Raw genomic sequence first — 49,866 nt, forward strand, 5'->3', positions numbered from 1 at the left:
CGTGAGAGTGAGCCAACCCACAATCCATGGTACTGCGGCCGCCGCGGCTCGCGCTCTTGATGGATACGCCGGTGCGGTGGACCCAAGACCCGCTCACACGCGCAGCAGCCGTTGCGTGGTCTCTCCCGTCCCGGTTCCTGCCGGGCCTCGTGGCGGGCGGGGTGCGCGGCGTTCGCGGCGGCAGGGCATCCTCTCCTGGTGGACCACCGGCGCCTGCCACCGCCGCGCCCGCGCATCGCGGAGCCGACGGATCCAGGCGACCAGCAGGACGGCGGCGACCCACCACAGGACCTGCAGGGCGGCGACGGCAGATGTGGCTTCGCCGGGATGCCATGGCGACGGCGACTGCGGGAGCGGCCCCGCTCGTGACGCGGCAGGTTCCCGCGCCGATGCGCGAGGTGCTTCCGCGGAGCGCGAGGTGATCGACGCGGCCGGGGGCTCGGGCCGTACCGCACACGCCGGCTCTCGCCGCGCTCCCTGAACAGCCGGCAAGGGACCACCAGCTCCGGGTGCGAGACCGTTACACGGGGCGTCACCAGCTGCCTCCGGGCAGGGCTACGCTGTTCGAACAGGCCCCGGCCCCCGGCAGTGAAGCTCCGCTCCGGGGAGGCCCACCGTGTTCGCCCTGCTCCTCATCCTCATCGTGGTCCTGTCCGGCTTCGGCTTCCTCAGCCCCGTCTGGTGGGTGGTCGCGGCCTCACTCGTGCTGGTTTTCGGCGCCATCCAGTACGGGCGCCGTGGTGAAGGCGGGGGCTGGGACCGTGGCGGCAGCTCCGATCTCCGGGAGCACCAGGACCACCGGAAGCGCCGGTACCGCCCTCGGCACCGGGAGCGCTGGAGGCGCGAGGGCCGTCGAGACCGCGAGCACCGCGGGTGACCGACACCACGCCCCGTGAAGAGCAGCCGCTGTCGACGGCTCGGGATGCGGCACTGCTGGCCGAGGTCGGCGAACTGCGCGCCGCCAACGAGCAGTTGGAGCGGGCGCTGGCGAGCCGTGCGGTGATCGACCAGGCGTGCGGCATGGTGATGGCCCTGGCGCCCTGCACCAGCGAGAGGGCCTGGGACCTGCTGGTGGACGTGTCGCAGCGCTGCAACATCAAGCTCCGGGCCGTGGCCGCGGCCCTGGTCGCCACGACGAAGGACGAGGCGCTCCCGGCACCGGTGCGACAGGAGCTGCGCCAGGCGCTGCGGCGCCTCCATTCGGCGGACCGGAGATGACGGCGGGTGCCCGGCGGTCGGCCTGTCGGCTCATCGCCCGTGCGGCCCGGTCACGTGCTGTCGGGGGTGGGAGGGGCGCGCTGGTGTGCGCGGTGCCCGAGGCGCCGGAGGGTGTGGTGGCGGGCGTCGTGGAGGTGGCGCTGAGGGCGAGGAGCGCGACGTCGTCCGCGGGTCCTGCGGGGAAGGTGTTCAGCAGCGCGGTGAGGTCGCTGATGATCGCGGTGGCGCCGAGGGCTCGGTTGGTGGCGGCGTGGTGGGTGAGGTGGGAGGACAGGCCGCTCTCGCCGAACCGGGCGCCGCGGGAAGTACGGGCCTCGGTGAGTCCGTTGCTGTAGAGGAAGAGCGCCTCGCCGGGCAGGAGTTGAACGGCCCGGGAGACGAAGTCCGCCTGCGGCAGGGCGCCGACAAGCATCCCTCCCGCCAGGTTCACCTGCTCGGTCCCGGCTGCTGCCCGGGCGGTCCCGTCGCGGCGGGTGGGCCGCAGGTGGTGGGCCGGGAGATGGCCGCCTCCGGCGAGGGTGAGGGCGAAGCCGCCCGCAGGGTCGGGAGCGAGGGTGCCGAAGACGAGCGTGCAGAAGCCTCTGCCGTCGGACGATGCCGACAGCAGGGCGGTGTTGAGCACCCGCGGTACGGCACACGGATCCGGTTCCAACAGGGCGGTGGTACGCAGGGTGTAGCGGATCAGCGAGGTGAGCGCGGCGGCGGGCGCGCCCCGGCCGCTGACGTCGCCGAGGAAGAACGCCCACCGCCAGGCGCCGAGCGGGAAGACGTCGTAGAAGTCGCCGCCGACGGCGTGGACCGAGGCGGTGGTGTAGTGGCAGGCGGCCTCCAGGCCCGGCACTTCCGGCAGTGCCGGGGCAGCAGGGAGCGCTGCAGTGTGAGGCGTACGCGACGATCTCCGACCGGTCCCGCTCGGCGCGCTCACGTGCCGCGTGTTCCACCTCCACCAGCTCCCGTTCCACGCGGAGCATGCGCAGGGCGGCCAGCCGCAGTTCGAGTTCGTCCATCACGAGCGCGGCCAGGTCGGTCAGGGCGGTGGCCTGGTCCGCTGTGATGCGGCGCGGCCTGGTGTCCAGGACGTCCACGGTGCCCAGGCGGTGACCGTCGCCGGTGGTGATCGGGGCGGCGGCGTAGAAGCGCGCCCGAGCGGGACCGGTCACCAGGGAGTGGGCGCGGGCGACCGGGTCGTCGAGAGTGTCGGGGACGACCAGAGGACTGCCCGTGGTGATCACCGAGGTGCGCAGCCCCGGGTACCGGCCGATCTGCCTGACCCCCGCCAGACCGTACGCGGCCTTGAACCAGACCCGGTCGGTGTCCACGATCATCACGGTTGCGGACGGAGCGTCGAACAGGCGGGCGGCCAGCGCCGGCGATCCGGTCGAAGGCACCGTCGGGCGGGGTGTCCAGGATGTCGTAACGACGCACCGCGGCGATCCGCCGCGCCTCCTGCTCCGGGGACAGCTCCACCCGCTCCTCCACGACTTCTCGACGCCTCCGCGTCTTCGCGCGTCCGCGTCGCACGTCTACGGTTTCGCACGCGTCGCGCCCGGCAGGCGCAGACGGCTATCCGGGCCGTTGGGTCCGGTCGTTGTGCGCGAGGCCGTCCGGATGCTCCGTCGTGCGCTCTCCGAGGGCCAGAAGCAGTACGCACAGGACGGTCGGGGCGCGGTGGACCTGGCCCACCTCCTGCCAGCCCCACGCCTCCAAGGCGGCACGGGCCGGGCGGTCGGACTGGTCCAGCAAGGTGACGCCGAGCGAAGCCTGGTGATCGGCGAGCAGGCGCTCCTGGAGCCGGCGAGCGAGCCCGCGGGCGTACTGGTGCGGATGGACGACGGTTTCGAGGATCGCGAAGACGTGTCCGGACGCCGTCAGTTGCTCCAGGTTCTGGGGCAGCGGCCCGTCGAACCCCTGCCACCAGGAGCCGTCACGTGGCACGGGGATTCCGAAGACACAGCCGGTCAGGGACCGGGCCTCGGCGACCAGCATGTCGAATCCCGGCAGTTTCACGCCGTCCGCCAGACGGCGCAGGAACTCCTGCCGGCCGCGGAACTCCTCGCCCGGCGGGGTGGTGGTGGACTCCACGTACAGATCCGCCAGGTCCTCTCGCAGGCCCTCGGCCTGCCAGCGGTTCAGTCGGCGCAGCCGCACCGTGTCCATGGCGGACGGCTCCGGGCCTTCGGGTTCGTGGGGTTGCCGCGGAGTGCGCATGGGGCGCCTCGGTTCAGGAGACCGGCAGATGGGCGGGAGTGCCATCGTGGCCGATGTGTGGTGCGGCGCCGGGGTCCGGGACGTCTGTTCGCCAGCATAGCCCCGGATCGGCGCCGCTCCGGGGCCAGTTGGGGGCGCGGGGCCACTGTGGCCCGGGCGGCGGGTGGGCCGACCGCCAGGTCGTTCAGGTCATGGGGCGATCCCTTCGGCCAGACGTGCGGCGGGTGCCGACCATCGGCTTCTGCCGTACGAGCCTGTGCCGAAGAGTTCCCGCAGCCACGGCCAAGGAACCGGCCTCCCGCCGTGGCTGCCGCTCCCCTGTGGCGGCCGGCATCGGCCCGGTGCACGACGCGACACCGCGCACAACCGGCGTTGACACGGGACGAGCACCCTTACGTCAGGCCCTGTTCCGCCGCTCCGGAATCTGCTCTAGGCTGCACGCGGGGAAGGTGGGACTGCGACCGTCTCAGGTACCAGCAGGTCTCCCCACCCAGGCTCCCAGCCCCCGAGTCGGAAACCAGGCCCGGCCGGAGCCGCATCGCCGGACAGCGCGGCTCCAGCCCACGTCCTCCCGGCATTTTCCAGACGGGGTGTTCCCATCAGTCCCGCCGCCGCGGAGGACAACGCGCGAGGACACGGCGGAGGGGGGCCTCCCGTTCCTCGCGCTCCGGACGGCCGCCGCCGTCGTGCGGTGGCGGCCGTCCGGCCCACGGTTCCGGGCGCAGGAGCGGCGTGCCGATGCGCGTCGGCTGCGGCGCGGAGTGATCAGGACCCCAGCCCGGCAAGGGGCTCCGAGCCGTCGATGAAGGCGCGGACCACGTCGGCCAGGCGGCGGTTGTGGGAGCGGGCGTAACCGCGCAGCGCACTGAACGCCTGCTCCATGTCGACGCCCTGGCGTTCGGCGAGCTTCCCCTTGGCCTGTTCGATCAGCACCCGGCTGTTCAGCGCCGTCTGCAACTGCTCGTTGAGCACCGTGCTGCGCTGCGCGGTGCGTTGTTGCAGCAGGCTGATGGTGGCGACGTCCGCCAGCGCCTGGGCGACGAGGGTGGCGGCCGGGTCGAAGGGGCCGGGCGCGGCACGGAAGAGGTTCAGCGCGCCCACGGTCTCCTCCCGCAGGCGCATGGGCAGGGCCTGGACGGCCCCGAAACCACTGCGGTGGGCCGCCGTGACGAAGCGCGGCCAGCGGTCGACCTCCCGGGTCAGGTCGGGGATGATCACCGGCGCGCCGGTGCGGAAGCACGTGAGGCAGGGGCCTTGGTCGTTCTGGAGCTGGAAGAGCTCCAGCACACGCACCTGTTCGTCGGAGGCGGCCATGACGCGGAGTTTGCCGTCCCGGTCTGCGAGCAGGACCCCGGCGGCGCTCGCGTCGAGCATGCCGACGCAGCGGTCGGTCAGCAGGCGCAGGAAGTCCATGAGGTCGAAGTCGGCGACCAGATTGTCGGCCAACTCGACGAAGGTCTTGGCCAGGAGTTGTTGATCCATCGTGGACACCCTCGAATTAAGATTAGTCCCGCCGGGAAGGGGCGGGAAGTACGGCACGTTCCTCGGCCGGCACCAATGCGTCAGTCGTCCTCCCCGGCCTGGTCCGGCTCCGCGTCCGGTGGGAAACGAAGCCGATGTGCCACCACGTCCGCGGCCACGTCGGCGAGCCGGCGTCCCTGCGCATAGGCGTAGGCGCGGAGCCGGACGAAGGCTTCCTCGATGCCGACTCCGAGCTGGACCGTGAGCATCCCGCTGGCCTGGTCGATCTCCGCCCGGTACGCGCCCAGGTCCTCGACGGGGCCATCGCGCGGCGCGCTCATCTCGTCGATACGCGCGTCGAGCAGCACCAGAGTCGCGAGATCGGCGAACGCCAGCGCGTCCGCCAGTTCCTCCGCGTTCAACCGGACCGGAACGTGGGCGTACAGGTCCAGAACCCCCGGGCTGATCGCGCCCATCTGCAGGGGCAGCGCGAACACCGCGCGTGCCCCGGCTTCCAGTGCCGCCTCGGCGAACACCGTCCACCGGTCCTGCAGGTCACGGGTGAGCAGATCGGGTGTCAGGACGGCCGAGCCGTGCAGGAAGGCGTCCACACAAGGCCCCTCGCCCAGCGTGAGCTGGAGCTCTTCCAGCTGCTCGCTGACGGTGTCGGTGCTGCACAGCGGGTGGCTCGGCGCGGCCCTGGACATCGCCGACAGCCCGGCCCCGCCGACCGGCAGCGCGGCCACGGCCGCGGTGCACACGTCCACCAGACCGACGCGGGCACCGCGCCGAGCCGCCTGCTCGGCCACCAGCATCCGAATGCGGGCCGACCGGCTCTCAGCGCCCACCCGGGCCACCGCCTCCCGGCATCGTGACAAGGCCCACCGACGTCACCGTGGCGCGCTCCGCGAGGGGAAACACCAGTGCGCGGAATGTGGTGACGCCCAGGGGTCTGCGAAGCTCTCCGACATCCAGCCATCCCCAGGAGCGGAGCGCGGAGAGAGTCCGGCGATCGGCCCCGTCCACCAAGGTGGCGCCGAGCGAGGCCTGGTGGTCGGTCAGCAGCCGCTCCTGCACACGACGGGCGAGTTCCTGGTCCCGGGGGTGCGGGCGTATCAGGATGTCACCGAACGCGAAGGCCCTGCCGGACACCGTGAGTTGCCCGACGCCGCGCGGCAGCACTCCGTCGAAGCCGAGCCACCACGAGCCGTCGCCGCGCACCGGGAAGCCGAAGGCGCACCCCATCAGGCCGTCCGACTCGGCGATCACCATGGCGAATCCCGGCCGGCCCAGGTCCGCGGTGAGACGGTTCAGGAATTCCTGGCGGCCGGGAGGGCGGTAAGCATCACCCCTCGCCCGCACGCGGGACTCCACATACAACCCTGCCAGATCCTCGCGCAGGTCCTCCACCAGCCGACGGTTCAGCCGGCGCAGTCGCACCGGAGCCACGGCGCAGACCTCGCCGTTCCCCGGCTTCCGTGACTGTCCCCGCCCTGGTCCGGGCGTCATCGCGCATCGCCCGGGAGAACAGGCGCAGGCGGGACAGACCCGTGCAGCAGGGCTGGAGCCGGCACAGCCGGGGCGTCGCCGGAAGGAGGTGGCGGGTCGTACGGAGGACCGAGCAACAGGAACCCGCAACCGGTGAGGCCGACTACAAGGACGAGCATCGGCGGTGGGTGGTGCAGTCGCAGGGTCCCGCCCGCCACGGTGGTCTGCTGCGCAGCGTGCAGGAAGGCGTTGAGTCCGCTGCAGTCACAGAAACTGACAGGGGTGAGGTCGACGTCGATGGCGCGGATGCCGTCCCGCAAGCACTGATCCACGGATGCGCGCACCAACGGCGCGGATTCGAAGTCGATCTCACCGGCCAGGGTGATCAGCGCCCGTTTCCTCCGGTCATGGCGATACACGGTGAGCTGTGGAAGGGACATGACGCCTCGGTTCGGAAGACCATCCGGCAGCGGGCCCGGCCGTGCCGGAAATCCGGCACCACCTGACGCGCTCCCGGTAGGGGCGGAGGGTCGGCGGAATCGGAGCGAGCGCAGGTCCGACCACCCGTGCGACAGGAAAGAGGTCCACCCGGTTCCCTCCTGGGATGCGCCGGGTGACGGACTACGAGTCCGCTCCCCGCGCTCTATGTGTCGAGCAACGACAAGCCGCCGGGGTCTGGGACGTCCGTACAGCACCATAGTCCCCGGCGCGGTCCAGTGGGGTCCGCTGACCCGCCTGGTGCCGGGGCCTGGACCGTGGCCGCGATGTGGACGGCGTACGCAGGCATGTCCGACGCGTAGCGCGGTACTGGGCAAGCGGCGCGAAACGCGGCGGCCGAGGGCCGCCGGGCACGTCAGTCCGTGCACCACCCGAGGAGGTGGCTTCGCATGACGGAGCCGAACGGTTCCACCCTGCCCGAGCCCGGCCCGGGGGAGCCCCGCACCGACCTGGGCACGACACTGCACGCCGCACGTCCCCGGCTTCAGGAACCGCCGGAGACCCGCGGCCGGACGACCATCGCCGACGGGGTGGTGGAGAAGATCGCCGGCATCGCCGCCCGCGAGGTCCCGGGAATCCACGCGCTGGGCGGTGGATTCACCCGCACCATGGGCGCGATGCGCGACCGGGTCCCGGGCGGACATCCGAGCGCGGGGCGTGGCGTCAAGGTCGAGGTCGGTGAGAAGCAGACCGCCATCGATCTCCAGGTCGTCGTCGCATACGGGGTGAGCATCACCGACCTCGCCGCAGAGGTCCGTGAGAACGTGATCGCGGCGGTGGAACGGATGACGGGCCTGGAGGTCGTCGAGGTGAACATCGCGGTCAACGACGTGCACCTGCCGGACGAGGACACGCAGGAGACCCCCGAGGGCCGGGTGCATTGAGGCCTTGCCCGGGCAGACGCGCTCGCGGCTGCCCGGGGCAGTCTCCGGATGCTGTCGGACGGTCGGTTCCCGGCGCCCCGAGTCGTCGGCCCCGGGACACGTCGTACGGACGCGGCCGGCTCAGCAGGACGGGGCTGGGGGCCCGGGGGTGGCGGTTCAGCGCCGTCCGCATGTCACGGACAGTCAACGCCGCATACCGGTTCCGGTACGTGGGCATCGGAGGGGCGGACCACGGGCGGCCCATCCCGCACCGGTGCCCTGCGCGGTTGCGCGTCGGTGGAAGGGGGCCGGCGCCGGGGTGTCTGCGGGAAGCCGCGGAGCGTCGCGACCACGCCTCTGGTGCCGTCCGGGTCGAAACGGACGGCAGCCGTCGATGATGCCGGGCCCGGCGAACACGGCAGCCCTCCCGTGCGAGGGCGGTCAGCGGCGCGCAAGTTGCCGTTCTCCGGCCGCACCGGGCTGGTAGGGCAGTCCGTAGTGCTTGAAGACCGCTTCCTCCTGCTCGGCGGGAAGCACGTCGTCGGTACCGATCGAAGGAGCCTGCTTCACCAGCGTCTTGACATAGCCGACCTTCAGATAGCCCGGCCCGACGATCGCGTCCTCAAGGGGGACGAAGACCAGACGGTGCCGGGTGGGCAGTCCGGTCCGTACCGTGGCCATGGCCGGCTCGTCGGTGGTGGTGTCCACATAGACCGCCTCCAGGACACCGATCTTGTGCGACTCGGAGTCGATGACATCCTGGGTGCGCCATTCCCGGACGTCGGCTGCGTGGATCATGGTCTCTCCCTATCTGGACGACTCATCGGCCGATGACGAGCCGCACCCTCGGTCCTCCGCGTGAAACCGCCGCAGTGCACGCCGCAGCGCACGCTGCATCCGCTCCGGGAGCGGCTTGCCCTCCCAGGCGGCGACCACGGCCGCGGCCACCTCCGGAAGTTTGGTGTCGCACTGCCGCGAGACGTCGACCAGCAGGTTCCTGGCCGCCCCGCGGCTGCAGGGGGTCAGGACCATCACCATTCCGCGGGCCTGGTCGATGACCGCACGGCCGGCCAGCGCCCGCCGCAGCTGATCGTTCTCGGCGCGCAGTGCGACGAGGTCCTGCCCCGCCGATGCGTTCCCCCACGTGGCCTCGGCCCGCAGTTTCCACCAGTCCTCTTGGAGCACGGTTGTGCGTTGCATGGCATGTACCTCTTCACGAGTTCGACGTCTCCGGCCTGGCCGGAGCCGTCCCGGACCGCAGTTGTCTGTCCTCTGGGTCACCGGTGGTGGTCATGGTCCCGACCGTCCTCACGCCGCCAGCGCGCCCGGTTCTGGCGGCTGTAGCGGCGGTCCCAGCGGTCCTCGCGATCCCGGCGCTCCTGATAGTCCCGGTAGTCCCGGGGCTGCCGATGGTCCCCGAGATCGGAACCGCCACGGCTTCGGCCTCCGCCACGATCGCGGCCGTGGCGAGTCGCGCCGTAGACCAGCACCGCCGCCACCACCCACCAGAGGGGGTGAAGGAAGCCGAAGCCGAAGAGAACGGCGACGAGGATGAGGAGCAGGACGAACACTGTGGGCCTCCCCGGGAGCAGAACACCGCATCGATACCGGGGACTGGGGCCTTACCCCTCAGCTTAGTCCTGCCCGACGGGTGCGGGTACCGTCCGACGTCAGCGCGTCCCGTCCGGCACGGATGGCTGCTTGACGCCTGTCGGGAAACTACGGCGAGGGCTAGCGTGCGACATGCCGCCCCGGCCCCCGGCAGCGTCGCACCGCCAACGCGCTCCCCAGAGGGCGCTCCCTGCGCATCGGTGCCGGAAACCCGCCGCGTCACGAGCCCGGCCGTTCCCGCACACGCCCGTCGTCACGAGAACCCGGCGGAGCCCCGGTGCGCCTCAAGCGGGCAACGATCTGCCGCCCGCCGCGTCGCACGCATCCCTTACCAGGCGGTACACATGTACGCGCTGATCGTTCCCGCTTCGACCCCCTTCGTCCTGCTCATCGCGGTGATGGCCCTTTCGTGGTGGGAGGACCACATCCTGCCGCCGCCGACCGAGCCGGCCGAATCCCCCGCCGAGGCTCCGCTCACCCCGGCGGCCCCGGCGCAGCTCCCAGAACTCGCCCGTGTCGACACCACGTTGACAGGGGAGGTTGCCGGGCGTTGACTGACAGCACGGCGTAGGGCCATGCCACTCCGGAACTTCGGGGCGCGGCATTCCACCTTCCCACTTCGCCCGGACCCCGCGGAATCAAGGAAATTCCCGCGATCTGGAGGCCCGGCAATGATCTGGATTCTTCTCCTTCTGCTGATCCTGGTGGTCTTCGGGTTCGGCTTCACGATGCAGATCCTGTGGTGGGTCGCCGCCGTCCTGCTGGTCGTCTGGATCGCCGGCTTCGCGATGCGCGGGCGCGGCGGTGGCCGCCGCAGGTAGTCCGTTCCGGAGTACGACCCTGCCCGCAGGGACAACGGCCCGCACGGCGATCGCACGGAACCCACTCACCAGACAAGCAGGAGGCCGGCCATGAGTGTCGGACAGACCATCAAACACAAAACACAGGCGTTCAAGGGCCGGGTCACCGAACGCATCGGCCGGACCACCCGCAACAGGCGACTGCAGCGCGAAGGCAGGACCGACCGGGTCTCCGGAAACCTGAAGCAGTCCGGCGACAAGGCCAAGGACGCCTTCAGGCCCTGACCACCAACACCCCGGGTGGTGCCCACGTCGGGCGGACACCACCCGACCGGCCCGAACGCCCGACAAGCCGACAGGAATCGACGGCAATGAAGCAGACCAGCGTCCGCACCGAGAACCGGAGAAGGCAGCCATGATCATCGCCGTGATCATCGCCGTCGTCGTCATCGTCATCGGCCTGGCCATCCTCCTCTACACAGGACGTGGACGAACCCGAGGCAGTGGCGGGCAGGCGCTGAAGCGCCGCTTCGGACCCGAGTACGCCCGCGCAGTCGCCGACCACGACGGCGACACCAAGGCCGCCGAACAGGAACTCGGCAAGCGTGTGAAGGAGCACGGCTCCCTCACGCAGCAGGCGCTGACGCCGGCGGCCCTCGAGCGCTACAGGGCGCGATGGGCCGCCATCCAGGAGCAGTTCGTCGAATCACCGCTGCAGGCCGTCACCGAGGCGGACACACTGCTGGCGCGCCTGGCAAGGGACCGCGGCTTCCCCGACGGCGAGCGGTTCGAGGACCAGATCGCCGCCCTCTCCGTCCACCACGCCCACCATGTCCAGGGCTACCGCAGCATGCACACGGCGGCCCACGGGCCGAGCGGTACCGAGGACATGCGGGAGGCGATGGTCGAATCCCGAAGCCTCTTCGAAGCTCTGGTCACCGGGCAGCCGGCAACCCGCCCCGGCCCTTTGCCCCCGACGGCCAAGGCAAAGCGCCGTGGTCACTGACCCGACACCACGCGAAGGGAAGCAGCACCTGATGTCCCACGACGCCGAACACGCACCGCGGCCCCAGCCTGGGAGCCCGGATCCAGCCCGACTCGCCCCGCAGGCGCCCCGCACCGATTCCGTTCACGCACCGCGTGAGCCCGGCACCGGCGCCGACGGCCCCGATCGCACGCCCGGCCCGGACCTCATCCCGCAGGGCGACCGGGGCAAGCTGGCCCTGCGCCTCCAGCAGGCCCTGGCCACCTTCGTCGACGGGCCGCGCCAAGCGGTGGAAGAGGCCGACGCCGTCCTCGACGAAGTCACCACCCGGTTCGCCGACACCCTCGCGGAACGACGGCGCGTCCTGCGCACGGGCTGGCAGGACCCGGACGCCGACGTGCAGACCGAGGAACTACGGCTCGCCCTGAGGCAGTACCGGGAGATCACCGAACGGCTGCTGCACATGTCGGTGCCTGCCGGTCAGTGACAGCGTCCTCCCCGCAAGAAGGACAGCCGCCGCAGGAGAACGGTGCGTACCTCACACCGGTCGGACTGCGACGGCCGTCTCCTGCGATCAGGGGAATCCGACCGGTCGCCCGCGTCGCGGTCACGGTCGGCAACGGGGCTCGGCACGACGGGCACGACGCCATACCGGTTCCGTCCGCGCAGTTCATCCGGTCGGTACGGCGAAACGCAGGATGCGTCCCCAGGTGGAGCCGTACTGCCGCCACAGCGGGCCGGTGATGTACGGGATGTTGTGCTTCTCGCAGAGTGCACGCACACGCGGGGCGATCTCGGCGTAGCGGTTGCTGGGCAGGTCCGGGAAGGCGTGGTGCTCGATCTGGTGGCCGAGATTGCCGCTGAGGACGTGGAAGAGCGGGCCGCCTTCGATGTTGGCGGAGCCCTGGACCTGACGCAGGTACCACTCACCGCGGGTCTCGTCGTCGATGTGCTCCTCGGTGAACGTCTGGACGTCACCGGGGAAATGCCCGCAGAAGATGATGGTGTGGGTCCACAGGTTGCGCACCGTGTTGGCGGTGAGGTTCCCGAGCAGACAAGGCAGCGCGGAGGGCCCGGCCAGCAGCGGGAAGACCATGTAGTCCTTGGCGATCTGCCGGGTCGCCTTGGCGAGAAACCCGCGCACGTCGCTGAGGAAGGAACGCCACGGCTTGCGGCCGGCGACGACGGCATCCGGTTCCAGGTCGTACAGCGCGATGCCCCACTCGAAGAGCGGCGCGAGCAGGAAGTTGTAGAACGGCTGGGCGAGATGGCGCGGATGCCAGGGCTGGTCGGCGCTCATCCGGAAGGCGACGTACCCGAGGTCGCGGTCGCGGTTCACGACGTTGGTCCAGGTGTGGTGCAGGTGGTTGTGAGTGTGCTTCCAGGCCTCGGCGGGGGTGAGGAAGTCCCACTCCCAGGTCGTCGAGTGGATCGCCGGGTCACCCATCCAGTCCCACTGGCCGTGCAGGATGTTGTGGCCCAGCTCCATGTTCTCCAGGATCTTGGCGAGGGAGAGCAGGGCGGTGCCCGCCACCCAGGCGGGCGGGAACAGCGAGACGGCGAGGGCGCCCCGGCCTCCCGCCTCCAGGCCGCGCTGCACGGCGATCACCGTACGGATGTAGCGCGCGTCGTCGGCGCCGCGCGCGGCGATGATCTCGGCACGTATGCGGTCGAGTTCCTTGCCGAACTCGTCGCCGAGGGTGACCTCGGGAGGCTCGGGAGCGGTTGCGGTCACAGGGGACTCCTTGCGTGGCTGGGCATGAAGTTCGCCGGTACTCGGGTCGCGTACACGACCTGCAGGAGGGAACACGTCCACAAGCCGGGGGCCCGGGTTGTCGTCGGCGGATGCATGGTGGCGTTCACCGCTGGTGCCGAGACCTGCGTGAGCGGCGCGCCTCCCTGGAACAGAGCGATTGAGCTGCTGCCGGGGGCTCGGGCCTCGTCGGCCAGCCTAGTGCCGCTTCCAGGTCGGCCGACAGTGCGCCTACGGCCAACCACGGGCAGGACTCGCCGGCTCAGGTACGGGTGAGGTAGGACAGAAGCGCGGACAGGAGACTTTCCTCCATGGCCGTTCTACCCGACTCCTCCATGACACAGGCCAGTTCGGGGTCCCAGGCGGCCGGCCAGGGGCGGTCCCGCCAGCGGTGTGGACTCGCCCTTCCCGAGTTCGGCCGTGCAGTCGGCGGCAGTCATCCGTCAGGGACGGGCATCTGGGCGGGCCATGGCGTCCGCGGTGATCGCAGGCCGTCCCCAGCCGAAGTCGGTGCGCCAGTGCAACCGGGCTCTCGCGCGTACGGCGTCGCCGAGCAGTCTGTGACAGGGGGCGGACGGGACGCCCCTCGGTGCAGACGGCTGGGCTGTGCGTGAGCGCCGCCGTTGATCAACAGTGCCCGGCCCGTTTGCTGAACTCCACTTTGCCGACCGGAGTTGACGCTTTGCCCGTCGTTTCCATATCCGGAACGGATCGCCCGTGCAAATCTGGGGATGAATCAACCGCCGTCCCCCCACCAGCACTTCAGGGAGTCCTCCATGCTGCGCGGTATCGACGTGAGCGCCTACCAGTCCTCCTCGTACAGCACGGACGGCCTCTCCTTCGCCTTCATCAAGGCGACGGAGGGCCGCTCGTACATCAACCCGAGAGTCAGCGCCCAGGCGCGACACGGTCGCGAGGCCGGCCTCGTCGTCGGCTTCTACCACTTCCTGTGGCCGGGCCATCTCCAGGCCCAGGCGGAGTACTTCGTCGAGCACGCCCCCTCGAAGGCGGGCGACATCCTCGCCGTGGACTGGGAGCGGACCAGCGAGGGAACGCACGCGAGCAATGCGGAGAAGGACTCGTTCCTCCGCAAGGTGAAGGCGCTACGGCCGAACCACCGGGTCATCCTCTACACCAACCGCGATTTCTGGCTCAACGTCGACACCACCTCCTACGCCGGCGACGGCCTCTGGATCGCCGACTACGTCACGGCGGGCAAGCCCCGCATCAAGGCCAAGTGGCGCTTCCACCAGTACACCAGCGAGCCGCACGACAAGGACGTGGCGAACTTCGCCGACAAGGCCGCACTGAAGGAGTGGGCCGCCAGTGGGTGACGGCGACCCGCCCGCCGTCACGCCCTGAAGTCCGCCGGGCGTTCCGGGGATGCCTCCGCCAGCGCCTTGGTCACTTCGTCCACGCCCGCGCGCAGGCCGTAGACGGGTGTGCCCGGCTGCTGGCGCCAGGAGTCGGCGAGGGTGCCCGTGTCGACCGTGTCGAAGCCGAGTTCGTCGATCAGGTTCCTGACCACGCGCTTCGCGGCCTCGTCGTCGCCCGCGACCGGGAGCGCCTGCCGGTCGGGGTCGCCCGCGGGACGCGGGCGCTCCAGGATGTCCTGGGCGTAGGTGCCGTTGAACGCCTTGATGACGGTGTGGCCGATCTGCTGTGCCGTCCAGGCGCTCTCCGTGAGGCCCTCGTCCTCGATCGCCGCGATCCTGCCGTCCCGCTGCCGGGGGTAGTAGTTGCCGGTGTCGATCACGGCGACGTTCTCGGCCGCGCCGTCCAGGATGCCCGCCGGCAGGTCCGGGATCGCCTTGACGGGGATCGTGATCACCACGACCTCCGCGCCGCGCGCCGCCTCCTGAACGGGCACCGGGGTCGCGCCGGTCTCCTCGGCCAGCTCGGTGAGCGTGTGGGGACCGCGGGAGTTGGCGACGGAGACGTCGTGGCCGAGGGCGGTGAGCCGCCGGGTGAGGTTGCCGCCGATGTTGCCCGCGCCGATGATGCCGATCTTCATGACAGGCCCTTCCCTGGAGGATGCACGTGCACAGGTCCGGGTCGCGTCAACCTCGGACATCGGCGGCCTATTCCGTCGCTGCGGCCGAACGGGTGAGGGCCCTCAGACCCGTACGACGATCTTGCCCGTGTGCCGGTTGGACTCCATCAGGCGGTGGGCGTCCTGGATGCGGTCGAGCCCGTCGAGCACCTCGCCGACCACCGGGCGGAACCCGCCGTCGGCGAGGCCTGCGTTGAGGAAGGAGGTCGAACGGCGGCGGCCGGCGGGTGTGTTGGTGAGGATCAGGTTGGCGTAGGCGTGGAGGGTGAAGGGCCAGTTCCGGGGGATCTCGGCCGGGCGGGTGTCCAGCCAGCCGTAGACGACCAGGGAGCCGCCCGGCGCCAGGGCCTCGCCCAGCGCGCCGAAGCCGGGGCCGCCGATCGCGTCGAAGATCACTTCGGCGCCGTTGCCCCCGGTGAGCCGTTTGACCTCCTTGGCCACGGTCTCGGGCGCCGATCCGCCGGTGACGATCACCTCGGCCGCGCCGAGCTCCAGCAGCCGTTCCCGTTTCTCCTCGGTGCGGGTGGTGGCGAGCGGGATCGCACCGATGCGGCGGGCGACCTGGATCGCCGCGGTGCCGACACCGCTGGACGCGCCGGTGATCAGCACATGGTCACCGGGCCTGAGCCCTGCGGTCTCCAGCAGGGCGCCGTACGCGGTCGTGTACGTCAGCCAGGCCGCGGCGCCGGTGACGGCGTCGACGGAGGCGGGGCGGCGCAGGACCGCGGTCTCGGGCAGGACGACCCGCTCGGCGTACACGCCCTGCGCGCTCATCTCGATGCCGGGGCCGGTCAGCACCGGGGCGCCGACGGCCAGTTCGGTCACCCCCTCGCCGACCGCCTCGACGACGCCGGCGGCCTCGGCGCTTCACCACACTGGTCGGCGCACCGCCGCTGGCCTACCTCACCTGGTGGCGCATGACGACCGCGGGCCGCCTCCTGCGCGAGGAGGACCTCCCCCTGCGCCAGATCGCCCAACGAGCGGGCTACACCTCGGAGTTCGCCTTCGCCAAGGCGTTCAAGCGGGAGTTCGGGGTGGCGCCGGGGCAGTACCGGAGGCAGGTGTCCTGAGCCCGGCCCGCGGCATGACGAAGGAGTGCCCGTCCGCCGTGCGGACGGGCACCCCCGGTACGCCCTACTTGTTCAGGTACGCCCAGAACTCGTCGAAGGACAGCACCTTGTCGCCGTTCAGGTCACGGGTCTTGATGATCACCTCGGCGACCGACTCGGTGACGTTCCAGTCGCCCTCCTGCGCGAGGGCGGTCTTGAACTCCGCGGCGGTGATGAACCCGTCGCCGTCGGTGTCGATCCGCTGGAACTCCTTGCGCGCTGCTTCGATGTCGGCCACCGATCCGCCCCTTTTCTCCGTGACTGCGTGTCTTGCCGTCGTGTTGACGCAGGTCAGATTAGCTGGCCACGCGGGCCTTCAGTGCGGCGACCACCCAGGCGAACTCCGGCTCGTACGCCGCCTGCGGCCCGAGCCCCGCCACGACCGCCCACAATCGGCGGTAGCGGGCCACGCGGACGTTGGAACCCGCCTCCAGCCGCTTGAGCACCTCGGCGGGGTCCGCGTCGCCGAGCAGCCCGTGCAGGAGCTCCTCGGCCTCGGGCGCCTCGGGGGCGATGCCCCGCTCCCGGGCCTGAACCGCGAGTTGCACCAGGCGGCTCATGAACCACAGCGAGGTCCCCGCGGGCACGTCCGGGCCGCGGTCCGCCGCGTTGAACTCGATCATCCTGCGCATCAGGGTGCGGAATTCGGGGTCCTGCATCATCTCGGCGAGCTCCACCCAGGCGTCCACCTGCTCGGGGGTCGGCTCGTCCGGCAGGTCCGCCGGGGCGAACCGCATCCGCTTGCGGATGTCGGGGTCGGCCGTGTCGAGCCCGTCGAAGATCTCCGTCGTGAAGTCCTCGACGATCCGGGCCCGCTCGGCTGCCGACAGCCGCGCCAATTTGTTCATCAGGGTCATCTCCTCCGCGGTCGAGCCGCGTCGCGCCACGGTCGACAGCACCGCACGGGTCACCTTCAACGAGCGGATCTGCGCGTCCAGCGCGACCACGTGCGCCGCGGCGACCTGAGCGACCGTCCGCTCCCCGTCCAGCACCTTGCGTACGTCGTCCAGGCCGAGGCCCAGCTCACGCAGGGTGCGGATCAGCTCCAGGCGTGCGGCGGACTCGGCGTCATAGAGCCGGTAGCCGCCCGAGGAGCGGGTCACGGGGGTAAGGACGCCCTCGTCGGACCAGTAGCGGATGGTGCGCACGGTCAGGCCGGTGGACCGCGCCAGCTCACCGATGGTGGAAAGTCCGGTGCTGTCATCGATCATGTGTGTGAGTCTGGGCCTTCCAGTGGGTGGAGACTCAAGGAGCGGGGCGATGGAGACTCTGCGGGACATTCTCGACGCGGCCGCGTGCGGTGTCTTCCCGCCCGCCGACGGCCGTACGACCGTCCTCCCGCAGGCCTGTGACCGGGACGCGGGCGTGCTCTCCTTCACCGCCCACTCGGTCGTCTTCACGGACGAGGACCCGCGGTGGGTGTACGACACCCTGGCCGCCACGCGGTGCGACGCGCTCGCGGCGACGATGAACCCGCTGTTCCTGGCGGCCTTCATCGAGCGGACGGGCCGTACGTCGGAGACCATCGACGCGATGCTCGTCGGCTCCCCGCTGCCGGGGCGGCCGCCGCTCTCGCTGACCGAGATCGAGGACGGTGATCACCCTCGGATCGTGTACGCCCGCCGGCGGCGCGACGAGGTGCGCGCCTGGGAGGCGGACGGCGGTGTGCTGGTGCTGGGGCGCGGGGTCGCCGGGCGCCTCGAGGTCTCCGTGGAGGTCGACGAAGGGGTGCGGCACCGGGGACTGGGCCGGGCCATGGTGACGGCGGCCCGCCATCTGGCCACGGAGCCGCTCTGGGCGCAGGTCTCGCCGGGGAACGCCCGCAGCATGCGGACGTTCCAGGCGGCGGGCTACCGGCCCGTGGGCTCGGAAGCCCTGCTGCTCAGTGCCAGGGCCGGGTAGCCGATGATGTACTGCCGCGCGAGGCCTCAGCGGAAGATGCCCGTGTGGCCGAGCGAGTAGCGGCCCGGCTGCGGGTACACCGCGAGGCCGTGCGGGCCGCTGCCGACCTTGATGCGGGCCAGCTGGGCGCCGGTGCGGGTGTCGATGGCGTACACCTCGGAGTTGTAGCGCCCCGACAGCCACAGGACCTTGCCGTCCGCCGAGACGCCGCCCATGTCGGGGCTGCCGCCGTCCGGCAGGTGCCACTTCTTGGTGAGCCTGTTCTGTGCGAAGTCGAAGAGGGAGATGGTGCCTTCGCCGCGGTTGGAGATGTACATCTCACGCGAGTCGCGGCTGACGTAGAGGCCGTGGGCACCCTGGCCGGTGGGCAGCAGGGTGGGCTTGGTGAACTTGTCACCGTCCAGGATCCACACACCGTCGGCCATCATGTCGGCGATGTAGAACCTCTTGCCGTCCGGCGAGATCTTGACGTCCTGCGGCATCGCGCCCTGGAAGGGCAGCTTCTCCTGCCCGATCACCTTCATCCTCGCCGTGTCGACCTTGAGCAGTTCGCCGCTGAACTCGCAGGAGACGATGAAGTAGCGGCCGTCGAGGGAGAAGTCGGCGTGGTTGACGCCGTAGCAGCTCACCGGCACGGTCTTCTCGCGCTTCATGGTGTGCGCGTCACGGAAGACGAGTTCGCGGTCGAGGGAGGCCATGACGATCGCGTACTTGCCGTTCGGCGTGAAGTAGAGGTTGTACGGGTCGTGCACGTCGACGGCCTTGCCCGCCTTCCCCGTCCTCGGGTCGATGGGGGTGAGGGTGTTGCCGCGGTCGTTGTTGACCCACAGGGTCTTCATGTCCCAGGAGGGCACCACGTGCTGGGGCTGTCTGCCGACCGGGATCGTCTCGATGACCTTGTACGTCTTCGGGTCGATGACGGACACGGTGTCGGAGTTGGTGTTGGGGACGTAGACGCGGGACGGGAAGTCCTTCACCACCGGGGAGAGGTGGTTCGGGCGGTCGGCCGCGTACACGTCGCGCGGGTCGAGGACGGGCGGCATCCCGGCCAGGCCCTGCACGGCGGCCTTCTTCGGCGGGGCGACGGCGGCCTTCTTGCCAAGGGCCTCGTCCTCGTGGTGGGAGGCGCCGGTGCAGGCGGCGAGGGCGGTGAGCGAGGCGAGGGCGGCGGTCGCGATCAGGGCGCGGGTGAGCCGGGTGGGGTTCATCAGCTGAACAACTCCGTGGTGGTCACCGCGGCCAGGCCGCGGTGGGCGAGTTCTTCCAGTACGACGGGGAGGGCAGCGACCGTGTCCGGGTACCCGAAGTGCATGCTCACCACGGAGCCGCCCCGGACCTCGTCGAGGACCTTGCGCTGGACGGCATCGGCACCGGGCCGGGTGTAGTCGAGGGAGTCGACGTCGTACGACAGGACGTGCGGATAGCCGGCGCCGCGGGCAAGGCGCAGGACCAGCGGGGACGCGAGGGGCGCGCGGGAGGGGCGGAACCAGGTGCCGATGGAGCCGGTGAGGTGCTCCAGGCGGTCGGCGCAGGCGGTGATCTCGCTGCGGGCGTCGGACTCCGGCATGGTGTTGACGGCCAGATGGCGCTGGGTGTGGTTGCCGAGGTCGTGGCCGCCGTCGAGGATGCGGCGCGCCATGTCCGGGTACTGGTCGAGCCAGCTGCCCACGGCCAGGACGGTGAGGCGGGCACCGCGCTTCTCGGCCTCGGTGAGGAGGGAGCGGGCGATGGCGGGGTCCCCCTGGCCGTGGAAGGTGAGGGCGACCCGGGGGTGGGTGCGGGGGCCGTGGGTGAGCTGGGCGGGTCGGCCGGGGAGGCGGCGGGGGGCGGGGGCGGCGGATGACGTGGGGGACGGGGTGGACGGGGTGGACGAGGGGTGCGCCGATGAAGGGGGGTGCGTGCCGGCGCCGTTCGGGGCGCACCCTGCGGTGAGGGCGCCTGCGGCAAGGAGGCCGGCACCCGTGCGGAGCGCCGTCCGGCGGTCGGTCGAGGTCACCGCACCATTTAAGAGGGGAAGGGTAAGAAAAGGGCCGATTGACCCGATCGGGGGACATTCTTCGGGTCGCGCCAGGAGAACGCCGGTCCACCGGCGTGTGAGGACGAGGCCGTCAGGCCGAAGAGTGGATCCGGGAGCGCAGCCCCCAGGGACGCTCAGCGGTCAGCGACCCTCATCTCGAACCAGGTCGTCTTGCCGCGCGGCAGAAGGTCGACGCCCCAGCGGTCGGAGAGCTTGTCGACCAGGAACAGGCCCCGGCCGCTGATGTCCGTCTCCTGTACCGGCATCAGACACGGCAGGCCCCGGGAGGGGTCGCGGACCTCGATGCGGATCCAGCCCCGGCGGCGGCGCATGCGAAGGCCGAAGACCCGGGCGCCGGTGTGGCGGACCGCGTTGCCGACGAGTTCGGAGACGAGCAGGACGGCGTCCTCCGTCATCTTGGGCGTCAGGCCCCACTGGCGCAGGACCACGACCTGGGTGAGCCGGCGGGCGGTGGCGGCGGACTCCGGGCGGGACGGCAGCGGGACCTCCGCCTCGGTCGGGTTGCCGAACAACTCGAGCGCCTTGAGCGCCCGTTCGTCCTCCACCGCGGGCGACCAGCGCGCCGCCGTCGCACGGCCGTGTCCCCGCGGCTGTTCGATGCCCTCCAGCCCCGCCATGCCCCCATCATGGCCGCCCAGAGCGCCCTCCGGGGTCGTTCCTGAGGAATACGCCCCCCGGAATACATTGTTCCGAATGGGCCGGTTGACATATGCCACGGGCAGTTCAGAGGCTTCCACAGCCTGCCTGACCTGCGCTGAAGGCTCTCCTGGAGGCAATCGACGGTCTCCCTCGACAAGGCAGACTTAAGGTTGCCTTAAGGCTCCCATAAACCGCCCCATCGAGGGACCCGGATCAGACAGCGCGTCAATTGCAAGGGGTTCAGAGGTACTTCGTCGGAACTCAGACGAACTTCGCCTTGCCCGGCCCCTCCTCCACGAAGCTGCGCATCCCGCGCTCACGGTCCTCCGTCGCGAACAGGCCCGCGAACCAGTTCCGTTCGACGGCGAGGCCCGTCTCGATGTCCGTCTCCAGGCCGGTGTCGACGGACTCCTTCGCGGCCCGCAGCGCGATCGCCGGCCCCTGCGCCAGCTTCGCCGCCCACTGGTGCGCGGCGGTGTAGACCTCCTCGGCGGGCACCACCCGGTCGACCAGACCCAGCGTCAGCGCCTCGTCCGCCTTGACCATCCGGCCGGTGAAGATCAGGTCCTTCGCCTTCGACGGGCCGATCAGCCGGGACAGCCGCTGGGTGCCGCCGGCGCCCGGGATCAGGCCCAGCAGGATCTCCGGCTGGCCCAGCTTGGCGTTCTCGGCCGCGATCCGGTAGTCCGCGCAGAGCGCCAACTCGCAGCCGCCGCCGAGCGCATAGCCCGTGATCGCGGCCACCACCGGCTTGGGGATGCGGGCCACCGCGGTGAACGAGTCCTGCAGGGCGCGGGCGCGCAGGACCATCGCCGTGTGGTCCATGTTCTGCATCTCCTTGATGTCCGCACCCGCCGCGAACACCTTCTCCCCGCCGTACACGATCACGGCCCGTACGTCGTCACGCCGGGTCGCCTCCTCGGCCAGTTCCTTGAGCCGGTCCTGGGTGGCGACGTCCAGCGCGTTCATCGGCGGGCGGTCGAGGCGGATCGTGCCGACGCCCTCGGCGACTTCGAGATTCACGGTCATGAGGGCAGGTTAACGGGCACTAACGACAACGGCCCCGGTGCGATCGCTCACACCGGGGCCGTGCATCAACACACGTTCACGACTTCCACTGCTCCCACGACATGTTCCAGCCGTTGAGCCCGTTGTCCGGGGAGACGGTGTCGTCGTGGGCGTGCTTGACGATCACCACGTCACCGAGGATGGAGTGGTCGTACATCCAGCCGGCCGGCAGCCCCCGGTCGTAGCCGCCCCGCACATCCCGCAGGCCGATGCAGCCGTGGCTGGCGTTGTAGTTGCCGAAGGCGTCGCCGGACCAGTAGTTGCCGTGCAGGAAGGTGCCGGAGTCGGTCAGCCGCATCGCGTCCGGGACGTCCTTGATGTCGTACTCCTTGCCGAGGTTGACCGTCTCGCTGTTCATGCGGGTCACCCGGAGCTTCTCGCTGATCACCATCTGGCCGTTCCAGGTGTCGTAGCCCGGCTTTCCGGTGGTGACCGGGATGGTCTTGACGACCTTGCCGTCCTGGGTGACCTTCATCTGGTGGGTCTTGGCGTCCACGATGGAGACCTGGTTGCGGCCGATGGTGAACTTCACCGTCTTGTCCTGCTTGCCGTAGACGCCGGGCCGCCCCTCGACGCCGTCGAGGTTCAGGCTCACCGTGACCTTCGTACCGGACTTCCAGTAGTGCTCCGGGCGGAAGTCGAGGCGGTCGTTGCCGAACCAGTGGCCCTCGACGTCGACGGCCGGTTCGGTCTTGATGGTGATGGCCTTCTTGACGTCCTCGGGGTGGGTGATGCCCCGGGTGAAGCGGACGGAGAACGGCATCCCGACACCGACGGTGGAGCCGTCCTCGGGGGTGAAGGTGCCGATGAAGGTGTTCTTCGGGGTGAGCGTGGTGAAGCTGGAGTCCTCGGCCGCCTCACGCCCCTCGGAGTCCTTCGCGACCGCGTGCACCGAGTACTTGGTGGACGCGGCCAGATGGGTGGACGGCGTCCAGCCGGAGCCGTCGGCGGTGATCTTCCCGGATATCTCCGAGCCCTTGGCGTCCTTGACCTCGACCTCGGTCAGCTTGCCCTTGCTCGCGCTGACCTTGAGGACGCCGCTGGTCTCGACGGACTTCGCGCCGTCCTTGGGGGCGATGGTGACGACGGCCACCGACTGCTTGGTCTGCGCAGCGTCCGCGCCCTTGCCCTTGCCGTCGCCGGAACCGGATCCAGAACCGGACCCGCCCCCTCCGCACGCGGTGACGGCCAGCAGCAGCACCCCGGACATGAGCGCCAGCCGCCCCTTGCCCCCACGCCTGCGCGCGTCAACCGACGCCCCCGATATCGGCCGCACGTTCAAGTTGTTCTCCCCTCGCCGGCCCTGGTCGGGCCCGCACCCCGGCGCGTCCCGCCGCGCGCATTGGCGCATATTAACTGCAAGGTTTTGGGGATCGTGTCAGCTGAATGTCACCGTTCCGTCGCAACTTTGACCATGGACCCGCCGCAAGCCCCGTCCCCCTTCGGGTTACTTGACCGCGCTGCCCGCCTTCCATGCCTTCCAGCCCATGTTCCACCCTCCGAGGCCGTTGTCGGGAGCGACCTTTTTGTCATTGCTGTGGACGACCTGGACGACGTCCCCGACGAGGCTGCGGTCGAAGAACCAGCCGGCCGGGGTGTCGGAGCTGCCGCCCTTGACGTCCATGAGCCCGACGCAGCCGTGGCTGACGTTGACATGGCCGGGGGCGTTCGGCGCCCAGTAGTTGCCGTGCAGGAAGGTGCCGGAGTCGGTGAGGCGCAGGGCGTGCGGGACGTCCGGGATGTCGTACTCGCCCTTGCCGTTGCGCTTCTTGAAGCCGACCGTGGCGCCGTTCATACGGGTCAGCTCGAGCATCTCCATCACCACCATCTTCCCGTTGTAGGTGGTGTGCTTGGGCGCCCCGGCCGTGATCGGCACGGTGGCGAGGAGCGCGCCGTCCCGCCGCACCTGCATGGTGTGCGCGGCCGCGTCGACCACGGAGATCTGGCTGCGGCCGACGGTGAAGGAGAACGTCTTGTACTGCAGCCCGTAGACGCCGGGCGCGCCCTCGACGTCGCGCAGGCGGAGCGAGACGGTCACCTGGGTGCCGGGTTTCCAGTACCGCTGGGGGCGGAAGTCGAGGCGGTCCTTGCCGAACCAGTGCGGGCGGATCTCGACCGGCGGTCGCGCGGTGACGTGGATGGCCCGCTCGACGGCCGCACGGTGCTCGATCTCCCGGTTGAACTCCAGGGAGACGATCATTCCGGTGCCGACCGTGGAACGGTTCTCCGGGGTGACGTAGCCGATGAACCGCTCGTCGGGGACGAAGGTGGTGAAGGTCGCGTGCCGTGCGGACCTACGGCCGTGGCCGTCCAGGGCCACCGCGTCGACGGTGTACTTGGCGGCCAGCGCGAGCCGGGTCTCGTCGGGTTCCCAGCGCAGGCCGTCCTCGGAGATGCGGCCGGGCACCTCGGAGTCCTGTGCGTCCTGCGACTTGACGACCTTCACCGACTCCAGGCGGCCGCTGTCCACACCCACCCGGAGCCTGCGGCCGGGGCGGACGCCCTTGCTGTTGTCGTCCGGGGAGATCCGGATGACGTCCTCGGGTGCGGGTGCCTTGCCGAAGACTTCGCCGATGTCACTGCGGCCCGCCTGCTGCGAAGTGCAGCCGGTCGCTCCGGCCAGCAGTCCTGCCCATGTCAGTACGGCGGCCAGCGCGGCCCCTGCGCGTCGCGCGCGTCCTTGTGCATGCCTCTGCCTCACGGCGTGCCCAACGACGCGGGCGCTCCGCGGGTTGTGCCGCGAGGTCCGCTTTCGTCCGCTTTCGTCTGTGGTGTCGTCGGAACGGGTTGCTCCCCGCGGCGGAGCCTCTGTTGTCACAGCCCCGCCCCTCTGAAAGGGCGCTGCCGAACCGGATGAGACTTCGTCCGCCATGCTCTGGGCAGAACAGTGGGGAGGACGACGCGACGGGGAGCCGTGGCCGGGACGCCGGGTGCTCTTCTGGGGGGTCGTTCCGTGAGCCGTGGGAGGCGGACTGGTGTCCAGCGCAGCCGAGCAGGAGGCGGTGGCCGAGGGGCGCGCCGAAGAGGGTGAACGCCCGTCCGGCGTGGTCAACGGCGCGTCCCGCAAGGTGCCGGGCGTGCCCGTGCGTCCGGGTGCGCCGATGCCGCTGGGATCCAGGTTCCGGGTCGGCCCGGACGGGGTCGCGGGCACCAACTTCGCGCTGTGGGCGGGCGGGGCGGAGGCGGTGGAGCTGTGCCTGTTCGACGAGGCCGGCAAGGAGACCCGCGCCCGGCTGACCGAGCTGACGCACGAGATCTGGCACGGCTTCGTGCCGGGTGTGATGCCCGGGCAGCGCTACGGCTACCGGGTGCACGGCCGCTGGGACCCGTGGACCGGCGGACGCTGGAACCCGGCGAAGCTGCTCCTCGACCCGTACGCGCGCGCGGTGGACGGCGACTTCAGCCTGCCGCCGGAGGTGTACGGGCACGTACGCGACTGGCCGCAGCAGCAGGTCGCGGACACCGTGCGCGACGACCGGGACTCGGCCCCGTACGTCCCCAAGGGTGTCGTGGTCCACGATGACGACGACTGGGCCGACGACCGCCGCCCGAAGACCCCCTGGGCGGACTCGGTCATCTACGAGCTGCACGTGAGGGGGTTCACCAGGCTGCATCCGGGGATCCCGGAGGAACTGCGCGGCACTTATGCCGGGTTGGCGCACCCGGCCGCCGTCGAGCACCTCGTCAAGCTGGGGGTCACCGCTGTCGAGCTGCTGCCCGTCCACCAGTTCGCGCACGAGGACCATCTGCTGCGCCGCGGTCTGAAGAACTACTGGGGCTACAACTCGATCGGCTACTTCGCCCCGCACGCCGCGTACGCCGCATCCGGTACGACGGGCCAGCAGGTCGGCGAGTTCAAGCGGATGGTCCGCGCCCTGCACGCGGCGGGCATCGAGGTCATCCTCGACGTGGTCTACAACCACACGGCGGAGGCCGGCGAGCTCGGCCCGACGCTGTCGCTGAAGGGGATCGACAACCGGGGGTACTACCGGCTCCAGTCGGACGCCCGGCGCTACGCCGACTACACGGGCTGCGGCAACACGCTCCATGTGGTCCAGCCCCATGTGCTGCGCCTGATCACTGATTCCCTCCGCTACTGGGTGACGGAGATGGGCGTCGACGGCTTCCGCTTCGATCTGGCCGCGGCCCTCGCCCGGTCCATGCACGACGTGGACATGCTGTCGCCGTTCCTCGCGGTCATCGCGCAGGACCCGGTGCTGCGGCGGGTGAAGCTGATCGCCGAGCCGTGGGACGTCGGGTCCGGCGGCTATCAGGTGGGGGCCTTCCCGCCGCTGTGGACGGAGTGGAACGACCGGTACCGCAATGCCGTACGGGACTTCTGGCGGGGCGCGCTGCCGGACGTACGGGATCTCGGGTACCGGCTGTCGGGGTCGAGCGACCTGTATGCGTGGGGCGGCCGCCGGCCGTACGCGTCGGTCAACTTCATCACCGCGCACGACGGCTTCACCCTGCGCGACCTGGTGTCGTACGAGCGCAAGCACAACGAGGCCAACGGCGAGGGCAACCGGGACGGTTCGAACGACAACCGGTCATGGAACTGCGGGGCGGAGGGGGAGACGGCCGACGAGCGGGTACGGGGGCTCAGGCGGCGGCAACTGCGCAACCTGCTGACGACCCTGCTGCTGTCGACGGGCGTGCCGATGCTGGTGGCCGGCGACGAGCTCGGACGCACCCAGCGCGGCAACAACAACGCCTACTGCCAGGACAACGAGATCAGCTGGCTGGACTGGGGGCTGCTGGAGGAGCCGGGCTGGAAGGCCCTGTTCGACCTCACGGCCCGGCTCATCGAGCTGCGGCACCGGCACCCCGTGCTGCGCCGCCGGGCCTTCTTCTCGGGGCGGGCGCACTCCGCCGACGGTCTGCGCGACCTGGCCTGGTTCACCGCGCGCGGCACGGAGATGACGGAACGGGACTGGTACGCGCCCGCCGCCACGCTCGGCATGTATCTGTCCGGGCGGGACATACCGGGCCGTGACGAGCGCGGCGACCCGATCCTCGACGACAGCTTCCTGGCCGTCCTGCACGCCGGTGACCGCCCGGTGAGCTTCGTGTTGCCGGGGCCGCCGTGGGCCGAGCAGTACGAGGTGGTCGTCGACACGTCGAGGGAGGCACAGGGGGAGGCCCCCGGGGTGGTGCACCGGGCCGGGACGGCGATCACGGTGCCGGCGCGCGCGGTGCTGTTGCTGCGGGTCGGCTGAGCGACGTCGCCGCCGCTGCCCGGCGCGGCGCGCGGGGATCCGCCGACCGCCGACTGGCGGGACACGGTCCGCGGACTGACCGGGGGTGCACAGGTGTTCGTCGAGGCGCCCGAGCCGGGAGCACCGGACACAGGCCGGCGGCCGCCCCTGCCCGCGCCGCCCGCCGCCCGCCGCCTGTCGGCTGGTCGAGCGCCAACTCGGGGAGTGGGCACCCGGCCAACCCGGCGGACCGTGTTCCACAGTGCGAACACGTCCTTGACGGCTCAACCGCCTCGCTGGCACCGTCCGTGGTCATGAGGCTGTCCGCTGACCACCGCCGCGCGCGCGTCGCGCTCGTGGAGCGACGCCACGTGGATCTGTGCCGGCAGTCCAGCGCCATCTGTCGCTGAGCCGCAGCACCCTCCCCTTTCTTTCCCTCTCCCCCTCACCTCGCGTGCCGTGTTGCAGGGTGCGCCGATCCCTGGGATTAACTATGTCTGAAATATCCCGTCGTGCCTTCGGTGGTCTCGTCGGCGGCGGTGCCGTGACCGCCGTCGCCGGTTCCGCAGGCGCCGCGAGCGCCGCCGAAGCCGCCCCCGCCGAGCGCCCGTTCCGGGCCCGCACGGCCTCCACGGCCGGAAAGCGCCCCAACCTGCTGGTCATCCTCGGCGACGATCTCGGCTGGGCCGACCTGTCCTCCTACGGCGCCCCCCACATCAAGACGCCGAACCTGGACCGGCTGGCCCGGCAGGGAGTGCGCTTCACGGACGCCTACTCCGGCTCCGCGACCTGCTCCCCGACCCGGTTCAGCCTGTACACCGGGCGCTATCCCGGCCGTACGAAGGGCGGGCTCGCCGAGCCGATCGCGAACAGGACGCAGGGGCTTGACCCGAACCACCCCACCCTGGCCTCCCTCCTGAAGAAGGCCGGCTACTCCACAGCCCTGATCGGCAAATGGCACTGCGGCTGGCTGCCCGACTACAGCCCGACCAAGTCCGGCTGGGACGAGTTCTTCGGCAACCACGGGGGCGTGCTGGAGTACTTCTCCAAGCTCGGACAACTCGGCGACTACGACCTCTACGAGGGCGACGCCGAGTACCAGGACCTGCGGTACTACACGAACGTCCTGACCGAGCGGGCCGTCGAGTACGTCAGCCGCGAGCACGACAGGCCCTGGCTGCTCAACCTCAACTTCACCACCCCGCACTGGCCCTGGCTGGCGGAGGACGACGAGGAGACCGGCGCCGAGATCGCGGCGAAGATACGGGCCGCGAAGAGCCAGGCGGAGGTCAGCAACGCCCTCAACCACTACGACGGCGGCTCGGTCGCCAAGTACACGGAGATGGTGCAGAGCCTGGACGCGGCCGTCGGCGAGGTGCTCGCCGCGCTGCGCCGCTCGGGGCAGGAGGAGCACACCCTGGTGTACTTCGCCAGCGACAACGGCGGTGAGCGCTGGTCGTACCTGTGGCCGCTGAGCGGCGAGAAGTTCGTGCTGCAGGAGGGCGGCATCCGGGTGCCGACCATCGTGCGCTGGCCACACCGCATCGACGGCCACCAGGTCAGCCACGAGCCGAACTTCTCCCCCGACTGGACGGCGACCTTCCTGGAGGTGGCGGGCGCCCGCCCCGACCCGGCCTACCCGCTGGACGGCACGAGCCTGGCCGGATACCTGCTGCGGGGCGAAGCGCTCCCGGAGCGCGACCTGTTCTGGCGGGTGCGCGCCAACCGGGCGCTCAGGCGCGGGAACTGGAAGTACTACCAGGACTCCACCGGCAAGGACCATCTCTACGACCTCGGCGCCGACCTGCGCGAGCAGGCCGACCTGGCACCCGACAAGCCGGAGTTGCTCGCGGAACTCAAGGCGTCCTGGGAGAAGACCGCCTCCAGTCTGCTCCCCTATCCGCAGCAGCCGAGCTAGCCGAGGATCCCCCGCTCGTACGCCGTCGCCACCGCAGCCGCCCGGTCCTTGACGCCCAACTTGCCGTACAGATGGGTGAGATGGGTCTTCACGGTCGCCTCGCTGATGAACAGTTCGCGGGCGATCTCGCGGTTGGAGGTGCCCTTGGCGACCAGGGCGAGGACCTCGCGCTCGCGGGCGGAGAGGGCCTCGTTCCCGGGTGGCCTCGGGGTGCGGACCGCGGAGACCAGGCGGGAGGCGACGGCGGGGGACAGCACCGTGCGGCCCTCCGCCGCCGCGCGGACGGCGGTGAACAGCTCGTCGCGCGGGGCGTCCTTCAGCAGATAGCCGGTCGCGCCCGCCTCGATCGCGGGCAGGGTGTCCGAGTCGGTGTCGTACGTCGTCAGGACGAGGACCTTGGCCCGGGCCCCGCGCCGGGTCAGCTCCGCGATCGCGTCCACTCCTCCGCCGCCCGGCATCCGCAGGTCCATGAGGATCACGTCGGGGTCGAGGGCCGCGGACCGCTCGAGCGCCTCGACGCCGTTCGAGGCCTCGCCGAGGACGGTGAACCCGGGGGCAGAGTCGAACATGCCGCGCAGACCGTCGCGTACGACGGGATGGTCGTCGACGATCAGCAGGGAGATCGGCGGGGTGCCGGTCGGGTCAGCTGTCATGGCGGACCAACGGTACGCGAGCCGACAGTGCCGTGCCGTGGCCCGGTTCCGTCTCGACGGTCAGCGAGCCCGCGATGCGTTCGGCGCGCGCCCGCATGCCGTCGAGGCCGAAGCCTCCGGAGCCGGTGCGGACCCGGAGCGCGAGGGGGTCGAAGCCGGTGCCGTCGTCGCGGATGTCGAGGATCACCTCGTCGCCCAGGAAGGAGAGGGTGACGCCGAGGCGGGAGGCGCGGGCGTGGCGGGCCGCGTTCGACAGGGCCTCCTGGGCGATGCGCAAAAGGGTGGCCGAGACCTCCTCGTGGAGCTGTTCCGCCGTGCCGGTGACGGTGAACTCCGCGCGCACGCCTGTCCGTTCGCCCCATGCGACGACCGTCTTCTTCAGCGCCTCGGGCAGTCCGGCGTCCGCCAGTTCCACCGGGGCCAGGTTGTGCACGGAGCGGCGGGCCTCGCCGAGGCTGTGCCGGGCCAGGTCCATGGCGCGGTCCAGGTGCTCGCGGGCCTGCTCCCTGTCGGGCGTGCCCGCGACGACCTGCAACTGCGCGATGATGCCGGTCAATCCCTGGGCGATGGTGTCGTGGATCTCGGCCGCGAGCCGCCGCCGTTCATCTGCCACCCCCGCTTCCCTTGCCTGCACGAGGAGTTGGGCGTGGAGGGCGGCGTTCTCATCGAGCGCCTGCTGCAGGGCGGCGTTGGTGCGTTCGAGTTCGGCGATGGTCGCGGTGCGTTCTCGGGCCCGCTGCATCTCCTGCTCGGTGAGATGGGCGACCACCATCTGCAGACCCGAGTTGGCGACCAGGAGCGCGGCGAAGACGGCCCACTGCACTCCGCTCCCGAACGGCATCCCGCCCGCCTGCGCGCCGGCCACGGTGACCGCGCTCGCGAGCAGCCCGAGCCGCTGCCACCGCCTGCCCGGGATCGTCTCGTCGGCGTCCATGTAACCGGCGGCGGCGTAGAAGGCGAAGAACGGGTTGATCCAGGTGAGGACGAAGGCGAGGGCCCAGCGGACGACGTAGTACGCCGCCCCGGTCCGGGACGGCGTACGGCCGCGGCCCGGCCTGCGCACCCGGAGGCTGTGCCACGACAGTTGGAGCGCGACCGCGGCGCCGAACAGGGACCAGGCGGTGTACCACTTGGCCGCGGAGGCATGCGGGTCGGCGGTCGCGAGCGCGGGGACCAGACCGATCAGAAGCAGCCCGTACGGCCCCCAGGTGTGCAGTTGGTCCCAGCGCCGGTCGATCTGGCTGTCCACCACGGTCATGTCCTCAGTGTGCACGGCCGGCCGCCTACTCCCAGCGGAACCAGCGGCTCGCCGCCCCCGTGAGCAGCAGGATCCACATCGCCAGCACGCCCAGGTGCGCCCAGCCCGGCCAGTGCCCGGCCGCCGCCCGGTTCAGGGCCTGCGCGGCGGCTCCGAACGGCGTGTACCCGACGATACGGGCCATCAGATGCGGCATGGCCTGCGTCGGCAGCCACACGCCCGCGCAGAACATCGACGGGAAGAACACCGCCGACCCGATCGCGCCCGCGATCTTCGTCGTACGGGACAGGGCAGCCACCACCGATCCGAGAGCGAGGGCGGCCAGGACGGCCAGCAGCAGGGCGAGGACGTATCCGAAGGGCTGTTTCGGCAGTCGTACGGCGAAGGCGAGGCGCCCGACCGCGAGGGCGAGCAGCGCGGACACCAGGGCGGCAGCGCCGTACACCACCATCTGCGCGGACAGCAGGGCGCCCGGCCGGACCGGAGTGGTGGCCATCCGGCGCAGGATGCCCCGCTCCCGGTAACCGGTGAGGGTCTGCGGCATCGACTGCAGACCGCCGACGATCATGCCGAGCAGCACGGCGACCGGGACGTAGACGTCGATGGTGCGCAGACCGCCGAGGTCGGCCTGGTGGTCCCGGAAGGACGGGATGGAACCGAGGATCACCAGCAGCAGGGTCGGGAAGAGCAGGATCCAGAAGATGGCTCCCGGTTCGCGACGGAAGAGCCGGACCTCCGTCTTCAGCACGGCGGTGCTCATGCCGCGGCGTCCTTGGTGTCGGTGTCGTCAGTCTGGGTCAGGTCGAGGAACGCGTCGTCGAGCGTGGCGTCCACGACACGCAGCTGGTGGGCGGTGATGTGGTGGCGGGCGAGGAGGGTGATGACCGCGTTGACCGTCTCGTCCGTGCCGGAGAGGGTGATACGGCCGTCCTTGTGCTCCACGGACGCGAGCGCGGGCAGGGCTGCGAGGTCACGGTCGTCCAGCGGGGCGGACGGGGTGAAGCTGATGACGGTGGCCCCCGCCGAGCGCCGGATGAGCCCGGCCGGGGTGTCCAGTGCGGCCACCCTGCCCTTGTCGATCACGGCGATCCGGTCGCACAGGCGCTGCGCCTCCTCCATGAAGTGGGTGACGAGGAGAACCGTCACACCGCTGGCCCTGACGTCCTCGATCAGCGCCCAGGTGTCCCGGCGGGCCCGCGGGTCCAGGCCGGTCGTGAGCTCGTCCAGGACCACCACCCGCGGGTTGCCGATCAGGGCCAGCGCGATGAACAGGCGCTGCTTCTGGCCGCCGGAGAGCTTGCCGAAGCGGGTGGTCAGCTTGGCGGTCAGGCCGAGGCGTTCGGCGAGCGGCGCCCAGTCGAGCGGGTCGGGGTAGAAGGAGGCGTACAGCTCCAGCGCCTCGCGGACGGTGAGCTTGGGCTGCAGTTCGCTCTGCTGCAGCTGGGCGCCCAGGACGCGGGCCACGCGCGCGTGGTCGGCGACGGGGTCGAGGCCGGTGACACGGACCCGGCCCGCGTCGGGGACGCGCAGTCCCTCGACGCACTCGACAGTGGTGGTCTTGCCGGCGCCGTTCGGGCCGAGGATCCCGAAGATCTCGCCCTCCTCGACGGCGAAGGAGACGCCGTCGACGACGGTCCGGCCGCCGTAGGACTTGCGCAGTTCGGTGACTTCGATGACGGACATGGCATCAGATTCGCGGGAAGCGCCCCGCCGCCACATCGGCCGTCACGCTCGAAGCGGCATCAACCGATCGGTCGATGCCGCCCTACGACCCCTCCGGATCTGTTGTACGACCCCTCGAACGCGCAGGTCGTAGGACCAGGGGCCGAGCCAGGTCCGGCCAAAACTCGGTGGGCGTTGTCAGTGCCGATCCGTAGGCTCACAGACGATGCCCTCGACACGTGCAACCACCAAGGACCCCGGCAACCCCACACACCGATCGGCCGTACGCACCCTGCTGCGCCTGTGGCCGTACGTACGGCCCGTGCGGGCGCGGCTGTTCACCGCCGCGTTCGTCGCCGTGCTCGCCTCCTGTACGGGCCTTGTGATCCCGCTCGTACTGAAGTGGATGGTGGACGGGCCGGTCGCCGACCGGGACCCGGCGGGCGTGTGGCTCGGCGCGCTGTACCTGCTGCTCCTCGGGCTCGGTGAGGCGCTGCTGTTCGGGCTGCGGCGGTGGCTGGTGGCGCGGCCGCTCGCGGGCATCGAGGCGGGGATGCGGGCGGATCTGTACCGGCATCTGCAGCGGCTGCCGGTCGCCTTCCACGACCGCTGGGCCTCGGGCCAGTTGCTCTCGCGCGGCACGACGGACCTGATGCTGCTGCGCATGTTCCTCGCCTTTCCGATGACGTTCCTGCTGGTCAACGGGGTAACGATCCTCGTCGGCGTGGTGATCATGCTGCTGCAGGACTGGACGCTCGGGCTGGTGATCCTGGGGCCGGCCGTCCCCGTGATGGTCACCTGCGTGATCTTCGAGAAGCGGTACGCCGACGTGGCGCGGCTCGCGCAGGACCAGGTCGGCGATCTGACGACCGTCGTCGAGGAGAGCGTGCTCGGCATCCGCATCATCAAGGGGTTCGGGCGCCACCGCAGCCAGGCACGGGCGTTCCGGGAACTGACCCGGACGCTGCGGGGGACGGAGCTGCGGAAGGCTCGGCTGCTCGCCACGATCTGGGGTGTCATCGTGACGCTGCCGGAGGTGGCCATTGGGGCGGCGTTGGTGCTGGGGGTTGTGCAGGTTGCGGACGGGTCGCTGTCGGCGGGGACGTTGGTGGCGTTTCTGTCGACGGCGCTTGCGCTGCGGTGGCCGGTGGATTCCATCGGGTTTCTGCTGGCCATGAGCCAGGAGGCGGCGACGGCGACCGAGCGGTACTTCGAGGTGATGGATGAGGCGCCGGAGGACGGGTCCGCCGTAGCTGCGGGCATTCGTGCCGCTGGGGCGGCACCCGACCCACAGAGAGCGGCACCTCGCACCGCCGAGTTGCGCGGCCTCCGGTTCCACAACGTGCGGTTCCGTTATCCCGACGCCCCTTCCGACTCCCCTCCCGTCCTCGACCGCATCGACCTGCACATCCGGCCCGGCGAGTCCATGGCGCTCGTAGGAGCCACGGGCAGTGGCAAGACCACGCTCACCGCTCTCGTCCCTCGCCTGCACGAAGTGACCGACGGGCGGATCACGTTGGACGGCGAGGACATCACCGCCATGTCCCGCGAGGAACTGCGCGCCCTCGTCGCCGTCGCCTTCGAGGAACCCACGCTCTTCTCCGCGACCGTCGGGGACAACGTGCTCATGGGTGCCCGGGACGGCGCGGGCGACGCCGAGCTGAACCGCGCGCTCGCCGTCGCGCAGGCCGAGTTCGCGCATGCGCTGCCCCAGGGCACCGACACCCAGGTCGGTGAGCAGGGCCTCAGCCTCTCCGGCGGGCAGCGGCAGCGGCTGGCGCTGGCGCGGGCCGTCGTGGGCAGACCGAGGTTCCTCGTCCTGGACGACCCCCTGTCCGCTCTCGACGTGCACACCGAGGCGGCGGTCGAGGCCGCCCTGCGGGACGTCCTCGCGGACACCACGGCGCTCATCGTGGCGCACCGCCCGTCCACGGTCCTGCTCGCCGACCGGGTCGCGCTGCTGTCCGGCGGCCGGATCGCCGCCGTCGGCACGCATCACGAACTGCTGCGCACGAACGCCGAGTACGCCCATCTGATGTCCGGGACCTCAGAAGCGGAGGACGAGCGATGACCGCCCCCACCACCTCCGTCCCCACGGCGGACGACGAGCCGGACCTCCCCCGCCCCAAGGACGCCAAAGACCCCTTCGACCGGGACGTCCTGCCCACTCCCCCGGGCGCCACCGCCGGCCTGCTGCGCTCCCTGCTCGCCCCCATGAAGTCCCGTGTCGCCGTCACCACGCTCCTGCTGCTGCTCCAGCAGGCGGCGGTGCAGGCGGCCCCGCTGCTGGTGGCGTACGCGATCGACAAGGCCGTACCGGCGTTCCGGGACCACGACCACGGCCCGCTGCTCGCGGTGGCCGCGGGCTATCTGCTGTGCGCGCTGGTCTCCGGCGGACTGCAGTACGCGTTCATCATCGCCTCCGCCCGGGTCAGCCAGGACGTGCTGCTCGATCTGCGCGGCCGTATCTTCCGGCATGCGCAGGCGCTGAGCATCGACTTCCACGAGCGTTACACGAGCGGCCGCCTGATCTCCCGGTCCACGGCGGACGTGGAGTCGCTGCGGGAGCTGCTCAACGAGGGCTTGCAGGAACTCATCACGGTCATCCTGTCCTTCGTCTACATCTCGGCCATGCTGCTCTGGCTGGACCTGGAGCTCGGCGCCGTCGCGGTGGCGTCCTTCGTGCCGCTGTACCTGCTGGTACGCCTCTACCAGCGGCGCGCGGTACGGGTGTACCGGGTGCGGTCCACCGCCACCGCGGCCGTCATCGTCAAGTTCGTCGAGACCATGAACGGCATCCGGCCGGTGCGCGCGTTCCGCCGCGAGGCCGCCAACGACGCCGACTTCCTGACGCTGAACCGGCGGCACGAACGGATCAACGGCGACGCCATGCTGGAGATGGCCCGCTATGTCGTCGGCTCCCGGCTGGTCGCCAACACGGCCGTCGCGGTGATCGTGCTGTGGGGCGCCTACCGGGTGGCGGGCGGCTCGCTGGAGCTGGGCGTGCTGGCGGCCGCGGTGCTCTATCTGCGGCGCCTCTACGACCCGATCGACCGCCTGGGCATGTTCCTGAACTCGTACCAGTCGGCGGCGGCCTCCCTGGAGAAGATCGCCGGGCTGCTCGCGCAGACACCGTCCGTGCCGGAGCCGTCGGCTCCGGTGGAACTTCCGGTACTGGAGAGCGAGCACCCGGGCCGCGAGGTCGTCTTCGACGGCGTCAGCTTCGGCTACCGCACCGGCGGCGAGGTCCTGCCGGTCTTCGACCTGACGATCCCCGCCGGGCAGACGGTGGCGGTCGTCGGTTCGACGGGCGCCGGCAAGTCGACCCTCGCCAAGCTGCTGGCCCGCTTCTACGACCCCTCGAACGGCCGGGTCCTGCTGGACGGCGTCGACCTGCGCGACCTCGCCGTTCCCGAGCTGCGGCGCGGGGTGGTGATGGTGACGCAGGAGGCGTTCCTGTTCTCCGGCACGGTCGCCGAGAACATCGCCATCGGCCGCCCGGACGCCACCCGCGAGCAGATCGAGCAGGCGGCGAAGGCGATCGGAGCGCACGAGTTCATCAGCGCCCTGCCCGACGGGTACGACACGGACGTACGCAAGCGCGGCGGCCGTATCTCCGCGGGCCAGCGCCAGCTCGTCGCCTTCGCCCGGGCGCTGCTCGCCGACCCGGCCGTGCTGATCCTCGACGAGGCGACCAGCTCGCTCGACATCCCGGGCGAACGGGCGGTGCAGCGGGCGATGCTGACGGTCCTGCGCGGACGAACGGCCGTGGTCATCGCGCACCGGCTGTCGACCGTCGAGATCGCGGACCGGGTGCTGGTCATGGAGCACGGGAAGATCGTGGAGGACGGCCGCCCGGCCGAACTCGTCGAAGGCACCGGACGGTTCGCGGACCTGCACCGGGCGTGGCGGGACAGTCTGGTGTAGGGATCGGCAGGGATCGGGGAGCATGATCGACGCGTACGAGGATCCGGGCGAGCCCGACCGCCGCGGGGGCGCCCGCTATCTGCTGTGGCTGGTGCGCTGCCAGCCCGGCCGGTCGCTCGCCGGGGCGGTGCTGGGCAGCGTGTGGATGGTGCTGCTGGCCGCCACGCCGTATCTCCTCTCCCGGGCGATCGACGACGGACTGGAGCCCGGTGACTACCCGGCCCTCGCGGGCTGGACCGTGGCGCTCTTCGCGGTCGGGGCGTTCAACGCCTGGCTGAGCATCATGCGGCACCGCACGATGACACGGGTGCGGATGGACGCCAACTTCCGCACGGTCAAGGTGGTCGTCGGCCAGGCGGTCCGGCTGGGCGCCGCGCTGCCGCGGCAGGTGGGGGCCGGGGAGGTCGTCACCATCGGGGTCGGCGACGTGCAGACGATCAGCCAGTCGTTGACGGTGGTCGGCCCGGGGGTTGGGGCGGTGGTCGCGTACCTGGTGGTCGCGGCCGTGCTCCTCTCGGTCTCGCCTCTGATCGCCGCCGTCGTACTCCTCGGCATCCCCCTGATCGTGGTCCTCGTCGGACCGCTGCTGACCCGTCTGCAGGGCGCGGAGACCGAGTACCGCAACCGGCAGGGCGTCCTCACGGCCCGGATCGCCGACCTCGCGGGCGGCCTGCGCGTCCTCAACGGCCTCGGCGGCAAGGGTCTGTTCGCGGACGCCTTCCACCACGACTCCCAGCGACTGCGCCGCCAGGGCTACCGGGTCGGAGCGGTCACCAGCTGGGTCCAGGCGCTCGGCATCGGACTGCCGACCCTGTTCCTCGCGGTGGTCACCTGGCTGGCGGCCCGCCTGGCCGCCCAAGGTTCCCTCACCATCGGCCAGTTGGTATCGGTGTACGGCTACGTGGCCGTCCTGGTCGGCCCGGTGGCGTTCTGGGTGGAATGCGGCTACCAGATCAGCCGCGGCCTGGTCTCGGCCCGCCGGGTCGTCCGCTTCCTCCAACTGGAGCCACTGGCCGACACCGGCACGAGGGACGCACCCGCAGAACCGGCGGTGCTGCACGATCCCGAGTCGGGAGTACGGGTACGACCCGGGCGGCTGACCGCATTGGCCGGCGCCCGCCCGGCAGACGCGGCAACGGTCGTGGACCGCCTGGGCCGGTACACACCGTCGAGGGCAACCTGGGGCGACGTACCGCTCGACGAGATCAAGCTGAAGCAGATCAGGCGGCACATCTTGGTCGCCGACCACGAAGCAGACCTCTTCGCAGGCCCCCTGCGCGATGTACTGGGCGGCGCGTCTTTCAGGGGCGCGGGGCTGTGTGAATATGCGGCTCCGCCGCGTGGCGCGAGCGACCACAAACCGCCCGCAGACGCCATACGGCATACCGAGGCAGACGATGACGCGCACCTCGCCAAGGCCCTGCACGCAGCCGTCGCAGACGACATCGTCCAAGGCCTCCCCAGAGGCCTCGCCTCAGCGATGGACCCCCAGGCCCGCAACCTCTCCGGCGGCCAAAGACAACGCATCCGCCTGGCAAGAGCACTCACGGCCGACCCCGAGGTACTGCTCGCCGTGGAACCGACGTCGGCGCTCGACGCGCACACCGAGGCCCGGGTGGCCCAACGCCTGCGGGCGGCACGGCAGGGCCGTACGACCCTGGTCACCACCACCTCCCCGCTCGTCCTGGACCAGGCGGACACCGTGTACTACCTGGTGGACGGCAAGGTGGCAGCCGTCGGCGGGCACCGCGAACTGCTCGACACCGAGCCGGGCTACCGCGCCCTGGTCGCACGGGACGCCGAGGAGCCGGTCCGATGACGACGAACTCCGGCCACCTCCCCGTGGCCGAACGGCAGGACGTACGCCGCGCCGTGGTGCGCCTCGTACGGGCCGACGCCCGCGCCTTCGCCACCGTGCTCGCACTCAACGCACTGGCGGCCGGGGCCGGTCTCGCCGGGCCCTGGCTGGTCGGCTGGATCATCGACGAGGTGCGGGCCGGACACGGCGTGGGCGCCGTCGACCGGCTGGCGCTGTGGATCCTGCTGTGCTCGCTGGCACAGCTGGTACTCGCCCGCTGGGCGCGGTATGTGGGACACCGCTTCGGGGAGCGGACGCTGGCCCGCGTGCGCGAGGAGTTCGTCGACCGGGCGCTCGCGCTGCCCGCGGCGGTCGTGGAGCGGGCCGGCACCGGTGATCTGACGGCGCGCGGGACGGCCGATGTGGCCACGGTCGGCACGACGCTGCGTGACGTCGGGCCCGAACTGCTCATCAACGGCGTGCAGGCACTGTTCCTGCTCGGGGCGGTGTTCTGGCTGAACCCGCTGCTCGGCGGGTGCGGTCTGCTCGGTCTGGTGGGCATCTGGTGCGCGCTGCGCTGGTATCTGCGCCGGGCCCGCGACGGCTATCTCGCCGAGGGGGCCGCCACCTCCGAGGTCGCCGAGATCCTCGCGGCGACCGCGTCCGGCGCCCGCACGGTCGAGGCGCTGCGGCTGGAGCGGCGGCGGATCGCGGCGAGCCGGGACGCGCTGGAGGCGTCCCGGCGCACCCGGCTGTACACGCTGTTCCTGCGCACCGTGTTCTTCCCGGCGGTGGAGGTCTCCTACCTGGTTCCGGTCTCCACGGTCCTGCTGGTCGGCGGGGTGCTGCTCGGGCGCGGCACGCTCAGTCTCGGTGCGGTCGTGACGGCGGCCCTGTATCTGCAGCGGCTGAGCGGGCCCCTCGACGAGATCCTGATGCGGGTCGAGCAACTGCAGAACAGCAGCGCCTCCTTCGCCCGCGTGGAGGGCCTGGCGCGGGCGCCCCGCGCACAACAGGCCGATGCGCCCACCCCGGCGGACGACCGCTTCGACGTGGCCGGGGTGCGGTACGCCTACGAGCGCGGCGGCGAGGCGCTGCACGGCGTCGACCTGACCGTGCGGCCCGGCGAGCGACTGGCGGTGGTGGGCCCCTCGGGCGCCGGAAAGACCACGCTGAGCAGGCTGCTGGCGGGTGTCGACGCGCCCACCGAGGGGACGGTGACCGTCGGCGGGGTGCCCGTGGTCGACCTCGGCCCCGAGCAGCTGCGCCGCCAGGTCGTCCTGGTCACGCAGGAGCACCATGTGTTCCTCGGCTCGGTCCGCGACAACCTGCTGATCGCCGAACCGGCCGCCACGGACGAGGAGTTGTGGGCGGCGCTGACGGCGGTGGGAGCCGACGAGTGGGTGCGCGAACTGCCGGACGGACTGGACACCCCACTCGGGGACGGGGGCACCCGCGCCGACGGCTCCCAGGCCCAGCAGCTCGCCCTCGCCCGCGTGGTCCTGGCCGACCCGCACACCCTGATCCTCGACGAGGCCACCGCGCTCCTCGACCCGACGACCGCCCGCCACACCGAGCGCGCCCTGGCGGCCGTGCTCGAGGGCCGCACGGTCATCGCCATCGCCCACCGTCTGCACACCGCCCACGACGCGGACCGGGTGGCCGTGATGGAGGACGGCCGACTCACCGAACTCGGCACGCACGAAGAGCTCGTGGTGGCGGAGGGGGCGTACGCGGCGCTCTGGCACACCTGGCACGGCGAGCCGTCGTAGGACGCAGTTTCCGCTCACGATCAAACATCTGGTTCGCATACCGAACATGAACAACCGGTCAACGAACCATTTCCGGCCAACTTTGTGACGCGCTCCTGACAGGGCGGGAATCTCCTGCCACCCTTCCCACAGCTTCAACACAGCAACCCCACAAGCTCCACCCCCAGTTCTGCCCGGACGGTCGACCCATCGTCCGGATCTCCCTGGCCGCGCAACCCGCGGCCACGCAGAAGGAGTCAGTGTTGAGAAGCAGTTCCTCTCGCAGACGCACCTCCCACATCGTCGCCGTCGCCGGCGTCACCGCACTGCTCGCCGCGGCCGTCCAGTCGGGCGCCGCATCCGCCGCCCCGCCCCAGGGCTCGTCCCTGAACAAGGCGCACACGGCCGTCAAGCTCTCTCCCTCCCAGCGCGCCGAGCTGATACGCGACGCCGACAGCGCCCGTGCGCAGACCGCCAGGGACATCGGTCTCGGCGCGAAGGAGAAGCTCGTCGCCCGTGACGTCGTCAAGGACGCCGACGGCACCCTGCACACCCGCTACGAGCGCACCTACGACGGCCTGCCGGTCCTCGGCGGCGACCTGATCGTCGACACCGCCAAGTCGGGCGCCACCAAGGACGTCATCAAGGCGACGAACGCCGCCATCAAGGTCGCCGACGTCACCCCGGACATCACGAAGGCGGCCGCCGAGCAGCAGGCCGTGAAGCGCGCCAAGGCCCTCGGCGGGACCAGGACGGCCGCCGACAGCGCCCGCAAGGTGATCTGGGCGGCGAGCGGCAAGCCGGTCCTCGCGTACGAGACGGTCATCGGCGGCTTCCAGGACGACGGCACGCCGAACCAGCTGCACGTCATCACGGACGCCACCACCGGCAAGAAGCTCTTCGAGTACCAGGGCATCGAGAACGCGACCGGCACCGGCAACACCCAGTACAGCGGCACGGTCTCGCTGACGACGACCCAGTCGGGCTCGAACTACAACCTGACCGACGGCGACCGCGGCAACCACAAGACGTACAACCTGAACCACGGCACGTCCGGCACCGGCACGCTGTTCTCGCAGACCAGCAACACCTGGGGCAACGGCACCACGTCGAACGCCGCGACCGCGGGCGCGGACGCGCACTACGGCGCCGCGGAGACCTGGGACTTCTACAAGAACACCTTCGGTCGCAGCGGCATCAAGAACAACGGCGTCGGCGCCTACTCGCGCGTCCACTACGGCAACTCGTACGTGAACGCGTTCTGGGACGACAACTGCTTCTGCATGACGTACGGCGACGGCTCCGGCAACGCGGACCCGCTGACCTCGCTGGACGTGGCCGGCCACGAGATGACCCACGGCGTCACCGCCAACACCGCCGGCCTCAACTACAGCAACGAGTCCGGCGGCCTCAACGAGGCGACCTCCGACATCCTCGGCGGCGTCGGCGTCGAGTTCTACGCCAACAACGCGTCCGACAAGGGCGACTACCTCATCGGCGAGAAGATCGACATCAACGGCGACGGCACCCCGCTGCGCTACATGGACAAGCCCAGCAAGGACGGCGGCTCCGCCGACTCCTGGTACTCGGGCGTCGGCAACCTCGACGTGCACTACTCCTCGGGCGTCGCCAACCACTTCTTCTACCTGCTGAGCGAGGGCAGCGGCGCCAAGGTCATCAACGGCGTCAGCTACAACTCGCCCACCTCGGACGGCCTTCCGGTCACCGGCATCGGCCGGGACAAGGCCCTGGCGATCTGGTACCGGGCGCTGACCACCAAGTGGACGTCCAACACCAACTACGCGGGCGCCCGCACCGGCACCCTCGCGGCCGCCGGTGAGCTGTACGGGACCACCTCCGCCGAGTACAAGGCCGTACAGGACGCGTGGGCGGCCGTCGCGGTCGGCTCCCGCTCCGGCGGGGGCGGCGGGTCCGGCACCTCGTACGAGAACACCACCCCGCTGTCGATCCCGGACAACGGGCCGGCCGTCACCTCGTCGATCACCGTCTCCGGCAGGAGCGGAAACGCGCCAAGCAACCTCCAGGTGACCGTGGACATCACGCACACCTGGCGGGGTGACCTGGTGATCGATCTGCTCGGCCCCTCGGGCACCGCGTACCGTCTGAAGAACTTCTCTTCCTCGGACTCGGCCGACAACGTGCAGGCGACGTACACGGTCAACGCCTCGAGCGAAACAGCCAACGGAACCTGGAAACTGAAGGTTCAGGACCAGGCCGCACAGGACGTCGGCACACTCAACAGCTGGAAGGTGACATTCCCGTAGACCGCAGGCAGCGGCATCGGAAACAGGGCGCCGTCCCGGAGCACGACTCCGGGACGGCGCCCGTTTACATCCCTGAAACGTTAACCGGACAGTCGGTTTTCAGCCAACATCACTTCGGGCAGCTGACATGTACGCGTCTTGATGCCACTCTTCTCCACAACCGCCGCACAACTTCACTGCAACGCCGGCCCGGGCGCCCCACGCCGTGCCGGACTCCCCACCACAAGGAGCTTGTGTGACCCCCCTCTACGCGCGTCACAAGCGCTCGACTCTGGCCATCGCAACAGCCGTTGCCGCCGGAGCCCTGCTCACCACCGGTCTGACCACCGGTTCGGCCGCCGCCCAGCCCACGGCGGACTCCACGGCCACGGCCCGCACGGCCGGCTCACCCGCTGCGCTCTCGGCCGCGACCCGCGTCTCCCTCATCAAGCAGGCGCAGGCCGGACTCGCCGACACGGCGCAGCAGATAGGCCTCGGCACCAAGGAGAAGCTGGTCGTCAAGGACGTCGTGAAGGACGCCGACGGCACGGTCCACACCCGCTACGAGCGCACCTACGCGGGCCTGCCCGTCCTCGGCGGCGACCTGGTCGTCGCGACGAAGGCCGGCAAGACCGAGAGCGTCGTCAAGGCGACGAAGGCGGCCATCAAGGTGGCCTCGCTCAAGCCGCAGATCACCACCGCCAAGGCCGAGAAGCAGGCGCTGACCGCCGCCAGGACCGCGGGTTCGGACAAGACCTCGGCCGACAAGACCCGCAAGGTCATCTGGGCCGGCTCCGGCAAGCCCGTCCTCGCCATCGAGACCGTCGTCGGCGGCCTCCAGGACGACGGCACCCCGAACGCGCTGCACGTCATCACGGACGCGGCCACGGGCAAGAAGCTCTTCCAGTACCAGGCCATCGAGAACGCCACCGGTACCGGCAAGACGCTGTACTCGGGCACGGTCAGCCTCACCGTCACCCAGTCGGGCTCGACGTACAACCTGACCGACGCCAGCCGCGGCGGCCACAAGACGTACAACCTCAAGCGGGGCACCTCCGGCAAGGGCACGCTGGTCTCCAGCTCGTCCAGCACCTTCGGCACCGGCACCGCCTCCAGCTCCTCCAGCGACCAGACGGCCGCCGCCGACGCCGCCTACGGCGCGCAGGAGACCTGGGACTACTACAAGAGCACCTTCGGCCGCAGCGGCATCAAGAACGACGGCGTGGCCGCCTACTCCCGCGTCCACTACGGCAGCTCGTACGTCAACGCCTTCTGGGACGACGACTGCTTCTGCATGACGTACGGCGACGGTGACAACAACACCGACCCGCTGACCTCGATCGACGTGGCCGGCCACGAGATGACCCACGGCGTCACCGCCAACACCGCCGGCCTCAACTACAGCGGTGAGTCGGGCGGCCTCAACGAGGCGACCTCCGACATCCTCGGCGGCGTCGGCGTCGAGTTCTACGCCAACAACGCGTCCGACAAGGGCGACTACCTCATCGGCGAGAAGATCAACATCAACGGCGACGGCACCCCGCTGCGCTACTTCGACAAGCCCAGCAAGGACGGCGGCTCGGCGGACTCCTGGTCCTCCTCCGTCGGCAACCTGGACGTCCACTACTCGTCCGGTGTCGCCAACCACTTCTTCTACCTGCTGGCCGAGGGCAGCGGTTCGAAGACGATCAACGGCGTCAGCTACAACTCGCCGACGTCCAACGGCTCCACGGTCACCGGCATCGGCCGGGACAAGGCGCTGCAGATCTGGTACAAGGCGCTGACCGAGCAGTTCACCTCGACCACCAACTACAAGGCGGCCCGCGCGGGCACGCTGGCGGCGGCGGCGAGCCTGTACGGATCCAGCAGCACCGAGTACAAGACGGTCGCCGCGGCCTGGTCCGCGGTCAACGTGAGCTGACCCGAGGGGGGTTGGCGGGCGGTACCCGGGACGAAGGCATTCCCGGGTGCCGCCCTACTCTTGTGTCCCATGCGCCTGGAGGACTTCACCTACGACGACGTCGGCGGCACCGGCCGCGTCGGATTCTGCCCGCCGGGCTTCCGCCCGATGCATGTGCGCACGCGCATCGGAGAGGGCGAACCCTGCTTCCGCCGAGCGGCCGAGGCGGTCCTCACCTGGGAGATGCACCGGGAACTGGGCGTGGGCATCGACGCGAGCGCGGAGCGCGCCGCACCGGACGTCGACGTCACCGTCACCCTCGCCGGAGTGATCAAGGCCCCGTGCCGCATCGTCTACACGGTCGACGAACCCCGCCGCGCGGGCTGGGCGTACGGCACGCTGACCGGCCACCCGGAGTGCGGCGAGGAGCTCTTCCTCGTGGAGCGCACCGGCGACGGCACGGTGTGGCTCACGGTGTCCGCGTTCAGCAGGCCCGCGAAGTGGTTCGCCCGGGCGGGCGGGGCGGCCACGCGGGGCCTGCAGCACGCTTACGCGCGGCGGTGCGGGAAGGTTTTGCGGGGGTTGTGCGCAGCGCTCTCCGAGGGGTGAGCGGGGGTCGGGGCGCCGTCGCTGGGGGCTGCCGCCCCCAGACCCCCGCTGTCGGCCTGAACGGCCTCGTCCTCAAACGCCGGACGGGCTGAATGCCTGATCCGGCGGAGAGGCCTGAACACCGGACGGGCTGAAAATGCCTGATCCGGCGGAGAGGCCTGAAGACCGGACAGGCTGATGCCTGATGCGGCGGAGACACCTGAACGCCGGACGGGCTGAAATGCCCGCCCGGCCTCAGAGTGGCCGACAGGGCCGAAATTTGCTCACCGCATCAGTACCCCTGCGCCCTCCCCCGTCTCCTCCGAAGGCACCGCCACCAAGCCCAGTTCCACAGCGGACGCCAGCAGCCGATGCGCGGGCAGGATGCGGACCGTGTAGCCGTAGGGGCCGGTGCGGTCGAGGGAGAGGGGGCCCTCGTAGAACCACCTGCCCTCGTCGTCGGGGCCGCCCGCCGGTTTCAGGGGGACGGTCGTCGCGTCCGCGATGCGGTCCTCGGGGTCGACGCGGCCCGAGACGACCTGGACCTCCACGTCGTCGGGGCCGAGCTCGCCGAGGCCCACGCGGACCCGTAGGGCGAGCGTGCTGCCGAGTTCCGCGGTGGCCGTGGCGGCGGACGTCTCCACGTGGTCGACGGTGACGCCGTGCCACGCGGCCCGCACCTTCGCCTTCCAGGCGGCGAGTTCGCGGGCCGAGCCGGGGTCCATGGCGCGGTGTGCGTGGGCGGCCGGGGCGTAGAGGCGCTCGACGTACTCGCGGACCATGCGGCCGGCCAGCACCTTGGGGCCGAGCAGGGTCAGGGTCTGGCGGACCATCTCGATCCAGCGGTCGGGCAGGCCGTGCTGTCCCCGTTCGTAGAAGCGGGGCGCCACGCGCTGTTCCAGCAGGTCGTAGAGCGCTTCTGCCTCTATGGCGTCGCGGTGGTCGGGGTCGGTGCCCGCACCGTCGGCGGTGGGGATCGCCCAGCCGAAGTCGGGCTGGAACCACTCGTCCCACCAGCCGTCCAGGACGGAGAGGTTGAGGCAGCCGTTCAGGGCGGCCTTCATTCCGGAGGTGCCGCAGGCCTCCAGGGGGCGCAGCGGGTTGTTGAGCCAGATGTCGCAGCCGGGGTAGAGCTTCTGCGCCATCGCCATGCCGTAGTCGGGGAGGAAGACGATGCGGTGGCGGACCCGTGGGTCGTCGGCGAACCGGACCAGTTCCTGGACCAGGCGCTTTCCGCCGTCGTCCGCCGGGTGCGCCTTGCCCGCGACCACGATCTGGATCGGGCGCTCCGGGTGCAGCAGCAGGTCCATGAGGCGGTCGCGGTCGCGCAGCATCAGGGTCAGGCGCTTGTACGAGGGAACGCGGCGCGCGAAGCCGATGGTGAGGACGTCCGGGTCGAGGACGCCGTCGATCCACCCCAACTCCGCGGTTCCGGCGCCGCGTTGCCGCCAGGAGGCGCGCAGCCGCACCCGTACCTCGTCCACCAGTTGCTCGCGGAGGTTGCGCCTGAGCTCCCAGATGTCCTGGTCGGGGATGTCGCCCACCGCGTCCCAGCGGTCCGAGCCGCCGACGGTCAGCGCGTCCTCGGTGCGCTGGGCACCGATCTGCCGGGCGCCGAGCCGGAACACCTCGGGGGCGACCCAGGTGGGTGCGTGCACCCCGTTGGTCACGGAGGTGATCGGTACCTCCTCGGGGTCGAATCCCGGCCACAGTCCGGAGAACATCTCGCGGCTGACCTGACCGTGCAGCAGGGAGACGCCGTTGGCGCGCTGGCCCAGGCGCAGGCCCATCACGGCCATGTTGAAGAGGTTCGGCTCGCCGCCGGGATAGGTCTCCATGCCCAGGCGCAGGATGCGTTCGACGTCGATGCCCGGGAGTTCGGCCTCGGGGCCGAAGTGGTGGGCGACCAGCTCCCGGTCGAACCGGTCGATGCCGGCCGGGACCGGGGTGTGGGTGGTGAAGACGGTCCCGGCGCGGACCGCTTCCAGCGCGGAGTCGAAGTCCAGCCCGCCCTCGCAGAGTTCCGCGATCCGCTCCAGGCCCAGGAAGCCGGCGTGGCCCTCGTTGGTGTGGAAGACCTCGGGTTCGGGGTGGCCGGTCAGCCGGCAGTAGGTCCGTACGGCCCGCACTCCCCCTATGCCGAGCAGCATCTCCTGCAGCAGCCGGTGCTCGCTGCCGCCGCCGTAGAGCCGGTCGGTCACCCCGCGCTCGCCGAAGTTGTTGTCCTCGACGTCCGAGTCGAGCATCAGCAGGGGGACGCGGCCGACCTGGGCGAGCCAGATACGGGCGTGCAGCTGCCGGCCACCGGGCAGGGCGAGGGAGACCTGGGCGGGGGTGCCGTCGGGTTCCTCCAGGAGGGCCACGGGCAGCTCGTTGGGGTCCAGGACCGGGTAGTGCTCCTGCTGCCAGCCGTCCCGGGACAGCGACTGGCGGAAGTATCCGTGCCGGTAGAGCAGGCCCACCCCGACCAGGGGCACGCCGAGGTCACTGGCCGCCTTCAGATGGTCGCCCGCCAGGATGCCGAGGCCGCCGGAGTACTGGGGCAGGGCGGCCGTGATCCCGAACTCGGGCGAGAAGTAGGCGATGGCTGCGGGCAGTTCACCCGGGTGGGTCTGGTACCAGCGGTCGCCGGTCATGTAGTCGTCCAGGTCGCCCGAGACCTCCGCCAGCCGGCGCAGGAAGCGGTGGTCCCCCGCCAGCTCCGCGAGCCGCACCGGCGACACGCTGCCCAGGAGCCGTACGGGATCGCCGTCCGAGGCGGCCCAGCGCTCGGGGTCGACGGACTGGAACAGATCGCGGGTCTCCGCATGCCAGGACCAGCGCAGATTGCGGGCCAGCTCGCTGAGCGGCCGCAGGGGTTCGGGGAGAACGGGTCGGACGGTGAATCGACGGATCGCCTTCACTTTCCACCTCGACGCGTGTCGCTGTGCGGACGCACAACGCTGTGCGCCTCGTCGTCAACCTCGACGGTATCCGTGCGGAGGGCTCCGCAACCACGCCACGTCCAAGAGCACGCCACACTCCTACGCCGTCCGGAAAACGCCGCAACCTTCACGCGTCCGCCATGGCGGACATGGCCGATTCCGCCCCGTAGGCCCTCTTGTGGGCCTTCTACACCGCACGAGAGGCTGCCAAGTGGAGTCAATGGAGGGGAACTCGGACCATGGCACGGACGCGAACACGGCGTCTGCGCCGGACAGGGGGTCTGACCGCGGTGGCCTGCGCCGCCGCGCTGTCAGCCGTCACCCTGCCCGCGCACGCCGCACCGGAAGGTCAGATACTCGGCGCCGGTGAGCCCGGCTCCGTCAGCGGAAGTTATCTGGTGACACTCAAGGGGGGAACGAAGGCTCCGTCGGCGACCGGAAAAGGCATCGCCGAGAAGTACGGGGCAAAAATAAGCCACACCTACGGCTCGGTCCTCAACGGCTACGCCATCAAGGCCAACGAGAGACAGGCCAAGCTGCTCGCGGCCGACTCCGAGGTCGCCTCGGTCGTCCAGGACACGCGCGTGTCCCTCGACCACACGCAGAAGAACCCGCCGTCCTGGGGCCTGGACCGGATCGACCAGCCGAGCCTGCCGCTGGACAGGAGCTACACCTGGCCCGACTCCGCGGGCGCCGGTGTCACCGCCTATGTGATCGACACCGGTATCCGCATCACGCACAAGGACTTCGGCGGCCGGGCGAGCTACGGCTGGGACTTCGTCGGAAACGACAAGACCGCCTCCGACGGCAACGGACACGGCACCCATGTCGCCGGCACCATCGCCGGCACCAAGTACGGCGTCGCCAAGCAGGCCAAGGTGGTCGCCGTCCGCGTCCTCGACAACGCGGGCTCCGGTACGACCTCGCAGGTCATCGCGGGCATCGACTGGGTGACCAAGCACGCGAGGAAACCGGCGGTGGCCAACCTCAGCCTGGGTGGCTCCTACAACGCCCAGCTGGACGCCGCCGTACGCAACTCCATCGCGTCGGGCGTCACGTACGCGGTTGCCGCCGGGAACGACGGCCTGCCGGCCGCCCTCTACTCCCCGGCGGACGTGAAGGAGGCCCTCACGGTCGGCGCGACCGACAGGACGGACGCGCGGGCGAGCTTCTCCAACTTCGGCTCGGCCGTGGATCTGTTCGCACCCGGAGTGTCGATCACCTCGGACTCCTATGCGAGCGACACCGGGAAGGCGACCTTCTCCGGTACGTCGATGGCGACCCCACATGTCACGGGCACGGCCGCGCTGTATCTGGCCGGCCGTCCGAGGGCGACCCCGGACCAGGTCGCCAAGGCACTCGTGAAACTGGCGGTGTCCGGGAAGGTCTCCGGCCGGGGCCTCGGCTCACCGGACGAACTTCTGCAGGTGCCGTCTTCTTAGTCACACAGTCCACGGACCGGTCCCGTTCGTTCACGAACGGGACCGGTCTTGTGTGTAGACATACGCGTGAGTAGTTAACAACGTGCCGGATTGCGTACCCGAATAGGGTGGGAAGGCTCCTCCGGTACACCGCACACGCAGTTCACGGGAACCACCCGCAGGACCACCTCCCCACAGCCATCCGCCCACCCACGTTGACGCGGACAGGAGCGGTCATGCCCGCCACGCACCACTCGTCAGCACCCCCGACGACCAGCACCGAAGCACGCCCCGTGCGCCCCGCCGACGCCGGACCACCGGCCCCGCAACCACCCCCCGCGGGCGCCGCCACGGGCATCGGGCGCATACCCGTCCTCGACGTCCGCCCGGTGGTGCAGCATGGGCGGAGGCCGGCCAAGGCCGTGACCGGCGAGTCGTTCGAGATCTCGGCCACCGTGTTCCGGGAAGGCCATGACGCGGTCGCCGCAAACGTCGTCCTGACGGATCCGGAAGGCCGCCCCGGCCCCTGGACGCCGATGCGGGAACTGGCCCCGGGCACCGACCGCTGGGGCGCCACCGTCACCGCCGGCGACGTGGGCCACTGGACGTACACGGTGGAGGCCTGGGGCGACCCGATCAGCACGTGGCGGCACCACGCCCAGATCAAGATTCCGGCGGGCATGGACACGGACCTGGTCCTGGAGGAGGGTGCGCGGCTGTACGAGCGCGCCGCCGACGGCGCCCCCGACGGCCCACGTGACGTGCTGCTCGCCGCCGTCGCCGCCCTGCGGGACGAGAACCGCCCGGCCGCCTCACGTCTGGCGGCGGCGTTGACGCCGGAGGTGGACGCGGTGCTGGCCCGCCATCCGCTGCGGGAGTTCGTCACCGCCTCGCAGACCCTGCCGCTGCT

46 protein-coding genes and 2 pseudogenes are annotated in these 49,866 nt (G+C 70.8%); 23 read left to right on the forward strand and 25 right to left on the reverse strand.

What is annotated here, in order from left to right:
* The first annotated feature begins 616 nt into the window (after nt 1–616).
* On the forward strand, nt 617–877 hold the full coding sequence (locus ACIBW9_RS31545) for a hypothetical protein (RefSeq protein WP_398960424.1): 261 nt from the start codon (nt 617–619) through the stop codon (nt 875–877).
* On the forward strand, nt 874–1,218 hold the full coding sequence (locus ACIBW9_RS31550) for an ANTAR domain-containing protein (protein WP_398960425.1): 345 nt from the start codon (nt 874–876) through the stop codon (nt 1,216–1,218). The genes ACIBW9_RS31545 and ACIBW9_RS31550 overlap by 4 nt, the downstream gene beginning before the upstream one ends.
* A gap of 199 nt (nt 1,219–1,417) precedes the next feature.
* Here the strand turns inward: ACIBW9_RS31550 and ACIBW9_RS31555 are convergent.
* The 6 genes and pseudogenes from ACIBW9_RS31555 to ACIBW9_RS31580 all read right to left on the reverse strand — a co-directional run.
* Nucleotides 1,418–2,143, reverse strand: a pseudogene (locus tag ACIBW9_RS31555) (PP2C family protein-serine/threonine phosphatase); the annotation flags it as partial.
* Between the two features lie 638 nt (nt 2,144–2,781).
* Nucleotides 2,782–3,426: a hypothetical protein gene (locus ACIBW9_RS31560; RefSeq protein ID WP_398960426.1), complete on the reverse strand. Its 645-nt coding sequence runs from the start codon at nt 3,424–3,426 to the stop codon at nt 2,782–2,784.
* Between the two features lie 765 nt (nt 3,427–4,191).
* Nucleotides 4,192–4,908, reverse strand: a complete 717-nt coding sequence (locus tag ACIBW9_RS31565) for an ANTAR domain-containing protein (RefSeq protein ID WP_398960427.1) — start codon at nt 4,906–4,908, stop codon at nt 4,192–4,194.
* An 80-nt stretch (nt 4,909–4,988) separates the two neighbouring features.
* Nucleotides 4,989–5,735 carry an ANTAR domain-containing protein gene (locus ACIBW9_RS31570; RefSeq protein WP_398960428.1) on the reverse strand — a complete coding sequence of 249 codons (747 nt, stop codon included), beginning with the start codon at nt 5,733–5,735 and terminating at the stop codon, nt 4,989–4,991.
* Nucleotides 5,725–6,336, reverse strand: coding sequence for a hypothetical protein (locus ACIBW9_RS31575; protein WP_398960429.1), 612 nt, complete (start codon nt 6,334–6,336; stop codon nt 5,725–5,727). The genes ACIBW9_RS31570 and ACIBW9_RS31575 overlap by 11 nt, the downstream gene beginning before the upstream one ends.
* Before the next feature lie 56 nt (nt 6,337–6,392).
* On the reverse strand, nt 6,393–7,073 hold the full coding sequence (locus tag ACIBW9_RS31580) for an STAS domain-containing protein (protein ID WP_398960430.1): 681 nt from the start codon (nt 7,071–7,073) through the stop codon (nt 6,393–6,395).
* Nucleotides 7,074–7,262: 189 nt separating this feature from the next.
* Here ACIBW9_RS31580 and ACIBW9_RS31585 point away from each other — a divergent pair, with 189 nt between their 5' ends.
* Nucleotides 7,263–7,757 carry an Asp23/Gls24 family envelope stress response protein gene (locus ACIBW9_RS31585; RefSeq protein ID WP_398960431.1) on the forward strand — a complete coding sequence of 165 codons (495 nt, stop codon included), beginning with the start codon at nt 7,263–7,265 and terminating at the stop codon, nt 7,755–7,757.
* 420 nt (nt 7,758–8,177) lie between these two features.
* Here ACIBW9_RS31585 and ACIBW9_RS31590 read toward each other — a convergent pair whose 3' ends face one another.
* The 3 genes from ACIBW9_RS31590 to ACIBW9_RS31600 all read right to left on the reverse strand — a co-directional run bounded on the left by ACIBW9_RS31590 (nt 8,178) and on the right by ACIBW9_RS31600 (nt 9,307).
* Nucleotides 8,178–8,534: a PRC-barrel domain-containing protein gene (locus ACIBW9_RS31590; protein WP_398960432.1), complete on the reverse strand. Its 357-nt coding sequence runs from the start codon at nt 8,532–8,534 to the stop codon at nt 8,178–8,180.
* Nucleotides 8,535–8,543: 9 nt separating this feature from the next.
* Complete coding sequence (locus ACIBW9_RS31595; RefSeq protein WP_398960433.1) at nt 8,544–8,936, reverse strand: ANTAR domain-containing protein; 393 nt, start codon at nt 8,934–8,936, stop codon at nt 8,544–8,546.
* Nucleotides 8,937–9,013: 77 nt separating this feature from the next.
* Nucleotides 9,014–9,307: a hypothetical protein gene (locus ACIBW9_RS31600; protein ID WP_398960434.1), complete on the reverse strand. Its 294-nt coding sequence runs from the start codon at nt 9,305–9,307 to the stop codon at nt 9,014–9,016.
* 384 nt (nt 9,308–9,691) lie between these two features.
* Here ACIBW9_RS31600 and ACIBW9_RS31605 point away from each other — a divergent pair, with 384 nt between their 5' ends.
* The 5 genes from ACIBW9_RS31605 (at nt 9,692) to ACIBW9_RS31625 (ending at nt 11,619) form a co-directional block, all read left to right on the forward strand.
* Nucleotides 9,692–9,901, forward strand: coding sequence for a hypothetical protein (locus tag ACIBW9_RS31605; RefSeq protein ID WP_398960435.1), 210 nt, complete (start codon nt 9,692–9,694; stop codon nt 9,899–9,901).
* 117 nt (nt 9,902–10,018) lie between these two features.
* Nucleotides 10,019–10,168, forward strand: a complete 150-nt coding sequence (locus ACIBW9_RS31610) for a hydrophobic protein (RefSeq protein ID WP_356770226.1) — start codon at nt 10,019–10,021, stop codon at nt 10,166–10,168.
* Nucleotides 10,169–10,258: 90 nt separating this feature from the next.
* Entirely contained in the window at nt 10,259–10,432 is a 174-nt protein-coding gene (locus ACIBW9_RS31615) for a CsbD family protein (RefSeq protein ID WP_097267141.1), read from the forward strand.
* A 130-nt stretch (nt 10,433–10,562) separates the two neighbouring features.
* Nucleotides 10,563–11,153: a hypothetical protein gene (locus ACIBW9_RS31620; protein WP_398960436.1), complete on the forward strand. Its 591-nt coding sequence runs from the start codon at nt 10,563–10,565 to the stop codon at nt 11,151–11,153.
* A 31-nt stretch (nt 11,154–11,184) separates the two neighbouring features.
* Nucleotides 11,185–11,619, forward strand: a complete 435-nt coding sequence (locus ACIBW9_RS31625; RefSeq protein ID WP_398960437.1) for a hypothetical protein — start codon at nt 11,185–11,187, stop codon at nt 11,617–11,619.
* A gap of 183 nt (nt 11,620–11,802) precedes the next feature.
* On the opposite strand, the gene ACIBW9_RS31630 is transcribed toward ACIBW9_RS31625, so the two are convergent.
* Nucleotides 11,803–12,867: a fatty acid desaturase family protein gene (locus ACIBW9_RS31630; protein WP_398960438.1), complete on the reverse strand. Its 1,065-nt coding sequence runs from the start codon at nt 12,865–12,867 to the stop codon at nt 11,803–11,805.
* A gap of 794 nt (nt 12,868–13,661) precedes the next feature.
* Here ACIBW9_RS31630 and ACIBW9_RS31635 point away from each other — a divergent pair.
* Nucleotides 13,662–14,219 carry a glycoside hydrolase family 25 protein gene (locus tag ACIBW9_RS31635; protein ID WP_398960439.1) on the forward strand — a complete coding sequence of 186 codons (558 nt, stop codon included), beginning with the start codon at nt 13,662–13,664 and terminating at the stop codon, nt 14,217–14,219.
* A gap of 17 nt (nt 14,220–14,236) precedes the next feature.
* Here ACIBW9_RS31635 and ACIBW9_RS31640 read toward each other — a convergent pair whose 3' ends face one another.
* Both ACIBW9_RS31640 and ACIBW9_RS31645 read right to left on the reverse strand, forming a co-directional pair.
* Nucleotides 14,237–14,899, reverse strand: coding sequence for an NADPH-dependent F420 reductase (locus ACIBW9_RS31640; RefSeq protein WP_398960440.1), 663 nt, complete (start codon nt 14,897–14,899; stop codon nt 14,237–14,239).
* A gap of 102 nt (nt 14,900–15,001) precedes the next feature.
* The gene (locus ACIBW9_RS31645; protein ID WP_398960441.1) at nt 15,002–15,763 is read right to left on the reverse strand and encodes a zinc-binding dehydrogenase; all 762 of its coding nucleotides are present in this window, start codon (nt 15,761–15,763) and stop codon (nt 15,002–15,004) included.
* A 35-nt stretch (nt 15,764–15,798) separates the two neighbouring features.
* Here ACIBW9_RS31645 and ACIBW9_RS31650 point away from each other — a divergent pair.
* Nucleotides 15,799–16,008 (forward strand): annotated as a pseudogene (locus tag ACIBW9_RS31650) (helix-turn-helix transcriptional regulator); the annotation flags it as partial.
* A 64-nt stretch (nt 16,009–16,072) separates the two neighbouring features.
* On the opposite strand, the gene ACIBW9_RS31655 reads toward ACIBW9_RS31650, so the two are convergent.
* Both ACIBW9_RS31655 and ACIBW9_RS31660 read right to left on the reverse strand, forming a co-directional pair.
* Nucleotides 16,073–16,285: an EF-hand domain-containing protein gene (locus ACIBW9_RS31655; protein WP_099931408.1), complete on the reverse strand. Its 213-nt coding sequence runs from the start codon at nt 16,283–16,285 to the stop codon at nt 16,073–16,075.
* 58 nt (nt 16,286–16,343) lie between these two features.
* Nucleotides 16,344–17,258 carry a MerR family transcriptional regulator gene (locus ACIBW9_RS31660; protein ID WP_398960442.1) on the reverse strand — a complete coding sequence of 305 codons (915 nt, stop codon included), beginning with the start codon at nt 17,256–17,258 and terminating at the stop codon, nt 16,344–16,346.
* 49 nt (nt 17,259–17,307) lie between these two features.
* On the opposite strand from ACIBW9_RS31660, the gene ACIBW9_RS31665 reads away from it, so the two are divergent.
* Nucleotides 17,308–17,949, forward strand: coding sequence for a GNAT family N-acetyltransferase (locus ACIBW9_RS31665; RefSeq protein ID WP_398960443.1), 642 nt, complete (start codon nt 17,308–17,310; stop codon nt 17,947–17,949).
* 26 nt (nt 17,950–17,975) lie between these two features.
* On the opposite strand, the gene ACIBW9_RS31670 is transcribed toward ACIBW9_RS31665, so the two are convergent.
* The 6 genes from ACIBW9_RS31670 to ACIBW9_RS31695 all read right to left on the reverse strand — a co-directional run bounded on the left by ACIBW9_RS31670 (nt 17,976) and on the right by ACIBW9_RS31695 (nt 24,395).
* Complete coding sequence (locus ACIBW9_RS31670; protein ID WP_398960444.1) at nt 17,976–19,157, reverse strand: hypothetical protein; 1,182 nt, start codon at nt 19,155–19,157, stop codon at nt 17,976–17,978.
* Entirely contained in the window at nt 19,157–19,945 is a 789-nt protein-coding gene (locus ACIBW9_RS31675; protein WP_398960445.1) for a polysaccharide deacetylase family protein, read from the reverse strand. The genes ACIBW9_RS31670 and ACIBW9_RS31675 overlap by 1 nt, the downstream gene beginning before the upstream one ends.
* A gap of 155 nt (nt 19,946–20,100) precedes the next feature.
* Nucleotides 20,101–20,604 carry an ATP-binding protein gene (locus ACIBW9_RS31680; RefSeq protein WP_115905786.1) on the reverse strand — a complete coding sequence of 168 codons (504 nt, stop codon included), beginning with the start codon at nt 20,602–20,604 and terminating at the stop codon, nt 20,101–20,103.
* A gap of 283 nt (nt 20,605–20,887) precedes the next feature.
* Nucleotides 20,888–21,655: an enoyl-CoA hydratase/isomerase family protein gene (locus ACIBW9_RS31685; RefSeq protein WP_398960446.1), complete on the reverse strand. Its 768-nt coding sequence runs from the start codon at nt 21,653–21,655 to the stop codon at nt 20,888–20,890.
* Nucleotides 21,656–21,731: 76 nt separating this feature from the next.
* The gene (locus ACIBW9_RS31690) at nt 21,732–22,976 is read right to left on the reverse strand and encodes an Ig-like domain-containing protein (RefSeq protein WP_398960447.1); all 1,245 of its coding nucleotides are present in this window, start codon (nt 22,974–22,976) and stop codon (nt 21,732–21,734) included.
* A 165-nt stretch (nt 22,977–23,141) separates the two neighbouring features.
* On the reverse strand, nt 23,142–24,395 hold the full coding sequence (locus ACIBW9_RS31695) for an Ig-like domain-containing protein (protein WP_398960448.1): 1,254 nt from the start codon (nt 24,393–24,395) through the stop codon (nt 23,142–23,144).
* Between the two features lie 274 nt (nt 24,396–24,669).
* On the opposite strand from ACIBW9_RS31695, the gene glgX reads away from it, so the two are divergent.
* From glgX to ACIBW9_RS31710, 3 genes are all read left to right on the forward strand, one after another.
* Complete coding sequence (glgX, locus tag ACIBW9_RS31700; protein ID WP_398960449.1) at nt 24,670–26,913, forward strand: glycogen debranching protein GlgX; 2,244 nt, start codon at nt 24,670–24,672, stop codon at nt 26,911–26,913.
* A gap of 293 nt (nt 26,914–27,206) precedes the next feature.
* Complete coding sequence (locus ACIBW9_RS31705) at nt 27,207–27,302, forward strand: putative leader peptide (protein ID WP_351475743.1); 96 nt, start codon at nt 27,207–27,209, stop codon at nt 27,300–27,302.
* 83 nt (nt 27,303–27,385) lie between these two features.
* The gene (locus tag ACIBW9_RS31710) at nt 27,386–28,810 is read left to right on the forward strand and encodes a sulfatase (RefSeq protein ID WP_398960450.1); all 1,425 of its coding nucleotides are present in this window, start codon (nt 27,386–27,388) and stop codon (nt 28,808–28,810) included.
* Here ACIBW9_RS31710 and ACIBW9_RS31715 read toward each other — a convergent pair.
* From ACIBW9_RS31715 to ACIBW9_RS31730, 4 genes are read right to left on the reverse strand one after another with little or no spacing between them, the layout of a single operon-like run.
* Nucleotides 28,807–29,463 (reverse strand): response regulator, encoded by a 657-nt coding sequence (locus tag ACIBW9_RS31715; RefSeq protein WP_398960451.1) that lies wholly within the window; start codon nt 29,461–29,463, stop codon nt 28,807–28,809. The two genes, ACIBW9_RS31710 and ACIBW9_RS31715, sit on opposite strands and share 4 nt — an antisense overlap.
* Nucleotides 29,453–30,721 (reverse strand): sensor histidine kinase, encoded by a 1,269-nt coding sequence (locus ACIBW9_RS31720; RefSeq protein WP_398960452.1) that lies wholly within the window; start codon nt 30,719–30,721, stop codon nt 29,453–29,455. The genes ACIBW9_RS31715 and ACIBW9_RS31720 overlap by 11 nt, the downstream gene beginning before the upstream one ends.
* Before the next feature lie 25 nt (nt 30,722–30,746).
* Nucleotides 30,747–31,481, reverse strand: coding sequence for an ABC transporter permease (locus ACIBW9_RS31725; protein WP_398960453.1), 735 nt, complete (start codon nt 31,479–31,481; stop codon nt 30,747–30,749).
* On the reverse strand, nt 31,478–32,404 hold the full coding sequence (locus ACIBW9_RS31730; protein WP_398960454.1) for an ABC transporter ATP-binding protein: 927 nt from the start codon (nt 32,402–32,404) through the stop codon (nt 31,478–31,480). Before ACIBW9_RS31730 ends, ACIBW9_RS31725 begins: the two co-directional genes overlap by 4 nt.
* Nucleotides 32,405–32,609: 205 nt before the next feature.
* Here ACIBW9_RS31730 and ACIBW9_RS31735 point away from each other — a divergent pair, with 205 nt between their 5' ends.
* The 7 genes from ACIBW9_RS31735 (at nt 32,610) to ACIBW9_RS31765 (ending at nt 44,632) form a co-directional block, all read left to right on the forward strand.
* Nucleotides 32,610–34,454 carry an ABC transporter ATP-binding protein gene (locus ACIBW9_RS31735; RefSeq protein ID WP_398960455.1) on the forward strand — a complete coding sequence of 615 codons (1,845 nt, stop codon included), beginning with the start codon at nt 32,610–32,612 and terminating at the stop codon, nt 34,452–34,454.
* On the forward strand, nt 34,451–36,310 hold the full coding sequence (locus ACIBW9_RS31740; RefSeq protein WP_398960456.1) for an ABC transporter ATP-binding protein: 1,860 nt from the start codon (nt 34,451–34,453) through the stop codon (nt 36,308–36,310). Before ACIBW9_RS31735 ends, ACIBW9_RS31740 begins: the two co-directional genes overlap by 4 nt.
* 22 nt (nt 36,311–36,332) lie before the next feature.
* Nucleotides 36,333–38,129: an ABC transporter transmembrane domain-containing protein gene (locus tag ACIBW9_RS31745; protein WP_398960457.1), complete on the forward strand. Its 1,797-nt coding sequence runs from the start codon at nt 36,333–36,335 to the stop codon at nt 38,127–38,129.
* A complete protein-coding gene (locus ACIBW9_RS31750) occupies nt 38,126–39,880 on the forward strand; it encodes an ABC transporter ATP-binding protein (RefSeq protein ID WP_398960458.1) in 1,755 nt (584 codons plus the stop codon). The genes ACIBW9_RS31745 and ACIBW9_RS31750 overlap by 4 nt, the downstream gene beginning before the upstream one ends.
* 242 nt (nt 39,881–40,122) lie before the next feature.
* Complete coding sequence (locus ACIBW9_RS31755) at nt 40,123–42,144, forward strand: M4 family metallopeptidase (RefSeq protein WP_398960459.1); 2,022 nt, start codon at nt 40,123–40,125, stop codon at nt 42,142–42,144.
* Nucleotides 42,145–42,379: 235 nt separating this feature from the next.
* Nucleotides 42,380–44,044 carry a M4 family metallopeptidase gene (locus ACIBW9_RS31760; RefSeq protein WP_398960460.1) on the forward strand — a complete coding sequence of 555 codons (1,665 nt, stop codon included), beginning with the start codon at nt 42,380–42,382 and terminating at the stop codon, nt 44,042–44,044.
* Nucleotides 44,045–44,113: 69 nt separating this feature from the next.
* Nucleotides 44,114–44,632, forward strand: a complete 519-nt coding sequence (locus ACIBW9_RS31765; RefSeq protein ID WP_398960461.1) for a DUF1990 family protein — start codon at nt 44,114–44,116, stop codon at nt 44,630–44,632.
* A gap of 263 nt (nt 44,633–44,895) precedes the next feature.
* On the opposite strand, the gene ACIBW9_RS31770 is transcribed toward ACIBW9_RS31765, so the two are convergent.
* Nucleotides 44,896–47,514 carry a glycosyltransferase family 1 protein gene (locus ACIBW9_RS31770; protein WP_398960462.1) on the reverse strand — a complete coding sequence of 873 codons (2,619 nt, stop codon included), beginning with the start codon at nt 47,512–47,514 and terminating at the stop codon, nt 44,896–44,898.
* A gap of 260 nt (nt 47,515–47,774) precedes the next feature.
* Between ACIBW9_RS31770 and ACIBW9_RS31775 the strand changes: the two genes are divergently transcribed.
* Nucleotides 47,775–48,977, forward strand: coding sequence for a S8 family peptidase (locus tag ACIBW9_RS31775; protein ID WP_398960463.1), 1,203 nt, complete (start codon nt 47,775–47,777; stop codon nt 48,975–48,977).
* Nucleotides 48,978–49,192: 215 nt separating this feature from the next.
* Nucleotides 49,193–49,866: maltotransferase domain-containing protein (locus ACIBW9_RS31780; RefSeq protein ID WP_398960464.1), on the forward strand; the 674-nt coding region annotated here is incomplete at its 3' end.

It is taken from the genome of Streptomyces sp. NPDC049541, assembly GCF_044465725.1.
Taxonomy (GTDB): Bacteria; Actinomycetota; Actinomycetes; order Streptomycetales; family Streptomycetaceae; genus Streptomyces.

Excerpts from the sequence above, each read along its gene's own strand:
- ACIBW9_RS31560 (WP_398960426.1), bottom strand. The coding sequence starts at position 3,426 with ATGCGCACTCCGCGGCAACCCCACGAACCCGAAGGCCCGGAGCCGTCC.
- ACIBW9_RS31565 (WP_398960427.1), bottom strand. The coding sequence starts at position 4,908 with ATGGATCAACAACTCCTGGCCAAGACCTTCGTCGAGTTGGCCGACAAT.
- ACIBW9_RS31580 (WP_398960430.1), bottom strand. The coding sequence starts at position 7,073 with ATGGTGCTGTACGGACGTCCCAGACCCCGGCGGCTTGTCGTTGCTCGA.
- ACIBW9_RS31585 (WP_398960431.1), top strand. The coding sequence starts at position 7,263 with ATGACGGAGCCGAACGGTTCCACCCTGCCCGAGCCCGGCCCGGGGGAG.
- ACIBW9_RS31590 (WP_398960432.1), bottom strand. The coding sequence starts at position 8,534 with ATGATCCACGCAGCCGACGTCCGGGAATGGCGCACCCAGGATGTCATC.
- ACIBW9_RS31595 (WP_398960433.1), bottom strand. The coding sequence starts at position 8,936 with ATGCAACGCACAACCGTGCTCCAAGAGGACTGGTGGAAACTGCGGGCC.
- ACIBW9_RS31605 (WP_398960435.1), top strand. The coding sequence starts at position 9,692 with ATGTACGCGCTGATCGTTCCCGCTTCGACCCCCTTCGTCCTGCTCATC.
- ACIBW9_RS31610 (WP_356770226.1), top strand. The coding sequence starts at position 10,019 with ATGATCTGGATTCTTCTCCTTCTGCTGATCCTGGTGGTCTTCGGGTTC.
- ACIBW9_RS31615 (WP_097267141.1), top strand. The coding sequence starts at position 10,259 with ATGAGTGTCGGACAGACCATCAAACACAAAACACAGGCGTTCAAGGGC.
- ACIBW9_RS31620 (WP_398960436.1), top strand. The coding sequence starts at position 10,563 with ATGATCATCGCCGTGATCATCGCCGTCGTCGTCATCGTCATCGGCCTG.
- ACIBW9_RS31625 (WP_398960437.1), top strand. The coding sequence starts at position 11,185 with ATGTCCCACGACGCCGAACACGCACCGCGGCCCCAGCCTGGGAGCCCG.
- ACIBW9_RS31635 (WP_398960439.1), top strand. The coding sequence starts at position 13,662 with ATGCTGCGCGGTATCGACGTGAGCGCCTACCAGTCCTCCTCGTACAGC.
- ACIBW9_RS31640 (WP_398960440.1), bottom strand. The coding sequence starts at position 14,899 with ATGAAGATCGGCATCATCGGCGCGGGCAACATCGGCGGCAACCTCACC.
- ACIBW9_RS31660 (WP_398960442.1), bottom strand. The coding sequence starts at position 17,258 with ATGATCGATGACAGCACCGGACTTTCCACCATCGGTGAGCTGGCGCGG.
- ACIBW9_RS31665 (WP_398960443.1), top strand. The coding sequence starts at position 17,308 with ATGGAGACTCTGCGGGACATTCTCGACGCGGCCGCGTGCGGTGTCTTC.
- ACIBW9_RS31670 (WP_398960444.1), bottom strand. The coding sequence starts at position 19,157 with ATGAACCCCACCCGGCTCACCCGCGCCCTGATCGCGACCGCCGCCCTC.
- ACIBW9_RS31680 (WP_115905786.1), bottom strand. The coding sequence starts at position 20,604 with ATGGCGGGGCTGGAGGGCATCGAACAGCCGCGGGGACACGGCCGTGCG.
- ACIBW9_RS31685 (WP_398960446.1), bottom strand. The coding sequence starts at position 21,655 with ATGACCGTGAATCTCGAAGTCGCCGAGGGCGTCGGCACGATCCGCCTC.
- ACIBW9_RS31705 (WP_351475743.1), top strand. The coding sequence starts at position 27,207 with ATGAGGCTGTCCGCTGACCACCGCCGCGCGCGCGTCGCGCTCGTGGAG.
- ACIBW9_RS31710 (WP_398960450.1), top strand. The coding sequence starts at position 27,386 with ATGTCTGAAATATCCCGTCGTGCCTTCGGTGGTCTCGTCGGCGGCGGT.
- ACIBW9_RS31715 (WP_398960451.1), bottom strand. The coding sequence starts at position 29,463 with ATGACAGCTGACCCGACCGGCACCCCGCCGATCTCCCTGCTGATCGTC.
- ACIBW9_RS31720 (WP_398960452.1), bottom strand. The coding sequence starts at position 30,721 with ATGACCGTGGTGGACAGCCAGATCGACCGGCGCTGGGACCAACTGCAC.
- ACIBW9_RS31725 (WP_398960453.1), bottom strand. The coding sequence starts at position 31,481 with ATGAGCACCGCCGTGCTGAAGACGGAGGTCCGGCTCTTCCGTCGCGAA.
- ACIBW9_RS31730 (WP_398960454.1), bottom strand. The coding sequence starts at position 32,404 with ATGTCCGTCATCGAAGTCACCGAACTGCGCAAGTCCTACGGCGGCCGG.
- ACIBW9_RS31735 (WP_398960455.1), top strand. The coding sequence starts at position 32,610 with ATGCCCTCGACACGTGCAACCACCAAGGACCCCGGCAACCCCACACAC.
- ACIBW9_RS31740 (WP_398960456.1), top strand. The coding sequence starts at position 34,451 with ATGACCGCCCCCACCACCTCCGTCCCCACGGCGGACGACGAGCCGGAC.
- ACIBW9_RS31745 (WP_398960457.1), top strand. The coding sequence starts at position 36,333 with ATGATCGACGCGTACGAGGATCCGGGCGAGCCCGACCGCCGCGGGGGC.
- ACIBW9_RS31750 (WP_398960458.1), top strand. The coding sequence starts at position 38,126 with ATGACGACGAACTCCGGCCACCTCCCCGTGGCCGAACGGCAGGACGTA.
- ACIBW9_RS31765 (WP_398960461.1), top strand. The coding sequence starts at position 44,114 with ATGCGCCTGGAGGACTTCACCTACGACGACGTCGGCGGCACCGGCCGC.
- ACIBW9_RS31775 (WP_398960463.1), top strand. The coding sequence starts at position 47,775 with ATGGCACGGACGCGAACACGGCGTCTGCGCCGGACAGGGGGTCTGACC.